This is a genomic window from Streptomyces sp. NPDC000983, assembly GCF_040299205.1.
In the GTDB taxonomy this organism is placed as follows: Bacteria; Actinomycetota; Actinomycetes; order Streptomycetales; family Streptomycetaceae; genus Streptomyces.
This window is the reverse complement of the sequence record NZ_JBEPBM010000023.1, coordinates 1-40,488: the sequence shown is the minus strand read 5'-3', so window position 1 is coordinate 40,488 and position 40,488 is coordinate 1. Positions and strand designations below refer to the sequence as shown.

Genomic DNA, 40,488 nt, shown 5'->3' with positions numbered 1-40,488 from the left:
TGGCTCCGCCATGCAGGTGTTCGGCGCTCAGTCGGGCGGTTTCGCCACTCAGCCGGTGCCGCCGTACTGGCTTTGCCGCCAAGGCAGGTGGCGCCGCCAAGGCGGGCGGCCCTGCCCTGCAGGTGTTGGCACCCGCTCGGCGGCTCCGCCGAGCAGGCGTTGGCGCTCCGCCAGGCGGTGCCGTCACGCAGGCTGTGACGCCAGCAGCGGGCGATGTCGCTCAGCCGGGCGGCGCGACCCCGCGCAGGCGTCAGCGCCCGCCGGGCGGCGCCGCCCACGCGAGCGGCGCCGCCCCCACAGGCGGCCACGGTTCAGTGCACGCGGCCCGCCGCAAGCACCAGCCGCGCCAGTTCCGGGTGCGCGATGTCGCTGTGCGCGCCCGCCGGAGGCCCCCCGCGTCTGACCACCGCCGACACGTCCACGTTCACGCACCCCGTCCCCGGTAGCGGCCCGCGCAGCGCGTCGGCGAGCTTCAGTGAGCGGGTGCCGGGCACCGCCTGCACGCCGTCGAAGCCCATCGCCCCCCACTTGGCGCCCAGCGCCCGGCCGACGGAGAGGCCGGCGTGCAGTTCCCGGTCGTGGCCCGCCGTCCGGGAGGCCAGCGGATAGATCGTGCCCAGCGCGTCGTCGTGCCGGGAGAAGCAGCAGACCAGCGGGCCGTCGATCCGGTTGTGCTGGCCCTGGAGCACCCCGCCCGCCCGCGGGTCGTGCGGCAGCCGGGCGGAGAACGCGTAGTGCGAGAAGGCCCCTTGGAGCAGCGTCACCGACTTCACCGTCCGCACCCCCGGCGGCAGCCCCCGCAGCGCGAACGACACCAGTCGGCCGCCGAAGCTGTGCCCGACCAGATGCACCCGCATCCGGGGCGCCCGCGTCGCCAACTGCCCGATCACCCGCCCGAGTCCACGCTCGCCCACGGTTCCGGCCCGCCGCTTCATCGCGAAGTACGTGGCCTGCCGCAGCAGTTCGTGCGCCCCCTCCCAGGGGTTGGGGAGTGTGAAGGACGGTTCGGCGCGCACCCGCGCCAGCGCCCGCGCGAACTCCGCACAGGTCTCGCCCGTCGTCCCGTGGAAGATGAGCGGCTCGTCCTGCGGGACGCCCTCGGAGAGGGTGTCCGCCGCGAACAGCGCCTGCGGACCCGGCGGCACCAGTTCCACGAGCACCCGCACCAGCCGCCCGAACTCCTCCAGCTCCGCCTCCTCGGACGACTGCTGCTCCAGCAGCCGGGCGAGCTGGTCGACGACGGTGGCCCGGCCGGGGAACGTCTCCAGCAGTGCGTGCCGGGTGTCCTTGTCGAGCGCGGGAGGCGGCGGCGCCTGAGCGGCGACCGCACGCGGGAAGTCGGGGATCGGCTCGTCCGAGAACCGCATCGACGGCCAGACCACGCCCACGTAGCCGAGCCGGGCCGTCGGGGCGAGTCCGGGTACGGGGGCGAAGAAGCGGTCGTAGAGCCGGGTCGCCCCGGAGCGGTCGCTGTTCCAGCCGTGCGCGAAGACCAGCAGATCACGTACGCCCCGCTGGGCGACCCCGGCGAGCAGCCGGTCCCGGGAGCGGGCCTCGGGGTCCCCGTCCGCGTCGAAGGTCAGCTCCCAGTAGGGCGAAACGCTCATCTCCGGACGCGCCATGACCGGCCCCCTCGTACCCCGCGGCGGTGCGATGCGGTCGTATCGTCCCGCCACGGGGCAGAGTTGGCCATACACCGCGGGTCATCCGTAGAGCAGGTATTCCTTTCGAATCCGGCGGAACGCCGCGAGTTCCTCCCGCCAGCCCGCCACCACCTCGTCGGTGCTCGCGCCCGCGTCGATCGCGGTACGGACCCGGGTGGAGCCGGTGAGCTTGTCGATCCAGTTGTCCGGGCGCCAGGCGAAGCCGTCCCAGGCCCGCTTGGCGGTGACCAGCAGCCCGATCCCGGTGCGGACCGGGTCGTAGGCGGCCCGGTCGTGGACGTGGACCTGGACCCCGCCGACCGTCTTCCCCTGGAACTTCGAGAAGGTCGGCGCGAAGTACGCCTCCCTGAAGTGCACGCCCGGCAGGCCGAGTTCGTTGGCGGCGGCGGCCCAGCGGCCGTCGACGCCCTCCGCGCCGAGGAGTTCGAAGGGACGGGTGGTGCCCCGGCCCTCGGAGAGGTTGGTGCCCTCGAAGAGACAGGTGCCCGAGTACACCAGCGCCGTCTCGGGCGTCGGCATGTTCGGGCTCGGCGGGACCCAGGGCAGGCCGGAGGCGTCGTAGAAGTCCGAGCGCCGCCAGCCGGACATCCGCACCGTCTCCAGCGGGACCGGGGCGGTCAGGAACTCCCCGTTGAACAGCAGGGCCAGCTCGGCGACGGTCATCCCGTGCGCCTGGGAGATCGGCTGCCGGCCCACGAACGTCGCGAACTCCTTGTGCAGCACGGGCCCTTGGGCGGCCCGGCCGGTGACCGGGTTGGGGCGGTCCAGCACCACGAACCGCTTGCCCGCGAGCTGCGCCGACTCCATGCAGTCGAAGAGCGTCCAGATGTAGGTGTAGAAGCGGGCGCCGGCGTCCTGGATGTCGAAGACGACCGTGTCCACGCCGGAGGCGGTGAAGATGTCGGCGAGGGGCCGGCCGCTCTTGAGGTAGGTGTCGTAGACGGGCAGACCGGTGGCCGGGTCGTCGTAGCGGCCCTCCGAGCCGCCCGCCTGCGCGGTGCCCCGGAAGCCGTGCTCGGGTCCGAACACCGCCGTCAGGTCCACCCGGTCGTCGGCGTGCATGACGTCGACGATGTGCCGGACCGTGCGGGTGATGCCGGTGGGGTTGGTGACGACGCCGACGCGTTGGCCGCCCAGGACGGAGTACCCGTCGGAGACCAGCCGTTCGAAACCGGTACGGAGCCGACGGCCCCGGTCGTCACCGGCGACGGAGTCGGAGGCGGCGGCGGAAGCGGGTGCGGTGGCGGAGGCGGTTGCGGCCAGGGCCGGGGTTGCGGCCAGGAGAGTTCGTCTCGTGAAGCGCATGCACGGCACGGTAGGTGCTGACGGGGCCCGCCGTAAGCCGTCGGACGCCCGTGGCTCACGGTGTCCCTCCCAGGGCCCGCGAACGGCGCCGTCCGCACCCTTTCATTCGTACATACCGACCGGTTAGTCTGGCGTCGCCAGCCGAGCCGCTCGTCGAAGGAGACCGATGGTGGAAGCCTTGCAGGATGCCGGAGTCGTCGTCACCGGGGCGGGCGGCGGGATCGGGGCGGCGCTCGCCCGGCGGTTCGCCGGAGCCGGCGCCCGGGTCGTGGTCAACGACCTGGACGCGAGCAGGGCCGAGGCCGTCGCCGCCGAGATCGGCGCCGTGGCCGTACCCGGCGACGCCTCCCGCATCGTGGCCGCCGCCCGCGAGGCACTCGGCACCGACATCGACGTGTACTGCGCCAACGCGGGCGTCGGCTCAGGCGGCTCGGAGTCCGCCGGGGAGGACGTCTGGGCGCTGGCCTGGGACGTCAACGTGATGGCGCACGTACGCGCCGCCCAGGAGCTGATCCCGGGCTGGCTGGAGCGCGGGTCGGGCCGGTTCGTCTCCACCGTCTCCGCCGCCGGACTGCTCACCATGATCGGCGCCGCCCCCTACAGCGTCACCAAGCACGGCGCCTACGCCTTCGCCGAGTGGCTCTCCCTGACCTACCGGCACCGCGGGATCAACGTGCACGCCATCTGCCCGCAGGGCGTGCGCACCGACATGCTCGCCGCCACCGGCAGCGCCGGCGACCTGGTGCTCCAGCCCACCGCCATCGAGCCGGACGACGTGGCGGACGCCCTGTTCAAGGCCATCGGCGAGGACCGCTTCCTGGTGCTGCCGCACCCGGAGGTGGCCGGCTACTACCAGGCCCGGGCCGCCGAACCCGAGCGGTGGCTGGGCACCATGAACCACATCCAGCAGAAGTGGGATGCCGCCCGGTGACCGGCGCCGGGTACGCGGCCAAGCCCTGGCTCGCCCTGCTCGACGACGCCCAGCGTGCCCCGATCGACCCCGCCGACTCCCTGGTGCACGCCCTGCGCCGGGCCGTCGCCGAGGCCCCCGAGCGGGACTTCCTCGCCTACTTCGACGGCCGGCTCACCTACCGCGAGGCCGACGAGCTGAGCGACTCCGTCGCCGGGTACCTGGCGAGCCGGGGTCTGGGCCGCGGCGACCGCGTGGCCGTGCTGCTGCAGAACTCCCCGCTCTTCGTACTCGCCGTGCTGGGCGCCTGGAAGGCGGGCGCCACCGTCGTGCCGGTCAACCCCATGTACAAGTCGGGGGAGATGGCGCACGTCCTGCGGGACGCCGAGGCGGCCGCGCTGATCTGCTCGGACCGCTCCTGGGAGGCGTATCTGCGCGAGACGGCCGCCGACTCCCCGGTGCGGATCGTCCTCACCGGCTGCGAACTGGACTTCCAGACCCGCGGCGACGACCGCGTCCTCGCCTTCGAGCGGCTCCCGGAGGCCGCCGACGCCGAGGACCTCGCCACGGTGGCCCGGGCCGGTCATCCGGCCCCCGAGGGGCGCGACCCGGCCCCCGCCGACCTCGCCCTGATCAGCTACACCTCCGGCACCGGCGGCACCCCCAAGGGCGCCACCAACACCCACGCCAACATCATGCACAACGCCGAGCGGCAGCGGACCGGGCTCCCGCTGCCCGAGGCGCCGGTGTACTTCGCGCTCGCCCCGCTGTTCCACATCACCGGCATGGTCTGCCAGTTCGGCGCCTGTCTGAACAGCGCGGGCACCCTGGTGCTGGCCTACCGCTTCGAGGCCGGGGCGGTGCTGGAGGCGTTCGCCGAGCACCGCCCGCACTACACGGTCGGCCCCTCGACCGCGTTCATGGCCCTGGCCGCCCACCCCTCCGTCACCCGCGAGCACTTCGCCTCCTTCCGGGTCATCTCCTCCGGCGGCGCCCCGCTGCCGCCCGCGCTGGTGGAGAAGTTCCGCGCCGGGTTCGGGCCGTACATCCGCAACGGCTACGGGCTGACCGAGTGCACCGCGCCGTGCGCCGCCGTACCGCCCGCCCTGGAGGCCCCGGTCGACCCGGTGTCCGGGACCCTCGCCGTGGGCGTGCCCGGCCCCGACACCGTCGTGCGCATCCTCGACGAGCAGGGCGCCGAGGTGCCCTTCGGACAGCAGGGCGAGATCGTGGTCGCCGGACCGCAGGTCGTGCCCGGCTACTGGCGGCGCCCCGAGGCCACCGCCGACACCTTCCCCGGCGGCGAGCTGCGCACCGGCGACATCGGGTTCATGGACCCCGAGGGCTGGCTGTACGTCGTCGACCGCAAGAAGGACATGATCAACGCGTCCGGGTTCAAGGTCTGGCCGCGCGAGGTCGAGGACGTGCTCTACACCCACCCGGCGGTACGCGAGGCGGCGGTCGTCGGGGTGCCCGACGGGTACCGCGGGGAGACCGTGAAGGCGTACATCAGCCTCCGCCCGGGCGCCGACCCGGACCCGGATGAACTCGCGGCGCACTGCAAGGAGAGACTGGCCGCGTACAAATACCCGCGCCAGGTGGAGATCCTGCCCGACCTGCCGAAGACGGCCAGTGGGAAGATCCTCCGGCGGGAACTCCGTTCCCGCGCGCACGACAGCCAGTGACAACTCGGAAGGCAGGTGGCGGCACAGTGCCCAGGACGACGGACGCGGACGGCACGCCCGTCCCGCAGCGGCTGCTGGCCGCCGCCACCCGGCTCTTCGCGGAGCAGGGCTACGACCGGACCTCGGTGCAGGAGATCGTGGAGGCGGCCGGCGTCACCAAGGGCGCCCTCTACCACTACTTCGGCTCCAAGGACGACCTGCTGCACGAGGTCTACGCCCGTGTGCTGCGCCTCCAGCAGGAGCGGCTGAACACCTTCGCCGAGGCCGACGAGCCGGTGGAGAAGCGGCTGCGGGCCGCGGCCGCCGACGTGGTCGTCACCACGATCGAGAACCTCGACGACGCCTCGATCTTCTTCCGCTCCATGCACCACCTGAGCCCGGAGAAGAACAAGCAGGTGCGCGCCGAGCGCCGGCGCTACCACGAACGCTTCCGCGCGCTGATCGAGGAGGGCCAGCAGGCCGGGGTCTTCTCCACGGCGACCCCGGCCGACCTGGTGGTCGACTACCACTTCGGCTCGGTCCACCACCTGTCGACCTGGTACCGCCCCGACGGCCCCATGAGCCCCCAGGAGGTCGCCGACCACCTGGCGGACCTCCTGCTCAAGGCCCTGCGGCCGTAGGCTCCCGACCGCCCCGGGCCCCCGCGGGCCCGGGGCGCGCTCCGCCCTCAGAGGTACTTCTTCAGCTCCCGTCGCGCCAGCGACCGCTGGTGCACCTCGTCCGGACCGTCCGCGAGCATCAGGGTCCGGGCGCTCGCGTACAGCTCCGCCAGCGGGAAGTCCTGGCTGACACCGCCCGCGCCGTGCAGCTGGATCGCGTGGTCGATGATGCCGACGACCGTGCGCGGGGTGGCGATCTTGATGGCCTGGATCTCGGTGTGGGCGCCCTTGTTGCCCACGGTGTCCATCATCCAGGCCGTCTTCAGCACCAGCAGCCGCAGCTGCTCCACCGCGACCCGCGCGTCGGCGATCCAGTTGTGCACCACACCCTGCTGGGCCAGCGCCTTGCCGAACGCCGTCCGGGACACCGCCCGCCGGCACATCAGCTCGATCGACCGCTCGGCCATGCCGATCAGCCGCATGCAGTGGTGGATCCGGCCCGGGCCGAGCCGTGCCTGGGCGATGGCGAAGCCGCCGCCCTCCTCGCCGACGAGGTTCGACACCGGCACGCGCGCCCGGTCGAAGACCACCTCGGCGTGGCCGCCGTGGGAGTGGTCCTCGTAGCCGAAGACCTGCATCGCGCGCCGGACGGTGACGCCCGGGGTGTCGCGGGGGACCAGGATCATGGACTGCTGGCGGCGGATGTCCGCGCCGTCCGGGTCCGTCTTGCCCATCACGATGAAGATCCTGCAGTCCGGGTTCATCGCCCCGGAGATGTACCACTTGCGGCCGGTGACGACGTACTCGTCGCCGTCCCGCTCGATGTGCGTGGTGATGTTGGTGGCGTCGGAGGAGGCCACGTCCGGCTCGGTCATCGCGAACGCCGAGCGGATCTCGCCCGCGAGCAGCGGCTCCAGCCACTGCTTGCGCTGCGCCTCGTCGCCGAACTGGTGCAGCACCTCCATGTTGCCGGTGTCCGGCGCCGCGCAGTTCAGCGCGGTCGGCGCCAGGTGCGGGGAGCGGCCGGTGATCTCGGCGAGCGGGGCGTACTGGAGGTTCGTGAGCCCGGCACCGTACTCGTGGTCGGGCAGGAAGAGGTTCCACAGACCCTGTCGGCGCGCCTCGGCCTTCAGCTCCTCCACCACGGCCGGGGTGTCCCAGGGCGAGGCCAGCGCGGCCCGCTGCTCCTCCGCCACCGGCTCGGCCGGATAGACGTACTCGTCCATGAAGGCCAGCAGTCTGCCGCGCAGCTCCTCGGTGCGTGCGTCGAACGCGAAGTCCATGTCCCGTCAGCCTTCCTGGAGAGTGGTCAGACCGTGCTGGATGAAGACCGGGACCAGGTCGCCGATGCGGTCGAAGCCGCGCCCGACGGTCTGGCCCAGGGTGTAGCGGTAGTGGATGCCCTCCAGGATCACGGCGAGCTTGAACCAGGCGAACGCCGTGTACCAGGAGACCGCGGAGACGTCGCGCCCCGAGCGCGCGGCGTACCGCTCGATCAGCTCGGCCGGGTCGGGGTGGCCCGGGGCCTCGGCGGTGGTGGAGACGGGGGAGTCGGGCATGTCCAGCGACATGCTGTACATGACCAGCAGGCCCAGGTCGGTGAGCGGGTCACCGAGCGTGGACATCTCCCAGTCCAGGACGGCCCTGATCCTGTCGTCGCTCCCGATCAGGACGTTGTCCAGCCGGTAGTCGCCGTGCACCACGGTCGCCGCGGGGGAGACCGGCAGCCGGCGGCCGAGGGTGGCGTGCAGCTCGTCGATGCCGGCCAGGTCGCGGTTGCGGGAGGCGTCCAGCTGCTTGCCCCAGCGCCGCAGCTGGCGGTCGAGGAAGCCCTCCGGGCGCCCGAAGTCGGCCAGCCCCACCTCCTCGGGGTCCACCGCGTGCAGGTCCACCAGGGTGTCCACCAGCGAGAGCACCGCCCCGCGGGTGCGCTCCGGACCGAGCGGCACCAGCTGGTCGGCGGTGCGGTACGGGGTGCCCTCGACGAACTCCATGACGTAGAACGGCGCCCCCAGCACCTCCTCGTCCTCGCACAGGAGTACGGGCTTGGGTACCGGCACCCGCGTCGGGTGCAGGGCGCTGATCACCCGGTGCTCGCGCCGCATGTCGTGCGCGGTGGCGAGGACATGGCCCAGCGGGGGCCGCCGTACGACCCAGCGCGAGGTGCCGTCCTGGACCGCGTAGGTGAGGTTCGACCGTCCACCCTCGATCAGCCGGCCGGACAGCGGGCCGTGGACCAGCCCGGGGCGCTCGCGGTCGAGCAGGGCGCGCAGCCGGTCGAGATCGAGTCCGGGCGGGTGGTCGGGGCTCATCGATGCTCCTACGGGCAGGTGAACGAGACTCGACCAATGATGCCGACCGGTCGGTATGTAGTCCAGTGCGCGGAGTCAACGTGATCGGAGCCACGATAGGACGGCAGCCCCTCGCGCGGGGCGCCGAGGGGCTGCCGTACGGCCTGTTCCGGCCGGTGCGGACGGGTCAGTGGTCGTCCCAGTGGCCGTCGTGGGCCGCGTGCCGGTGGCCGTCGTGCAGATAGTCGACGTGGTCGCCGTGCAGCACGCTCTCGTGGCCGCAGGCCTCGCCGTGCCGGTGGTCGTGCCCCTCGTGGGTGGTGTGGCCGCCCGCCTCGCACTCGTCCCAGTGTCCGCCGTGCTCCCGGTGCAGGTGCCCGCCGTGCGCGTAGTCGACGTGGTCGCCGTGCGGCACCTCGGTGTGGCCGCAGCCGGGGCCGTGGGTGTGGGTGTGCGAGACGTGTTCCGTGTGCAGGGTGGTCATGGTGCTCACCTTCGAAGCTGCGGGCGATGACGACGGACAGGCTGTCACGCGAACGGGACATATCCTCTCATTCCGTCCTCGTGGCGCCCAGGCGGGCCCATGCCTTCGTGGGTCAGAGGATCAACGCCGCCCCGCACACCGCCAGCGCCACCGTGCACAGCACCGCCGCCGTCGCGTGCCGGGGCGACAGGGCCCGCGGCTCGGGGCTCGCGGAGAGGGCGTGGATACGGCGGTGCGCGCAGCCGAGGAAGCCGAGCCAGAGCAGCGCGCACAGCGCGCAGGCGGCGACCCGGGGCGCCGAGACACCGGCGTGCAGCACCGTCTTCACCGCCAGCACCGCGGCGACGGTCGAGGCCAGCGTCGTACGGCGCCAGGCGAGCCGGGTCCGCTCGGGCTGCAGCCCGGGGTCCCGGACCGGCGGTGCGCTCACCCCTCCCACCCGGCGAGCACCACCACGACCATCACCAGCGCCACGACCGCCACCAGCACGCCGAGCAGCGCCGGGAACCGGGACGCCGGCAGGTCCTCGCCGCGGCGCATCGCCCGCTCGCAGCGCACCCAGTGGTTCACCGCGCGCAGCGAGCACAGCACGCCCGCCCCGAGCAGCGCGAGCGCGAGCCCGACCCGCCAGCCCCAGCGCAGGTCGGGCAGGAACTGGTCCACCGCGAAGCCGCCGCCGATCAGTGCCAGCGCGGTGCGCAGCCAGGCCAGGAAGGTGCGCTCGTTCGCCAGGGAGAACCGGTAGTCGGGCGTCGCCCCCTCATGCCGGACCTGCTCCGGCGCGAACCACAACCGGGCGTTCCGCACGAATTCGATCACGCCTCGGACCCTACCGGGAGCCGTCCCCGGCCCGGTGCGCCCGCAGTCGCCCGTACGCGGCGAGCCCGTCCGGCACCCACGCCCACTGCGCGAGACGGGCCAGCACCTCCGCCTCCGGCAGGAAGGCGTGCCAGGCGACCTCCTCGACCTGGGGGCTGACCGGCAGCTCGCAGCGCACCTCGTACACGGCCGACCACCAGCCGTGCCCGGCGCCGTCCTCGTAGAGGAACTTGAACGCGAACTCCGGCCGCGGCAGCCCCCGGACCCCGAGCTCCTCCTCGGCCTCCCTCAGAGCGGCGTCGTCGTAGGACTCACCGGCGCCGACCACACCCCCGACGAACATGTCGTACATCGAGGGAAAGACCAGCTTGGTCGCGCTGCGGCGGTGCACGAACAGGCGGCCCTCGGCGTCCCGGGCCTGGACGAACACGCACCGGTGCCGCAGGCCCTCCGCGTAGACCAGGCCGCGCGGGGACTGCCCGAGAACCCGGTCGTGCTCGTCGACCACGTCGAGGATTTCGTCGGCTGCACTCATGGCGCCATCCAATCAGTGCCCGAGCCGGTCACCGTTCGCACAGGCCGGACCGGAGGCCGCTGTGAGTCCGCCGGGCAAGATTCGGCGCGGGCCGACCGAGCCGCAGGCGCCGCCGCTGGGGGCTCGTGCGGACCGCAGCTTCCCGGCGCCGGGCAGGCGCTCCCACCCAGGGGCGCGGGGAACTGCGCGACCGGCCCCCTCGGCGCCGCAGCCGACTCCGTACCGTCAGCCGGTCGAGCGGCGCTGCCGGGTCGGCGGGGTATGAGGGGCCCGGGCGGAGGCGCCGCCGCTGGGGCGCGTCCTGGCGGACCGCAGCTTCCCGGCGCCGGGCAGCCGCTCCCACCCAGGGGCGCGGGGAACTGCGCGACCGGCCCCCACGGCGCCGCAGCCGACCCCGTACCGTCAGCCGATCAGCCCGGCTGGAGGGCGCGAGCCGGTTCGCGGACCTTCGCGCCGGACGGCATCGCCGGGTGCATGCCCAGCAGGACGATGCCCACCACGATCGCGGCGAGCCCGGCGGCCTCCCAGGCCAGCGCGCCGGTGTCGGTGCGCAGCCGGTCACCGAGGAAGCCGACCCCGCAGACGATGCCCGCCAGCGGTTGGGCGGCGGTCAGAGCGGGCAGCGACATACGCAGCGACGCAGTCTCGAACGCGCTCTGCACCAGCACCAGCCCGGTGACACCGAGCGCCAGCACGGCATACGGCTGCCAACTCGTGAGCACCTCACCCAGACCGCCCTCACCCAAACGCTGCCCGGTCACCCGGGTGAGGGCGTCCTGGACGCCGTAGAGGAGCCCGGCGGCGGTGGCCAGCAGCGCGGGCCCCGCACCGAGCCGGGAGCGCCGGGCGTACCCGGTGAGCAGCACGGCCGCGCCGATCATCGAGCCGATGATCAGCCACTGCCGGGAGGGATCGGTCAGCGCGGTGCCGCCGGAGGGCCGCCCCGCCACGACGAACGCGGTCACCCCGCCGGCGAGCAGCAGCAGACCGCCCCAGCCCTGGCGGCCGAGCGGCTGCCGGGTCTGGCGCCTGGACAGGGCCATGGCGAAGAGCAGGTTGGTCGCCAGCAGCGGCTCCACCAGGGACAGCTGCCCCATGCCGAGCGCGGCGGCGCCGAGCGTCATACCGGCCACCATCAGCGCGATACCGCCGAGCCAGCGCGGCACCCGCACCAGGTCCAGCAGGATCCTGGGGGAGAGGAAGTCGTTGAGGGGCGCCTTCTGGGCGGCGTTCTGCTGCAGGACGAACCCGAAGCCCAGACAGCAGGCGGCGCCCACGGCGAGAAGCAGGACCAGAAGCGACACGCGACGTTCCTCGATCGTTGGTACGGGTCTCGGGGTGCGTACGACGCAGGGGCCGACCATGGCGCCCCGGTGCCCGGCGCACCCTCGAAGGCTCCGAGGAGGCCGCGGCTTCCCAGCCATGGTGGGCGCCAAGCACCGGAACCACTATGGCGTACGTCACATGCCGGGCTCCCTGCTGCCCCCGGCACCTCATCGGCCCGCCCCAAGTACCCCACGGGTAACAAGAGTTGACGCGTGTAACGCCGAGGCGACCCTTGACGTGAACCGTTGGCGGGGGGTTGGCTGTGCGTGACTGCCCGATGTCAAACCGAAACCAGACGACGGCGTCCGCGTCGCGTAAGGATGTTCCCGCGGTGTCCCCACCCCCGCCACCCCTGGGCCGCGGCCGCAAGCGCGCGGCCCGGAACCCCGACGCCGCCCTCGACGACCTCGACCTCGCCGCGGCCCGCGCCGCGCTCGCCCAGGGCCGGTGGCAGACCGCCCGCTCCCTCCTCGCCCGCACCGGCGACGACTGGGACCGCAGGGGCCACCGCGTCACCGTCCTCGCCCAGGAGCCCTACGCCGCCCCCTGGGCCAGGGAGTGGCTCCTTGCCGAGCCCGAGTCCGGCGACGCCCGCGTCCTGCTCGCGCTCGCCCAGGTCCACCGCGCCCTGCGCGGCAAGGAGAAGCCGGACCGCGCCCGCGCCTCCTGCCGGACCGCGGCCGGACACGCCCCGGCCGACCCCACCCCCTGGCTCGGCCTGCTCATGCTCACCCGCGGCACGGGCACCGAGGACGAGGCGTTGAAGGTCTTCGAGGAGATCCGGCAGCGGTACGCCGACCACCACCACGCCCACCATGTGATGGTCGCCCGGCTCGCCGAGCGCCACCCCGCGGCCGGCCCGGACCCGCTGCACGAGGTGTACGACTTCGCCGGCGCCGCCGCCGAGCGCGCCCCGGCCGACTCCCCCCTCGCCGTCCTGCCGGTCGTCGCGCACGCCGAGCGCTACCGGGTGCTCGCCGCCGCCGGCCACGAGGGCGCCGACCCGGCCGCCTCCGGGCACTGGGTCGGCCGCCGCGCCCGGCAGGTGATGAAGGCGGCATTCGACTGGTGGCTGGAGTGGGAGCACGAGGGCCACCCGCGCCGCCTGGTCGACCTGAACTTCCTCGCCCACGCCAAGTACTGCGAGGGCCGCGGCGCCGAGGCCGCCGCCCTCTTCCACCGCATCGGCGAGCACGTCACCCCCGAGCCCTGGTCCTACCCGGACCGGGACCCCTACCCCGCCTTCCGGGCCGCCCGCGACAACGCGCTCGGCACGGCGTGAAGCACGAGTGAGGCACCTCCACCCCCGATACCCCCGATATCCCCGCTACCCCCGAAAGGACCACCCGCGATGACGACGGGCAGTTCCAGAACGAGCGGCACACTCGCCGACGGCGACGGCATCAGCACCTTCAAGGGCCAGGACCGGGCCCTGCGCGCCGACCGGCTCGGCACCACCGGCCTGCTGCTGTCCGTGCTCGCCGCGACCGCCCCCCTCATGGTGGTCGCGGGTGTCATGCCCACGACGTTCGGGGTGATGGGCATCGTCGGACAGCCGCTGCTCTTCGTGATCCTCGGCGTGGTGCTCGCCCTGTTCAGCGTCGGCTACGCCGAGATGAGCCGCCACGTCCACAACGCCGGCGCCTTCTACGCCTACATCTCCCGCGGCCTCGGCGGCACCGCCGGAGCCGGCGCGGCCCTCGTCGCCCTCGTCGCCTACAACGCCCTCCAGGTCGGCATCTACGGCATCTTCGGCTTCGAGGTCTCCGCCCTGTTCGCCACCTACCTGGAGATCGAACTGGCCTGGTGGATCCCGGCCCTGCTCGCGGTCCTCCTCGTCGGCGGGCTCGGCTGGCTGAAGATCGACCTCAACGCGCGCGTCCTCGGCGTCCTGCTCCTCATCGAGGTCGCCCTCGTCGTCATCTTCGACGTCGCCGCCCTCGGCGACCCCGGCCCCGAGGGCCTCTCCCTGCACGCCTTCAACCCCGACACGCTCACCGGCGCCGGCATCGGCACCGCCCTGTGCTTCTGCGTCGCCGCCTTCCTCGGCTTCGAGCAGGCCCCCGTCTACGCCGAGGAGACCAGCCGCCCGCACGTCCTGGTGCCCCGCGTGATGTACCTGGCCATCGGCGGCATCGCCGTCTTCTACACCCTCAGCTGCTGGGCGATCACCGTCGCCACCGGCCCCGACGCCGTCGTCGGAACCGCCCAGGAGCAGAGCGCGGGCATGCTGTTCTTCCTCACCGAGGGCCTGCTCGGGGAGACCTTCACCGACGTCCTGCACATCCTCTTCGTGACCGGAATGTTCGCCGCCATGGTCAGCTTCCACAACGTCGTCGCCCGCTACGCCTTCGCCATGGGCCGCGAGGGCCTGCTGCCCACCGCCTTCGGCCGCACCAGCAGCGCCAGCGGCGCCCCCGGCACCGGCTCCCTGCTCCAGACCGCGATCGCCCTCGTCGTCGTCGCGGCCTTCGCCCTCGCCGACGACAAGCCCACCGGCGACCCGACCGCACCGGTGCTCCACCTGTTCACCTGGATGGGCAACGTCGGCGCGCTCGGCGTCACCCTGCTGATGTCGATCGCCTCGGTGTCCGTGGTCGTCTTCTTCGTCCGCCGCGGGGCCGTCGCCGCCCAGTTCTGGCGGCTGGCCGCCGCCGGACTCGCCGCGCTCGCCCTGCTCGTCATCGTCGTCTACACCGTCAAGGACTTCGACGTCCTGGTCGGCTCCGGCCCGGACTCGTCCCTGGACTGGATCCTGCCCGGCATCATCGCCCTCGCCCTGGCCGCCGGCCTCGCCCAGGGCCTGTTCCTGCGCGCCCGCGACCCCGAGCGCCACGCCCGCATCGGCCTGGGCAACGAGGCGTTCCAGCTGGAGAAGGCGGCGAAGACCTCCCACGGCGGCGAGCACTGACCTTACGGAACTCTGACGGGCGCCCGCCGCCCCTGGCCCCACGGGGGCGCGGGTGCTCGAATGAAGAGGTGAACCCCGAACGACCCGAACAGCCCGAACGACCCGAGGAACGCGGCAAGCCCATCGGCCGCCGCGTCCTCCTCGGCACCCTGGGCCTGGGCGCCCTCGGCGTCGCCGGCGCGCCGGTCCTCCAGCGCGGTATGGAGTCCTTCCTGGCCGGCGCCGCCGAGCGGGACCCCACCGGCCTGACCGGACTCCTCCCCAACGGCGGCGGCTTCCGCTACTACTCGGTCGCCTCCTCCGTGCCCCGCAGGAACGCCGGGAACTACCGGCTCACCGTCGACGGACTCGTGGACCGCCCCGCCTCCTACACCCTGGCCGAACTGCGCGCCCTGCCGCAGACCAGGCTCGTCCGCGACGTCCAGTGCGTCACCGGCTGGCGGGTCCCCGGCACCCCCTTCGAAGGGGTGCGCCTGTCCCGGCTGCTGGACGCCGCGGGAGTGCGCCCCTCGGCCGGGGCCGTGCGCTTCACCTGCTTCGACGGCGTGTACACCGAGAGCCTCACCCTCGACCAGGCCCGCCGCTCCGACGTCCTGGTCGCCCTGCGCATGCAGGACAAGGACCTCGGCCACAGCCACGGCGGCCCGGCCCGCCTCTACGTGGCGCCCATGTACTTCTACAAGTCCGCCAAATGGCTCGCCGGCATCACCGTCACCGAGGACGTCCGCCCCGGCTACTGGGAGGAACGCGGCTACGACGTCGACGCCTGGGTGGGCCGCTCGAACGGACGCGACGATGCACCCACCGGCTGACCCGCCCGCCCCGGTCCGCGTCCCCCGCTTCGGCCGGGTCACCCGCTGGGTCCACCGCACCACCGCCCTGCTCATGGGCGTCTGCGTCGCCACCGCCGCCTGCCTCTACCTCCCCCAGCTCGCCGAACTGGTGGGCCGCCGCGCCCTGGTGGTCCGCCTCCACGAATGGTCGGGCCTCGCCCTGCCCGTCCCGCTCCTGGCGGGCCTCGCCTCCCGGGCCCTGCGCGCCGACCTCGGTCGGCTGAACCGCTTCGGCCCGCACGACCGCCGCTGGCTCGGCGCCGTCCTGCGCCGCGACCGCACCCCCGGGTCCCGGCCCGCCGCCAAGTTCAACGCGGGCCAGAAGATCTACGCGGCCTGGATCGCCGGCGCCACGCTGGTGATGCTCGGCACCGGCCTGATGATGTGGTTCACCCACCTCACCCCGCTGGTCTGGCGGACCGGCGCCACCTTCGTCCACGACTGGCTCGCCCTCACCATCGGCATCGTCCTGGCTGGCCACATCGGCATGGCCCTGGCCGACCCGGAGGCCCGCCGCGGCATGCGCACCGGCACGGTGAGCCCCGACTGGGCCGAGCGCGAACACCCGCTGTGGCGCCCCTGACCCGAAAACGGAACGGACCCGCCGCTCCCCGGTGCGGGGGAGCGGCGGGCCCGCGGGCGCCGTAGGGGCGGCGGCGCTATATGACCAGCGACAACAGCAGCACGATGCCACCGGCGACCACCGAGATGATCGTCTCCATCACCGACCAGGTCTTGATGGTCTGGCCGACGTCCAGGCCGAAGTACTCCTTCACCAGCCAGAAACCGGCGTCGTTGACATGGCTGAAGAAGAGCGAGCCGGCACCGATGGCGAGGACCAGCAGAGCCGTCTCACCGGTCGACATGCCCACCGCGAGCGGCGCGACCAGACCCGCCGCCGACACCGTGGCCACCGTCGCCGAACCGGTCGCCAGCCGGATCGCCACCGCGATCAGCCAGGCCAGCAGCAGCGCCGGGATCGACCAGTCCTCGGAGATCTCCAGGATCATCTGACCCACACCGGAGTCGATCAGCGTCTGCTTGAAGCCACCGCCCGCGCCGACGATCAGCAGGATGCCCGCGATCGGCGCGAGACCCTTCTCCACCAGCCCGGAGACCCGCTCCTTGGCGAACCCGGCGGGACGCAGCAGCGTGAAGATACCGACCAGCACGGAGACCAGCAGCGCGATCAGCGGCGAGCCGACCACGTCGAAGACCCGCTGCGTGGGGTTCTCCGGATCGTCGACGACGATCTCCACGAGCGCCCTGGACAGCATCAGGACCACCGGCAGCAGGATCGTGGCCAGCGTCGCGCCGAAGCCGGGACGCCGCTCAAGCTGCTCCGAGGCCCGCTGCGGGATCATCTTCTCGGGCGCCTGGACGTCCACCCAGCGGGCGGCGTAGCGGGAGAAGACCGGACCGGCGATGATCACCGTCGGGATCGCGACCAGCACACCCAGCGCCAGCGTGACGCCCAGGTTGGCCTGCACCGCGTCGATCGCGACCAGCGGACCGGGGTGCGGCGGCACCAGACCGTGCATCACGGACAGACCGGCCAGCGCCGGGATGCCGATGCGCATCAGCGAGTAGTTGCCGCGCTTGGCGACCATCAGCACGACCGGGATCAGCAGCACGACACCGACCTCGAAGAAGAGCGGCAGGCCGATCACCGAGGCGATCAGCACCATCGCCCACGGCATCGAGCGGCCGCTCGCCTTCGCGAGGATCGTGTCGACGATCTCGTCCGCGCCGCCGGAGTCGGCGAGCATCTTGCCGAGGATCGCGCCGAGGGCGATCAGCACGCCCACACCGGCGACGGTGGTGCCGAGCCCGGCGGTGAAGCTGGCGATCGCCTTGTCCAGCGGCGCCCCGGCGAACGCGCCCAGCGCCAGCGACCCGATGGTCAGCGCCAGGAAGGCGTGCAGCTTGAACTTGGTGATCAGCAGGACGATGACGGCGATGCCCGCCAGCACGGCGATGCCCAACTGGGCATGGCCGGCCGAGGTGATCGGCTCGACGGCGTCCGCTGCCAGCAGCTCGACATTGAGTCTGGTCACGGGAGGTTCCTTGCGGTTACGGGGGAGGGGGGAGGGAGCGCGTGGGGGGTGTTACGGCGCCGGAGCGGACGTCGTGCCGAGGGCGTCGAGCGCGGCCTTGGCGCGCGAGGTGATCTCCTCGGGGGAACCCGAGACGTCCACCACGACGCCCGCCTCGTCCGGCTGGAGCGGCTGGAGCGTGGCGAACTGGGAGTCCAGCAGCGCGGTCGGCATGAAGTGCCCCTGCCGCTGCCGCATCCGGTCCTCGATCAGCGCGCGGTCGCCCGCGAGGTGCACGAAGACCAGCCCCGGAGCGGCGGCCCTGAGCCGGTCGCGGTACGCCCGCTTCAGCGCGGAGCTGCTGGCCACCCCGCCCAGCCCGGTCCGCTCGTGCGCCCAGGCGCCGATGGCGTCCAGCCACGGCCACCGGTCCTCGTCGCCGAGCGGCACACCGGCCGACATCTTGTCGATGTTGGCCCGCGGGTGGAAGTCGTCGCCCTCGGCGTACGGGACGCCCAGCCGGGCCGCGAGCAGGGGACCGATCGTGGTCTTGCCGGTACCGGCGACGCCCATCACAACGACGACGTGGGGGGTGTGCATCACTGCCTCGCTGTCTTCCTCGACGAACGACGTCGACATCTGACGTCGGCCACACTGAAACCCATTAGGTACGACGAATTCAAGTGTCTGTGACGAATAAGTCTGACTTTTTGTTCCCGTGAGCTCCCCCGTACGCTGTGTGCATGAGCACAACCGGCCGGGGGCTGCACGGACAGGTCCTGGAAACCCTCGGCCCCGCGATCACCGCGGGCGACTACCCGCCCGGCAGCGTCCTACGCACCGACGAACTCGCCCAGCGCTTCGACGTCTCCCGCTCGGTGATGCGCGAGGCGGTACGCGTACTGGAGTCCATGTACCTGGTGGAGTCCCGCCGCCGGGTCGGTGTCACGGTCCGCCCCAGGTCCGAGTGGAACGTCTACGACCCGCAGGTCATCCGCTGGCGGCTGGCCGGCGCCGACCGCCCCCACCAGCTCCGCTCACTGACCGTGCTGCGCTCGGCGATCGAGCCGGTCGCCGCGGGCCTCGCCGCCAGGAACGCCACCGCCGAGCAGTGCGCGGAACTCACCGAGTGCGCCCTCGGCATGGTCGCCAACTCCCGAGGCCACCAGCTGGAGGGCTACCTCTTCCACGACATGGCCTTCCACCGGGTCATCCTCACGGCCTCCGGCAACGAGATGTTCGCCCGACTGGGCGACGTGGTCGCCGAGGTCCTCACCGGCCGCACCCACCACGAGGTCATGTTCGAAGACCCCGACCCCGCCGCGGTAACCCTCCACGTCCAGGTAGCCGAAGCAATCAGAGCCAAGGACGCCCCCCGAGCCGAACACCTGGTCCGAGAAATCACCACAGGCGCCCTCCAGGAACTGGACATCCTGGCCCCCTAAAACAGGGCAGCGGCCCGCCCCTGGGTCCCTTCTGGGGCGCGAGGAACTGCCCGACCAGCCCCAACGGCGCCATCTTTCAAGGGGCGCGGGGAACTGCGCGACAAGCCCCAACGGCGCCATCTTTCAAGGGGCACGGGGAACTGTGCGACAAGCCCCAACGGCGCCGCAGAGCCATCCGACAGGGGCGCGGGGAACTGCGCAAAACCCGACAACGGCGCCCAACCACCCACCCCCCAGGGGCGCGGGGAACTGCGCGACAAGCCCCAACGGCGCCGCAGCCGACCAACCCCCCTACTCCAAAAACTCCCCGTCCACGTAAACCCACGCCCCCTCAACCCGCTCGAACCGACTCCGCTCACACAAGGACCCACCCCGATAAGAGGCACGAAACTCCACCACCCCCGTGGAATGAAACGCGCTCCCCGCCTCCGTACGAAGAACCACCAGCCCAGTCCACCGCACCCCAGGATCAAGATCCAGCCCGGACGGCCGAGTCCGCGGATGCCAGGTCCGCAGCAAATAAGCCACATCCCCCCGAACGAACGCGCTGTACCGCGACCGCATCAACGCCTCAGCCGTAGGAGCCGCCACCGCCCCCGAGTGATACCGCCCACAACACCCCTCGTACGGCCCACCCAGCCCGCAAGGACAAACACTCACGCCGAAGCCCCCGCACTCGGCGGATACGGCGGCCGCGCAGGCATCGCCGTCACCGGAGTGGGCAACGGCGGCAACGCCCCCCGCCGCAACCACGCGTCGAACAACTCCTCCAACGGCTCACTCGCGAACCGCGCCGCATGCGCCGTGAACGTAGCCGTGGTGACCGCCCCACCCCGGTGCAGCGAAGCCCACCCCCGCAGCATCCGGAAGAACGACTCGTCCCCCATCGCGCAGCGCAACGCATGCACCGTCAACCCGCCCCGCTGATACAGCCGGTCGTCGAACATCAGCTTGCGCCCCGGGTCGGCCAGCTTCAGATCCTGCGCCTGCGAGGCCAGCAACCGATGGGCGGCGGCGGCCAGTTGCTGCGCCGTCCGCCCACCCGACCGCTCCGACCACAGCCACTCGGCGTACTTGGCGAACCCCTCGTTCAGCCAGATGTGCCGCCAGTCGGCGATCGAGACACTGTTGCCGAACCACTGGTGGGCCAGCTCATGTGCGACCAGCCGCTCCGAACCCCGCGCCCCGTCCACATGGTTGGCGCCGAACAGCGACAACCCCTGTGCCTCCACGGGCACATCGAGCTCCTCCTCGGTCACCACGACCGCGTACTCGTCGAACGGGTACGGCCCGAACAGCTCCTGGAACAGCTCCATCATCTGCGGCTGGCGCGCGAAGTCCCGGGAGAACCGCGGCAGCAGATGCGCCGGGATGTGCCCGTGCTGCGGCACCCCGCCCGGCCCCGGATCACCCAGCAGCACCGTCTGGTACTTCCCGACCGACAGCCCGACCAGATAACTCGACGTCGGCGCGGCCTGCTCGTACACCCAGGTCGTCGTGGACGCCTTCGTCGTCCGGGTCAGCAGCCGCCCGCCCGCGACCACCGAGTACGCCGACGGCGTCGTCACCGAGATCTGGTACGACGCCTTGTCCGCCGGACGGTCGTTGCACGGGTACCAGGACGGCGCCCCGACCGGCTGGCTCGCCACCAGCGCCCCGTCCTCCAGCTCCTCCCAGCCCAGCCCGCCCCAGGGGCTGCTGACCGGCTTCGGATTGCCCGACCAGTGCACCTCCACGGTGAACGCGGCACCCGGCCGGATCACCTTCGCGGGCTTCACCCGCAGCCGCCCCCCACGATGCGAGTAGTGCGGCTGCCGGCCGTCCACCCGGACCCGGCCGATCCGGAAATCGGCCAGGTTCAGCTGGAACTCGGCGACCGGCGACCGGCCCGCGATGGCGTTGATCCGCGCCGTCCCCGACAGCCGGTTGGGACCCGGGCGGTAGTCCAGCGCCAGCTCGTACCGATGCACCCGATAACGGGCATCGCCGTTGTCGGGGAAGTACGGGTCCGCGCCCATGGACTGCTGAACTGCCACTGCTGCGTCTGCTCCCTGCGCTGTGCTCGTACGACGTCCCCCGCCCCCGACGTCGTACGGGCCGCGCCTAGCGCCGCCACGCCTCGATCGGGTTGCCCAGCCAGCGCGTGTCGTCGGGAACGGACTCCGCGGCCATCACCAGCGACGCGGGACCCAACGTGGTGCGGGCCCCGACCGTGCTGCCGGGCAGGACGATTCCGCCAGGGCCCAGCGTCGCGCCCTCACGGAGGACCACAGTATCCGTCCGCAAGATCCGGTCGTGGAAGAGGTGCGTCTGCAGCACACAGCCCCGGTTCACCGTGGCCGCGTCCTCCAGGGTCACCAGATCCGTCTCCGGCAGCCAGTAACTCTCGATCCACACGCCCTTGCCGATCCGTGCGCCGAGCCCGCGCAGCCACACCGTCAACAACGGCGTACCCGGCACGGAACCCGCCAGCCACGGCACGGCCAGCACCTCGACGAAGGTGTCGGCCAGCTCGTTGCGCCACACGAACCCGCACCACAGCGGATGCTCCCCGCCGCGGTGCCGCCCGACGAGTGCCCACTTCGCCACGATCGACACCAGCCCCGCCACCCCGCCCGCGGCCAGCAGCACCACCCCGCCCAGCAGCCACGCCCAGCCGCCCAGCACACACAGCGCCGCCACCGTCAGCACCGCCAGCGCCGCCGAGCAGAACACCGGCACGATCCTGCACAGCTCCACCAGCCCGCGCGCCCACAGCAGCCGCGCCGGCGGATCGTACGTCCGGCTCCCGTCACCGCCGCCACTGCTGCGCGGCAGCTTCACCGGCGGCAGCCCCAGGTACGAGGTGCCCTTCTTGGCCTTCTTCGGCGTCGCCGACAGCACCCCCACCAGACCGCCGTCCGGCACGCTCCGCCCCGGCGCGGTCATCCCCGAGTTGCCGAGGAACGCCCGCCGCCCGATCTCGGCCCGCCCGATCCGCATCCAGCCGCCCCCCAGCTCGTACGGCGCCGTCAGCGTGTCGTCCGCGAGGAACGCGCCGTCGCCGACCGTGGTCAGACTGGGCAGCGCCAGCACCGTCGACACCTCCGCGCCCCGCCCGATCCGCATCCCCAGCAGCCGCAGCCACAACGGCGTGACCAGCCCCGCGTACAGCGGGAACAGCGTCTCCCGGGAGCGGTCCATCAACTGCGTCACGGTCCAGGCCTGCCACCCGACCCGGCTGTGCGTCGGGTACGTGCCCTCGCGCAGCCCCACACTCAGCAGCCGCACACCCACCAGGATCAGCAGCGCGTACGCCAGCCCGAAGGCGAGCGTCGCCGGCACCAGCGCCACCGCCGCGCCCGCCAGGGGAGCACCGGCGTCGACGAACGGGTACGCCACCGCGAGCGCCGCCGCACCCGACAGCACCGGCAGCGCGCTCAGCGCGAGACCGCTCGCGCCGTACATGGTCCGCCAGAACGTGCCCCGGCGCGGCCGCTCGCCCGGCAGGTTCCGCTTGGCCCGGCCCAGCTTCACCGCGGGCGCACCCGCCCAGCGCTGCCCGGTGGGGATCTGCCCCGTCACCGCCGAGCCCGGCGCCACCTCGGCCCGCTTGCCGACCCGGGCACCCGGGAAGAGCACACTGCGCGTACCGACCACGGCATGCGCGCCCACCTTGACCGCGCCGACCTCCAGCCGGTCCCCGTCCAGCCAGTACCCGGACAGATCCACCTCGGACTCCACGGCCGCGCCCCGCCCCAGTTTCAGCAGACCGGTCACCGGCGGCAGCGAGTGCAGATCGACGTCCGCACCCACCTTCGCGCCCAGCGCCCGGGCGTACCGCTCCAGCCAGCTCCCGGTCAGCGAGGTCGCCCCGCTGAACTCCGCGAGCCGCTCCGCCGTCCACAGCCGCAGATGGACGCTCCCACCACGCCGGTACCGGCCGGGCCGCAGCCCCCGCAGCAGCAGCCGGGCCCCGCCCGCCGCGACCGCGAGCCGCCCCGGCGGACTGAACAGCAGCAGCGCCCCGGCCGCCACCAGCCACCAGGGGGCGGTCGGCAGCCACGCGTACCCGGACAGCACATTGCCCAGCGCCGCCAGCGGCACCATCCAGCGCAGCCCGAGCAGCGTGAACAGCGGCAGCAGCACCAGCGCCTGCACGGCCTGCGCCCGCACGGGCACCGGCCGGACCGTCCGCCGGGCACCGTCGTCCTGCGCCGACTCCTCCAGGTGCCGCGCCAGCTTCCGCAGCGTCGGCCGCTGGTAGATGTCGAGCACGGCCGCGCTCGGATAGCGCACCCGCAGCTTCGTCGTCAGCTGGGCGGCCGCCAGGCTGCTCCCGCCGATCGCGAAGAAGTCGTCACCGGCGCCGGTCACCGGGATGCCGAGGACGGCCGTCCACTGCTCGGCGAGCCACGCCTCGGTGCCGTAGAGCTGTTCCGCCTCCGGGGTGGCGAGGTTCTCCAGCGGCCACGGCAGCGCGTTGCGGTCGACCTTTCCGCTGGTCCGGGTCGGCAGCTCCGCGACCGGCGCCAGCAGCGGCACCAGCGCCGCCGGCAGCTCGGCCCGCAGCCGCTGCACGGCCGCCGCCTGGTCCCACCCGTCCTGGGTGACGACGTACCCGACGAGCAGCTGGTTGCCGCTGCGCGCGGTCCGTACCGCCGCCGCCGCGCCGGCCACCCCGGGCAGCGCCTGGAGCGCCGAGTCCACCTCGCCCAGCTCGATCCGCCGCCCGCCGAGCTTGATCTGCTCGTCGGCCCGCCCCAGGAAGATCAGCCCCTCGGGCTCCGCCTTGACCAGGTCACCACTGCGGTACGCCCGCTCCCAGCCCAACGACCGCAGCGGCGCGTACTTCTCCGCATCCTTCTCGGCGTCCAGATAGCGGGCCAGCCCCACGCCGCCGATCACCAGCTGACCGCTGTCACCCATCGGGACCGGCTCCCCGGCCTCGTCGACCACGGCCAGCTCCCAGCCGTTCAGCGGCAGCCCGATCCGGATCGGTTCCGCGCCCGTCATCAGCGAGGCGCAGGCCACCACGGTCGCCTCGGTCGGCCCGTAGGTGTTCCACACCTCCCGCCCCTCGGTCACCAGCCGCTGCGCCAGCTCCGGCGGACACGCCTCACCGCCGAAGATCAGCAACCGTACGTCGTTGAGGGTCTCCGGCTCCCACAGCGCGGCCAGCGTCGGCACCGTCGAGACGACCGTGATCTCCTGCTCGACCAGCCACGGCCCGAGATCGGCGCCGCTGCGCACCTGCGACCGGGGCACGGGCACCAGACAGGCCCCGTACCGCCAGGCCAGCCACATCTCCTCGCAGGACGCGTCGAAGGCCACCGAGAGACCGGCCATGACCCGGTCGCCGGGCCCGATCGGCTCCTCGGCGAGGAACAGAGCGGCCTCCGCGTCCACGAACGCGGCCGCGCTCTCGTGACTGACGGCGACGCCCTTGGGCTTCCCGGTAGAGCCGGAGGTGAAGATGATCCACGCGTCGTGCCCGGTGCCGGGCCGCCCGGCGGGCACCTCCGACCGGCCGTGCGAGGTGATCGCGTGCCCCGCCCCGACGACGGCCCGCACCCCCGCCTCACCGAACACCAGCTCGGCCCGCTCGTCCGGGTCCTCCGCGTCGACCGGCACATAGGCCGCGCCGGCCGCGAGGACCGCGAGCACCGCGACGTAGAGATCGTTGGTCCCGGACGGCACCCGCACACCCACCCGGTCCCCGAGACCCACACCGGCGTCGGCGAGCAGCCGCCCCACCCGGGCGACCTCGACGGCCAGCGCGCGATAGGTCAGCCGGGTCCGGCCGTCGTCCAGGGCCGGCTCGTCCGGGTACGACCGCACGGACGCGTCGAGAATGTCGACCAGGGTGCGTGGTGAGGCCGCGTGACCTCCGGAGAATCGTGCCCTGTCACCGAATCGCTCGCGGATCTCTTCGTCGAGCAGACCGAGAGCGCTGCTCTCGTGTATGGCTGCCATCGGGTCCTCGCGTCTCGATCCCGGAAGCCTCCGGGGCGCCGGCGGGCCCGCAGGTCTGCCTGGGGTTGTCCGGCTCCGGCTCCGTAACAAGCCGGAAATTTTAGTACGACGCTAGGTGCGTCCCCCGGGCGCTGCCACCCAGCACGGCCTCCCGCGGGCCGTGCGCGTACCGAAGGCGAGGCGCTGACCTGCAGTTTTATGAGGGTGGGGAGAGATGCCCCACACAGAGCGGCAGGGTGACTGCGGAGCGTGTCGCCCGGCGGGGAACGGGGTCCATGAGCGCCGAAGGCCGGAAACGCGAAGTGCCGACCGGGATCGCTCCCGATCGGCACTCGATGCTGTGAACCAGCTGGTGTCCGAGGGGGGACTTGAACCCCCACGCCCGATAAAGGGCACTAGCACCTCAAGCTAGCGCGTCTGCCATTCCGCCACCCGGACAAGGTGTCTGTCGCGTGGGGTTTCCCCCGTGGCGACAGAGGAAACATTACCAGGCTTTCGAAGGGGGCCGATCACCCCCGCCCGGGCGTGAACGCCTCGTGACGTGCGAGGGGCGGGCTTGGGCCCGGCCGGTCCCAGGAGGAGGATGAGGGGAACCACCAGCAGTGACAGCGGGAGGAACCAGCGTGAGCGGGACGGACACGACCAGGAGCGTCACCAGCGAGGACGAGGTCGTGGACCTCTGCCGCGAGCTGATCCAGATCGACACCAGCAACTACGGCGACCACTCGGGCCCCGGCGAGCGCAAGGCCGCCGAGTACGTCGCCGAGAAGCTCGCCGAGGTGGGCCTCGAACCGCGGATCATCGAGTCGCACCAGGGGCGCGCCTCCACGGTGGCCCGCATCGAGGGCGAGGACCCCTCCCGGCCGGCCCTCCTCATCCACGGTCACACCGACGTCGTCCCGGCCAACGCGGCCGACTGGACCCACCACCCCTTCTCCGGCGAGATCGCCGACGGCTGCGTGTGGGGGCGCGGGGCCGTCGACATGAAGGACATGGACGCGATGACGCTGGCCGTCGTGCGCGACCGGCTGCGCAGCGGCCGCAAGCCCCCGCGCGACATCGTCCTCGCCTTCCTCGCCGACGAGGAGGCCGGCGGCACCTACGGCGCCAAGTACCTGGTCCAGAAGCACCCCGAGCTCTTCGAGGGCGTCACCGAGGCGATCGGCGAGGTCGGCGGATTCTCCTTCACCGTCAACGAGAAGCTGCGGCTGTACCTGGTGGAGACCGCCCAGAAGGGCATGCACTGGATGCGGCTCACCGTCGACGGCACCGCGGGCCACGGCTCGATGACCAACGACGACAACGCCATCACCGAGCTGTGCGAGGCCGTCGGCAGGCTCGGCCGGCACCAGTGGCCGGTCCGCGTCACCAAGACCGTGCGGTCCTTCCTCGACGAGCTCTCCGACGCCCTCGGCACCGAACTCGACCCCGAGAACATGGACGAGACGCTCGCCAAGCTCGGCGGCATCGCCAAGATGGTCGGCGCGACCCTGAAGAACTCGGCGGCGCCCACCATGCTCGGCGCCGGCTACAAGGTCAACGTCATCCCCGGCCAGGCCACCGCCCATGTCGACGGCCGCTTCCTGCCCGGGTACGAGGAGGAGTTCCTCGCCGACCTCGACCGGCTGCTCGGCCCGCGCGTCCGCCGTGAGGACGTGCACGCCGACAAGGCGCTGGAGACCGACTTCGACGGCAGGCTCGTCGACGCCATGCAGACCGCGCTGAGCGCCGAGGACCCCATCGCGCGCGCCGTGCCGTACATGCTCTCCGGCGGCACCGACGCCAAGTCCTTCGACGACCTCGGCATCCGCTGCTTCGGCTTCGCGCCGCTCCGGCTGCCGCCGGAGCTGGACTTCGCGGGCATGTTCCACGGAGTCGACGAGCGGGTGCCGGTGGACGGACTCAAGTTCGGTGTCCGCGTGCTCGACCGGTTCCTCGACGCGTCCTGAGAACGCCTGAACTCCCGATTCGCCCGCCCGTGCGGAAATAACTGAGAAGAGTGAATGCGACGATAAGCTCGTAGCTCCATTACTCCCTCCTCGTTACTGGTCATGTGATCCGTTACTTGGGATCGCATTGCCAACGAGGAGGAATAATGATCAAGAAGGTCGTCGCCGCTGCGGCTGCCACCGGTGGCCTGGTTCTCGCGGGTGCGGGTCTGGCCGTCGCCGACTCGGGTGCCCAGGGTGCCGCCGTGCACTCCCCGGGTGTGCTGTCCGGCAACGTGGTGCAGGTTCCCGTGCACATCCCGGTGAACGTGTGCGGCAACACGATCTCCGTGATCGGTCTGCTGAACCCCGCCTTCGGCAACACCTGCGTCAACCAGTGACCCTTCCTTTTACGGGTTGAGTTCCACGCCGTCGGTCCCGGAGCGCGTTCCATGCGCTCCGGGACCGACCGGTCTTTTCACTTTTCGTGTGGGGGAAGGCAGGTAATTCAGCGATGCGACAGGTCACCCGCAAGGGCCTGATGACCGTGGCGGCCGCGACCGGTGTGATCGCCGCCGCGGGGGGAACCGCCCAGGCCCACTCGGGGGCGAGCGGAGCCGCCGCGAACTCGCCCGGAGTCCTCTCCGGCAACACCGTCCAGGTGCCGGTCCATGTCCCGGTCAACGCCTGCGGCAACACCGTCGACGTCGTCGGGATCCTCAACCCCGCGGTCGGCAACACCTGCGTCAACCGCTCCGTCGGCGCGCACGGCGGGTACGGCGACGCCGACGGGCACTCCGGTGGACACTCCGGCGGCTCGGGAGGCTCCGGGGGCGCGCACTCCGGCGGTCACGCCTCGGACTCGCCCGGTGTCGGGTCCGGCAACCATGTCGAGGTGCCCGTCCACGCGCCCGTCAACGTCTGCGGCAACAGCGTCGACGTCATCGGGATCGGCAACGGCACGACGGGCAACGACTGCGCGAACGACGGAGGCGGCTACGGCGGATCCGGCGGGGGAGGGCAGACCCGGCCGGGCGGCGACGGCGGAGGACACGGCGGCGAGCACGGGGGCGGGGGCGGCGGGCACAACCCGCCGGGATCCGGCCATGAGAACCCCGGCGGCCCGTCCGGGAACCCCGACGACCGGGGCAACCCCGGCGACGGCGGCAGCCCCGACGACCGGGGCAACGGGGGCGGCGGCACCGCGTCCACCTCGGGCGGCACCCACCCCGACGGCACCCCGCTGACCGACGGCCCGGGGACGCACTCGGTAGCGCAGTCCTCGGCGGGCGGTCTGCTCGCCGCGACCGGCGCCGAACTCCCCCTGGGACTGGCCCTGCCCGTGGGCGCCGGCGCCGTCCTGGCGGGCGCCGTGCTGTACCGCAGGGCACGCGCCGCGGCCTGAGCACCCACCCACGACGGAGCGGGCCCCGCCGGTCAAGCGGGGCCCGCTCCGTATCCGGCCGCTCTCACCAGGTGGCGCGTACCTGCCGGATGATCCTCCGGCGCAGCCGCACCCTGCGGCTTCCGTCGCGCAACAGGCTCAGTCGGTCCAACTCCCAGTGTCCGTACTCGGCATGGTCCGTCAGCAGACGTGTGGCGTCCTTGCGGGAGACCCCGCGCGGTACGTACACGTCGACAAATTCGTATTCCGGCATCGCATCTATTGTGCGGGCTGGGGCCCGGTACGGATAGCGTCTGCACTATGTCTGATGCTGCGCAGCCCACCGCTGCCGAGGTACGCGCCGCCGCCGAGGCGGTCAAGACCGCGCTCGACCGCCATCTCGCCGCGGTCGAACGCAGGTCGGGGGAGGACGACCCGGCCGTCTACGACGCGTTCAACCTCCTGGCCACCGCCGCGGAGGCGTACGACGAGCTGCTCTACGACCGGTACGACGAGGTCACGCCCTTCGAGATCCCCGGCACGGACGACGGTCTGCCCCCGTACGCGGGTCCCGAGGAGCCGAACGCGCTGAGCGTGCTGATCCGCCGCGACTACACCGTGGCGGAACCGCAGCGGCTGCTGGCACAGGCACGGCGAGTGGAGGCCGCGGACCACGACGCGGACCTGGACGAGGAGGCGTCGGGCACCGTCCACGGTGCGCTGGGCATCCTCTTCGGCGAGTTCGAACCGGACGAGATCGCCTCCCGGCACAAGGAGTTCGGCCTGGAGGAGGGCGACTCCACGCTCTGGGTGACCGCGGCCGACGAACCGGCCGACGCCGGCGAATGGCTGGAGACGCCGTTCGAACAGCTCGACCCGCAGCAGGTGGTCTGCCGCTTCGACGTCAGCGCGGTCTTCGACGACGAACTCGACGAACTCGACGACGAGGACGACGACACCGACGGCCCCGGCCAGGAGACGGACGAGGCCGACGACGACCTGGACGCGGAGTTGGTCGACGACGAGGAGGACCTGGAACCGCTGGACGCCGATCGCTGATCCCGTCCGCCGGCCGCGCCGCCGGATCCACGCACGCACGCGGGGGCGGTGGCCCGGAGTTCCGACTCCGGGCCACCGCCCCCGCCGCGTACGGTCGCCGCTACCGGCCGTCCGCCGGGACCTGCGGCGCGAGCAGCTCCGCCAGCCGCGTCGTCCGGGGCTTGGCCGCAACCTCGGCCACGGCCCGGGGCAGCGCCTGCTCCACGCCGTGCACCACGGACAGATGCCGCTCCGCCCGGCCGAACGCCGTGTACACCCACGGCCTGCTGAGCGCCCCCGCCGCGTCACCGGGCAGCACGACCACGACCGCGGGCCACCGGCTTCCCGCCGCCTGATGCGCGGTGAGTGCCCACCCGTGCCGCACGGACTGCTCCACCCGCTCCTTCGGTACGACGACGTCCTCGCCCGCGCAGGACAGGTGCAGCCCGTCCGCGTCGGCCGTGACCACGCGGCCCGGCACCGTACGCCCCGGCGCGGGGGAGTAGGCGATCTTGTCGCCCGGGTCGAAGCCGCCGAAGCGGCCGGGGCCGGGGTTGAGCCGCTCCTTCAGCGCGCTGTTGAGCGCCCAGGTGCCGGCCGCCCCGCCGTGGCCCGGGGTGATCACCTGGGTGTCCTCGGGCTGGATGCCGATCGCCCGGGGCACCGAGTCGGCGACGAGCTGCACCGTCCGGTGCACGGCCTCACCGGCGTCCCGCACCGGCACGATCACGACCTCCTTGCCGGGCGCCTCGACCTGGCTCAGCTCCCCGATCCCGATGCCCGAGACCAGCTCGCCGAGCGGGCCGGGGTCAGGCCGCCGGGAGGCGATCTGCGGACAGACCCGCGCGGCCAGCAGATCCGCGAACACCCGCCCCGCCCCGGCCGACCACAGCACCCCGGGGTCCCCGGCCAGTACCAGCCGGGCCCCGTCCGGCAGCGACTCCACGACCAGCGCGGCGGTCTCCACGTCCAGTTGGGGCGAGTCGAGCAGGACCAGCAGGTCGAGGTCGAGGGCCCCGTCCGCGTCCCGCCCGGGTCCTTCGGCACCGGAGAGCAGTCCGGCGACCGTGGCGACGTGCGTGTCCTCGCCGAGCAGCGCGGCGAACGCGCCCCGGCCCAGCGGCCCGTGGGCGGCGGCCCAGGCGCGCAGCCCCGTGCCGTGCGCCGCGCGCAGCAGCGCCGCCGGCTCGGCGAGCGAGGCCGCCCCGCCGGTGTGCAGGACCAGCGCGTGACCGGCGACCGCCCGGATCAGCTCCCCGGCCGACCCCCCGGCGGCGTCGGCGGCCTCCTCCCAGCCCGACCCTGAACCAGCCTCCTCCGGCTTGGAGTTGAGCAGTCGGCCCAGACCGTCGGCGAGGCTCTCCTCGGCCAGGGCGTACCGCTCCAGACCGACCAGGACCCGCACGGGCCGTTCCGCACCGTCCTCGCCGCCGTCCTCGGCCGCCCCCTCCTCCTCGCCCGCACCCGGCTCGTCGTCGACCGCGTCCTGGAAGGCCAGCACCTCCCCCTCGGCCAGGGCGTTCTGCACGGCGGCGTCGGCGTCCGGCACGCCCTGCCGGACCAGCGCCGCGGTGAGCGTCGGCAGTTCCAGCGCGGTGTGCCCGGCCACGGCGGCCTGCTCCAGCAGCCAGACCGTCCGGGCGCGCCCGCGCCGCTCGTCGTCCGGACCGCACTCCGCGCCGAGCAGCGCCCGCGCGAACCCGTCGGCCTGCTCCGGCCGGACCCCGCCGACCCGCAGCAACTGCCAGGGATCCGCCCGCAGACGCTCCGCCGCGCCCTCCCCGAGCGCCGCCGCGGCCTGCGCGGCGAGCGGGGCCGGGGCACCGCCCTCGGCGAGCACCTTCCGTACGTCCTCCACGGTCCCCGGCGCGGCCGCGGCCGGTGCCTCGGCGGCCGCCGGCACGGTCCGCCGTACCGGCTCCGGGGCCGGCCGCCGGGGAGCGGGAGCGGGATCGGGCTCGGCGAAGACGGTGGCCGTGGGCTTCGCACCGCCCTCCACGGCGCGGACGGCGGCCAGCAGGTCGGCAGCGGTGCCACTGAGCTTGGCCCCGGCCTCGACGGGCCCGGACCGCTCGGCCCTGCGCCGCGCGATCCGCTCCCGCTCCACCCGCTGGGCGGCGAGTTCGGCCTCGGCCTCGCTCACCTGCTTGGCGCCCTCACCGCCGCCCTCACCGCTCTCGCCCGCGGCGGCGCCCGCCCCCTCCGCGTCCTCCTTCACGCCCTCCGGCTCCGCACCCTCGGGTGTCCCGTCCGGCGTTCCCGGTCCGGTCTCTCCCGCGGTCTCGGGCTCCGTGCTCACAGCGTGCTCCAGTCGTGATCGGGATAGCGGTGCACGGGCGCCGACACGTCGTCGAGAGCCCGGCAGATCTCGTCAGGAAGACTAAGGGCCTCCACTGACAACGCCCCCGTGAGCTGCTGCGCGTTGCGCGCGCCGATGATCGGGGCCGTGACCCCGGGCCGGTCGCGGACCCACGCGAGGGCCACCTGGAGCGGGGTGACCGCGAGCCCGTCCGCCGCGGTCCGCACCGCGTCCACGATCCGGCTCGCGGTGTCGTCGAGATAGGGCGCCACGAAGGGCGCCAGATGATCGGAGGCGCCCCGGGAGTCGGGCGGCGGAGTGGCGGCCCGGTACTTGGCGGTGAGCACCCCGCGGCCCAGCGGGGAGGAGGGCAGCAGGCCGATGCCGAGGTCCAGCGCGGCCGGCAGCACCTCGCGCTCCACGCCCCGCTGGAGCAGCGAGTACTCCAGCTGCGTACCGGCCAGCCGGGTCCGTATGCCCGGCGCCGCCAGCTGCCAGGTCGCGGCCTTGGCGAGCTGCCAGCCGCAGAAGTTGGAGACCCCCGCGTACCGGGCGCGGCCGCTGCTGACGGCGATGTCGAGGGCCTGGAGGGTCTCCTCCAGCGGGGTCTCGGGGTCGTAGGAGTGGATGTGCCACAGGTCGACGTAGTCGGTGCCGAGCCGGGCCAGCGAGGCGTCCAGCGCGGCGAGCAGATGGCCGCGCGAGCCGTCGACCCGGCGGTCCGGGTCGGGCACGCTGCCGGCCTTGGTCGAGATGACCAGGTCCCGGCGCGGCACCAGCCCCTCCATGAGCTGCCCGAGCAGGTACTCGGCCTCTCCGTCGCCGTAGACGTCCGCCGTGTCGACGAGGGTGCCGCCGGCTTCCCAGAAGGTCTTCAGGAGGTCCGCGGCGTCATGCTCGTCGGTGTCCCTGCCCCAGGTGAGTGTGCCGAGTCCGATACGGGACACACGAAGGCCGGTCCGGCCGAGATGCCTCTGCTCCATGGACGCCGAGATTACTGGCCAGAGCCTTCCAGATGGGTGCCTGTGGATAACCAGTTTCGCCGTCAACGACATCGGCGCCCGCGCCGTACCCCGCCACCCTCCCCGCCAGGGGCGTCACCGCGCTAAGGTCTCGGGAACAGGGACGTTACTGATCAGTAAGGGGAATCGGCCATGCAGCTCGGGATCAACCTCGGCTACTGGGGTGCCGGAATGGACGGCGACAACCTCGCCGTCGCCCAGGAGGCCGACCGCCTCGGCTACGCCGTCTGCTGGGCCGCCGAGGCCTACGGCTCGGACGCCGCCACCGTGCTCAGCTGGGTCGCAGCGAAGACCGAGCGCATCGACGTCGGCTCGGCGATCTTCCAGATCCCGGCCCGGCAGCCGGCGATGACGGCCATGACCGCCGCCACCCTCGACTCCCTCTCCGGCGGCCGCTTCCGCCTCGGCCTCGGCGTCTCCGGACCCCAGGTCTCCGAGGGCTGGTACGGCGTCAAGTTCGACAAGCCGCTGGCCCGCACCCGCGAGTACGTCGAGATCATGCGCAAGGCGATGAGCCGCGAGCGCCTCAGCCACGACGGCGAGCACTGGACGCTGCCGCTGCCCGACGGCCCCGGCAAGCCCCTGAAGCTCACCGTCCACCCCACCCGTGAGCACATCCCGCTGTACATCGCCGCGATCGGCCCCAAGAACCTGGAGCAGACCGGCGAGATCGCCGACGGCGCGCTGCTGATCTTCCCCTCCGCCGAGCACCTGGAGGACACGGCGATCTCGTACCTGCGCGCGGGCCGCGAGAAGGCCGGCAAGACCCTCGACGGCTTCGACGTCTGCCCGACCCTGCCCCTCGCCCTCGGCGAAGACAAGGACGTGGCGGCCCTCGCCGACACCTTCCGTCCCTACACCGCCCTGTACGTCGGCGGCATGGGCAGCCGCAAGCAGAACTTCTACAACCAGCTCGCCCGGCGCATGGGGTACGAGAAGGAGGCCGTCGAGGTCCAGGAAAAGTACCTCTCCGGCGACAAGCAGGGCGCCGCGGCCGCCGTACCGCACGACCTGATCGACAAGACCGCCCTGCTGGGCTCGGTCGACCGGATCGCGGACCGGATGAAGGCCTACGCCGCCGCCGGCGTCACCACCCTCACCCTCGCCCCCGCCGGCTTCACCCTCGACGAGCGCCTCGCCGCCCTGCGCGCCGGCACCGAGGCCCTGGAGCGCGCCGGACTCGCGTGAAGCCCGGCGGGAGACCCGCGGGAAAGTTCCGCGGCCGTGGTGGGGGCTCGGGGGTCTTCCCCGCCACGGCCGTCACGCGGAACAACGCGCCACCCGCCCGCGCGGTTACGCCCCGAGCGTGACCCCGCGGGTCCTCCTTTTGGCGGAGTTGTCCGACACAACTGTTGCGGCATCCCTCGCACCGCATTTGACTCGTTCTTTGCGGAGTTCCGTGCAGGCACGCAGAGAGGTGCTCACGATGCTTTCGGCCAAGAGTCTGTTCCAGGAGATCCTCGACAACGACGAGTCCTTCGCACTGTTCTGCTCCATCGCCGCGAGCGGGGAGTCCCAGGGCGGCTGGGAGAACGCCCGGATCGCCGCGCTCGTCCCCGAAGGGGAACGCGCACTGGCGCCCAAGATCACCCGCCACGGCGCCGACGAGGACAAACACGGGCGGATCTTCACCGCCCTGATGAAGAAGCGCGGACTGGAAGCCGTCCCCGTCCCGCCCGAGACCGACTACACGATGCTCCTGGAACGGCACGGCATCGGCCTGGCCCACGAGAAGCTCAAGGGCGAGGAACAGCTCACCGTGCCCGACATCGTCACCTACCTCGCCCACAGCAGGGTCACCGAACAGCGCGCCTCCGAGGAGATGGAGCTGCTGCGCAAGCACTTCTCCGACCACCCCGACCTCGGCCGCGCGGTACGGATGATCTCCAACGACGAGGACAACCACCTCGCCTACTGCCACGAGGAACTGCTGCGCTTCGCCCGCGCCGGCCACGGCCGCGCGATCCAGCAGGCCCTCAGGGAGTGCGCGCTCGCCGAGATCCGCGTCTACCGGGACGTCAGCCTCGCCGTCATGGCCCACATGGGCCGCATCCTCGGCTGGCCGCGCGCCAAGTCCGCGGTGCTCGCCGCGGGCATCCGCGCCGTGTACGCCTGGGAACGGGCCGCGGGCTGGCGCCGCATGGTCTCCCTGGAGATGCCCGAGCGCCGCGACGCCCTCGGCGGCCCCGCCACCTCCGCCCCCGAGTTCGCCTAGCGCCTCACAGCCAGCCCCTGCTCTTGAACGTCCGGTAGAGCAGGACCTCCAGGGCGGCCATGATCCCGATCACGGCCGGGTACGACCACGCCCAGTGCAGCTCGGGCATGTGGTCGAAGTTCATGCCGTAGATCCCCGCGATCATCGTGGGGACCGCGGCCATGGCCGCCCACGCGGAGATCTTCCGCATGTCGTCGTTCTGCCGGACGCTCATCTGCGCCAGATGCGCCGAGAGGATGTCCGACACCAGCCGGTCCAGGCCCTCCACCGACTCGTTCACCCGCGTCAGGTGGTCGCCGACGTCCCGGAAGAACGGCCGCGCCGCGTCGTTCACGAACGGCACCGACATCCCCCCGCCCGTCCCCGCCAGCCGTGCCACCGGCATCGCCAGGGGTCCCGTGGCCCGCCGGAACTCCAGGATCTGCCGCTTGAAGGTGTAGATGCGGGACGCCGCGTGCCGGGAGCCGCCGCTCGGCGAGAACACGTCCGCCTCCAGCTCCTCCAGGTCGGTCAGCAGCTCCGCGGCGACCTCGACGTAGTGGTCCACCGCCGCGTCCGCCACGGCGTACAGCACCGCGGTGGGCCCCTTGGCGAGCAGCTTCGGCTCCCGCTCCAGCCGCGCCCGCACCGCCTTCAGCGGCGCCCCCTCGCCATGACGGACCGTCACCGCGAAGGAGTCACCGAGGAAGACCATCACCTCACCGGTGGAGACGGCGTCGCTGCGCGGCTCGTACACCACCGGCTTCAGGACCACGAACAGGGAGTCGTCGTACACCTCCAGCTTGGGCCGCTGATGGGCCTTCAACGCGTCCTCGACGGCCAGCGGATGCAGCCCGAACTCCTGGCTGACCAGGTCGAACTCCTCCGGCGACGGCGCGTGCAGGCCGATCCAGACGAACCCGCCCGCCGCCCGCGCCGCGCCCAGCGCGTCGGAGAGGTCCCGCGGGCCCTCGGTCCGCCGCCCGTCCCGGTAGATGGCACAGTCGACGATCACGGAGCGTATTCTCCCGTCCACTCCCGGCCGACGCACCCGGAGGTACGCCTACCCTGGGCCGCATGCCCACCCTGATCCTGGTCCGGCACGGACGTTCCACCGCCAACACCGAAGGGCTGCTCGCCGGCTGGACCCCCGGCGTCGCCCTCGACGAACGCGGCGCCGCACAGGCCGCCGCCCTCCCCGGACGCCTCGCCGGGCTGCCGATCTCCGAGGTCGTCGCCAGCCCCCTGCAACGCTGCCGGGAGACCGTCGCGCCGCTCCTCGAATCCCGGCCCGGGCTGGACGTCCACACCGACGAGCGGATCGGCGAGTGCCACTACGGCGACTGGTCCGGCCGCAAGCTCGCCGAACTCAAGGACGAGCCGCTGATGGACGTCGTCCAGGCCCACCCCTCGGCCGCCGCCTTCCCCGGCGGGGAGTCCATGCGCGCGATGTCGACACGCGCCGCCGAAGCCGTACGCGAGTGGAACGCGCGCGTGGAGCGCGACCACGGCGCCGACGCCGTGTACCTGATGTGCTCGCACGGCGACATCATCAAGTCGCTCGTCGCGGAGGCTCTGGGGCTTCATCTCGACCTCTTCCAGCGGATCGCTGTGGAACCTTGTTCCATCACAGCGATCCGTTACACCCGTCTGAGGCCGTTCCTCGTCCGCCTCGGCGACACCGGGGACTTCGCCTCCCTCGCGCCGCGCGAGGAACCGCCCGCCGGCGACGCCCCGGTGGGTGGCGGTGCGGGCGCACCGTGATCGCCGGGAGCAGTAGGGTGAAGCGGTCGCGGTAGCGGCCCCGCTCACGAGTCCCCTCACGATTCCCATGGAGACAGGACGTGTCCCGTCAGGTGTTCCTCTACGACCCGCCGGAGCGTTTCGTGGCCGGCACGGTCGGACTGCCCGGACGCCGTACGTTCTTCCTCCAGGCGTCCGCCGGCTCCCGGGTGACCAGCGTGGCCCTGGAGAAGACCCAGGTCGCGGCCCTCGCCGAACGCATGGACGAACTCCTCGACGAGGTCGTACGGCGCACCGGGGGCAGCGCCCCGGTCCCCGCCATGGCACCCAACGAGGTCTCCGACACCGCCCCCCTCGACACCCCGATCGAGGAGGAGTTCCGGGTCGGCACCATGGCGCTGGCCTGGGACGGCGACGAACAGCGCATGATCGTGGAGGCGCAGGCCCTGGTCGAGCTGGAGGCCGAGTCCGACGAGGACCTCGCCGAGGCCGAGGAGCGGCTCCTGCAGGACGAGGAGAACGGCCCCCCGATGCTGCGGGTCCGCCTCACCGGCGCGCAGGCCAGGGCCTTCGCCAAGCGCGCCCTGGACGTCGTCAACGCCGGGCGGCCGCCGTGCCCGCTGTGCAGCCTGCCCCTGGACCCGGAGGGACACGTATGTCCGCGCCAGAACGGATACCGTCGCGGAGCGTGACCCCGACGGCCCTGCTCACCGAGGGCGAGCTGACCGTACGCGGCCGCATCCGCGAGGCCTCCAACGCCGCCCTGTTCTGCACCGTCTCCCTCGGCGGCCAGGAGGCGTCCTGCGTCTACAAGCCGATCGCCGGCGAGCGGCCGCTGTGGGACTTCCCCGACGGCGACCTCGCCCGGCGTGAGGTCGCCGCGTACACGGTCTCCGAGGCGACCGGTTGGGGCCTGGTCCCGCCCACCGTGCTGCGCGACGGCCCCTACGGCGAGGGCATGTGCCAGCTGTGGATCGACGTCGTGCCCGGCGCCGAGCTGCTCGCCCTGGTGGACCGGGAGGAACCCGGGCCGGGCTGGCGCGCCGTCGGCTTCGCCGAGGTCGGCGAGGGCCGCACGGCCCTGCTGGTGCACGCCGACGACGAGCGGCTGCGCCGCCTCGCCGTCCTGGACGCCGTCATCAACAACGCCGACCGCAAGGGCGGCCATCTGCTGCCCGCGGCGGGGGAGCGGCTCTACGGCATCGACCACGGCGTCACCTTCAACGTCGAGGACAAGCTGCGCACCCTGCTGTGGGGCTGGGCGGGCGAACCCCTGACCGCCGAGGCCGTCACCGTACTGGAGGGCCTCCAGCGGGCGCTCGCGGCCGACGGGGCCCTCACGGCCGCCCTCACCCCCCTGATCACCGCCGCCGAGCTCGACGCCACGCGCGCCCGGATCGCCGCGATGCTCACCTCCGGCACCCACCCCGAGCCGGGCGGCGAATGGCCCGCGATCCCCTGGCCCCCCGTATAGCCCCAGCACACCGGCCCCGCACCCGCAAGAACGCCTTACCGGCCATCCGGCCCGATCCGGTTCGTATATGGAACCGCGGTCCGGTTACGCTCATGACATGTATGCCTGGCCCGCTTCTGAGGTCCCCGCCCTGCCCGGCGAGGGCCGCGACCTCCGGATCCACGACACCGCGACCGGTGGACCCGTCACCCTCGACCCCGGTCCTGTCGCCCGTATCTACGTCTGCGGGATCACCCCGTACGACGCGACCCACATGGGTCACGCGGCGACCTACAACGCGTTCGACCTCGTGCAGCGCGTGTGGCTCGACACCAAGCGGCAGGTTCACTACGTCCAGAACGTCACCGACGTCGACGACCCGCTGCTGGAGCGCGCCGAGCGCGACGGCCTCGACTGGGTGGCGCTCGCCGAGAAGGAGACCGCCCTCTTCCGCGAGGACATGACCGCCCTGCGGATGCTGCCCCCGCGGCACTACATCGGCGCCGTCGAGGCGATACCCGGCATCGTGCCGCTCGTCGAGCGGCTCCGGGACGCGGGCGCCGCCTACGACCTGGACGGCGACATCTACTTCTCCGTCGAGTCCGACGCCCACTTCGGCCAGGTCTCCCACCTCGACGCCGCCGCCATGCGGCTGCTCTCCGCCGAGCGGGGCGGCGACCCCGACCGCCCCGGCAAGAAGAACCCCCTCGACCCGATGCTGTGGATGGCGGCCCGGGAGGGCGAGCCGAGCTGGGACGGCGGCTCCCTGGGCCGGGGGCGCCCCGGCTGGCACATCGAGTGCGTCGCCATCGCCCTGGACCACCTCGGCATGGGCTTCGACGTCCAGGGCGGCGGCTCCGACCTCGTCTTCCCGCACCACGAGATGGGCGCCTCGCACGCCCAGGTGCTGACCGGCGAGTTCCCGATGGCCAAGGCGTACGTCCACGCCGGCATGGTCGCCCTGCACGGCGAGAAGATGTCCAAGTCCAAGGGCAACCTGGTCTTCGTCTCGGCGCTGCGCCGCGAGGGCGTCGACCCGGCCGCCGTCCGCCTCACGCTCCTCGCCCACCACTACCGGTCCGACTGGGAGTGGACCGACCAGGTGCTCCAGGACGCCAAGGACCGCCTCGCACGCTGGCGCGCCGCCGTCTCCCGGCCCGACGGGCCGCCCGCCGAGGCGCTCGTCGAGGAGATCCGCGAGGCACTCGCCGACGACCTCGACGCCCCGGCCGCCCTCGCCGCCGTCGACCGCTGGGCCGCGCTCCAGCAGGAACGCGGCGGCGAGGACATCGCCGCCCCCGGCGTCGTCTCGCGCGCCGTGGACGCGCTGCTCGGCGTCGCCCTGTAGGGCACACCGGCGTACCGGAGGGCGCCTCCCCGCACCGGGGCGCCCTCCGGCACGCACGGTCCGTCAGTGAACGGACGGAGCGTCACAACCCGGTCAGCTGCTGTCGAGACGCTGTCGAACGGCTGTGGGGTGCTGTGAGGGACGCGGCCCGTGTGATGGGCTGGACCCCCAGTCGACGTCGGACCGGCCTGCCGTCGGTCCCTCACGCGGAAGGGCTCCCCGTGGCTCCCACTCACGGTTCCTTCGCACAACCCCTCAGCCGCCGCGGCCTGTTGACCGCGGGCGCCGCGGCGACCGGTGCCGCACTGGTCGGCGCGCCCGCGCGGGCCGCCTCCGGACCGGCCGTCATCCCCCTGCCCAACGGCTTCCGCCCCGAGGGCATCACCATCGGCGGCGGCCCCTACGCCTACCTCGGCTCCCTAGGCGACGGCTCCCTCCACCGCCTCGACCTGCGCACCGGCACCGGCACCCTCGTCTCGGCCGGACCCGGCACGCCCTCGGTCGGCCTCAAACTCGACCACCGCGGACGGCTGTTCGTCGCCGGGCGGGCCCAGGGCGCCCGCGTGGTCGACGCCCGCAGCGGGGAGATCCTCGCCTCGTACCCGCTGAGCACCACCACGCCCACCTTCGCCAACGACGTGTTCCTCAGCCCGCGCGCGGCCTGGTTCACCGACTCCTACCAGCCCGTGCTGTACGCCCTCCCGCTCGGCCGGCACGGCCAGTTGCCCGGACCGGACACCGTCGTGCGGATCCCCCTCGGCGGCGCCTGGAGCCAGGTGCCCGGCGAGGTCGTCAACGCCAACGGCATCACCCGCACCCCCGACGGCTCGGCGCTCCTGGTGGTGCAGTCCGGCGTCGGCGTCCTGCACCGGGTGGACCCGCGCACCGGGGTCACCGCACCGGTCGACCTCGGGGACGCGGCCCCGCTCACCAACGGCGACGGCCTGCTGCTCATCGGACGGACCCTGTACGTCGTGCAGAACCGGCAGAACGCCGTCGACGTGTTCACGCTGGCCGGGGACGGCCGCAGCGGGGTCTTCCGCCGCCGCATCACCGACCCCGCCTTCGACGTGCCCACGACGGTGGCGGCCTTCCGGGGGCGGCTCTACCTGCCCAACGCCCGCTTCACCACGACCCCGACGCCCGACACGACCTACTCCGTGGTCTCCGTACCCAAGTGACCCCGGCAGGCGTATGACACGGGAGGGCGGTGCGCCGGTGCGCCCGACGGCTGGACGCAGATCACCTCGATCCCGGGGGCGAGGTCCTTGAGGACATGAC

General features: G+C 72.8%; 37 protein-coding genes and 1 tRNA gene. 19 read left to right on the top strand and 19 right to left on the bottom strand.

Going from position 1 to position 40,488, the window contains the following annotated elements:
- Window positions 1–311 precede the first annotated feature (311 nt).
- Together ABT296_RS24770 and ABT296_RS24765 are read right to left on the bottom strand one after the other, a co-directional pair.
- Window positions 312–1,622, bottom strand: coding sequence for a serine-threonine protein kinase (locus tag ABT296_RS24770; protein WP_351930825.1), 1,311 nt, complete (start codon window positions 1,620–1,622; stop codon window positions 312–314).
- An 81-nt stretch (window positions 1,623–1,703) separates the two neighbouring features.
- On the bottom strand, window positions 1,704–2,969 hold the full coding sequence (locus ABT296_RS24765; RefSeq protein WP_351930824.1) for an exo-beta-N-acetylmuramidase NamZ family protein: 1,266 nt from the start codon (window positions 2,967–2,969) through the stop codon (window positions 1,704–1,706).
- A gap of 166 nt (window positions 2,970–3,135) precedes the next feature.
- On the opposite strand from ABT296_RS24765, the gene ABT296_RS24760 reads away from it, so the two are divergent.
- The 3 genes from ABT296_RS24760 to ABT296_RS24750 are packed head-to-tail and all read left to right on the top strand — an operon-like array spanning window position 3,136 to window position 6,184.
- On the top strand, window positions 3,136–3,900 hold the full coding sequence (locus ABT296_RS24760; RefSeq protein ID WP_351930823.1) for an SDR family oxidoreductase: 765 nt from the start codon (window positions 3,136–3,138) through the stop codon (window positions 3,898–3,900).
- Window positions 3,897–5,564, top strand: coding sequence for a class I adenylate-forming enzyme family protein (locus tag ABT296_RS24755; protein ID WP_351930822.1), 1,668 nt, complete (start codon window positions 3,897–3,899; stop codon window positions 5,562–5,564). Before ABT296_RS24760 ends, ABT296_RS24755 begins: the two co-directional genes overlap by 4 nt.
- Window positions 5,565–5,590: 26 nt before the next feature.
- Window positions 5,591–6,184: a TetR/AcrR family transcriptional regulator gene (locus ABT296_RS24750; protein WP_351930821.1), complete on the top strand. Its 594-nt coding sequence runs from the start codon at window positions 5,591–5,593 to the stop codon at window positions 6,182–6,184.
- Between the two features lie 47 nt (window positions 6,185–6,231).
- Here ABT296_RS24750 and ABT296_RS24745 read toward each other — a convergent pair whose 3' ends face one another.
- The 7 genes from ABT296_RS24745 to ABT296_RS24715 all read right to left on the bottom strand — a co-directional run bounded on the left by ABT296_RS24745 (window position 6,232) and on the right by ABT296_RS24715 (window position 11,596).
- The gene (locus ABT296_RS24745; protein WP_351930820.1) at window positions 6,232–7,446 is read right to left on the bottom strand and encodes an acyl-CoA dehydrogenase family protein; all 1,215 of its coding nucleotides are present in this window, start codon (window positions 7,444–7,446) and stop codon (window positions 6,232–6,234) included.
- Between the two features lie 6 nt (window positions 7,447–7,452).
- A complete protein-coding gene (locus tag ABT296_RS24740) occupies window positions 7,453–8,475 on the bottom strand; it encodes a phosphotransferase family protein (RefSeq protein WP_351930819.1) in 1,023 nt (340 codons plus the stop codon).
- A gap of 166 nt (window positions 8,476–8,641) precedes the next feature.
- Window positions 8,642–8,938 carry a hypothetical protein gene (locus tag ABT296_RS24735; RefSeq protein WP_351930818.1) on the bottom strand — a complete coding sequence of 99 codons (297 nt, stop codon included), beginning with the start codon at window positions 8,936–8,938 and terminating at the stop codon, window positions 8,642–8,644.
- Window positions 8,939–9,050: 112 nt separating this feature from the next.
- On the bottom strand, window positions 9,051–9,368 hold the full coding sequence (locus ABT296_RS24730; RefSeq protein WP_351930817.1) for a DUF202 domain-containing protein: 318 nt from the start codon (window positions 9,366–9,368) through the stop codon (window positions 9,051–9,053).
- Window positions 9,365–9,757 carry a YidH family protein gene (locus tag ABT296_RS24725; protein WP_351930816.1) on the bottom strand — a complete coding sequence of 131 codons (393 nt, stop codon included), beginning with the start codon at window positions 9,755–9,757 and terminating at the stop codon, window positions 9,365–9,367. Before ABT296_RS24725 ends, ABT296_RS24730 begins: the two co-directional genes overlap by 4 nt.
- Window positions 9,758–9,767: 10 nt before the next feature.
- On the bottom strand, window positions 9,768–10,292 hold the full coding sequence (locus ABT296_RS24720) for an NUDIX hydrolase (RefSeq protein WP_351930815.1): 525 nt from the start codon (window positions 10,290–10,292) through the stop codon (window positions 9,768–9,770).
- Window positions 10,293–10,702: 410 nt separating this feature from the next.
- On the bottom strand, window positions 10,703–11,596 hold the full coding sequence (locus ABT296_RS24715; RefSeq protein WP_351930814.1) for a DMT family transporter: 894 nt from the start codon (window positions 11,594–11,596) through the stop codon (window positions 10,703–10,705).
- A 353-nt stretch (window positions 11,597–11,949) separates the two neighbouring features.
- On the opposite strand from ABT296_RS24715, the gene ABT296_RS24710 reads away from it, so the two are divergent.
- The 4 genes from ABT296_RS24710 (at window position 11,950) to ABT296_RS24695 (ending at window position 15,945) form a co-directional block, all read left to right on the top strand.
- Window positions 11,950–12,900: a hypothetical protein gene (locus ABT296_RS24710; RefSeq protein ID WP_351930813.1), complete on the top strand. Its 951-nt coding sequence runs from the start codon at window positions 11,950–11,952 to the stop codon at window positions 12,898–12,900.
- Window positions 12,901–12,969: 69 nt separating this feature from the next.
- The gene (locus tag ABT296_RS24705) at window positions 12,970–14,529 is read left to right on the top strand and encodes an APC family permease (RefSeq protein WP_351930812.1); all 1,560 of its coding nucleotides are present in this window, start codon (window positions 12,970–12,972) and stop codon (window positions 14,527–14,529) included.
- Between the two features lie 68 nt (window positions 14,530–14,597).
- Complete coding sequence (locus ABT296_RS24700) at window positions 14,598–15,341, top strand: molybdopterin-dependent oxidoreductase (protein WP_351930811.1); 744 nt, start codon at window positions 14,598–14,600, stop codon at window positions 15,339–15,341.
- The gene (locus ABT296_RS24695) at window positions 15,325–15,945 is read left to right on the top strand and encodes a cytochrome b/b6 domain-containing protein (protein WP_351930810.1); all 621 of its coding nucleotides are present in this window, start codon (window positions 15,325–15,327) and stop codon (window positions 15,943–15,945) included. Before ABT296_RS24700 ends, ABT296_RS24695 begins: the two co-directional genes overlap by 17 nt.
- 76 nt (window positions 15,946–16,021) lie before the next feature.
- Here ABT296_RS24695 and ABT296_RS24690 read toward each other — a convergent pair whose 3' ends face one another.
- Both ABT296_RS24690 and ABT296_RS24685 read right to left on the bottom strand, forming a co-directional pair.
- Window positions 16,022–17,419, bottom strand: coding sequence for a GntP family permease (locus ABT296_RS24690; RefSeq protein WP_351930809.1), 1,398 nt, complete (start codon window positions 17,417–17,419; stop codon window positions 16,022–16,024).
- Window positions 17,420–17,470: 51 nt separating this feature from the next.
- A complete protein-coding gene (locus ABT296_RS24685; protein WP_351930909.1) occupies window positions 17,471–17,998 on the bottom strand; it encodes a gluconokinase in 528 nt (175 codons plus the stop codon).
- Window positions 17,999–18,141: 143 nt separating this feature from the next.
- On the opposite strand from ABT296_RS24685, the gene ABT296_RS24680 reads away from it, so the two are divergent.
- Window positions 18,142–18,843 (top strand): FadR/GntR family transcriptional regulator, encoded by a 702-nt coding sequence (locus ABT296_RS24680; RefSeq protein WP_351930808.1) that lies wholly within the window; start codon window positions 18,142–18,144, stop codon window positions 18,841–18,843.
- Window positions 18,844–19,134: 291 nt separating this feature from the next.
- Here the strand turns inward: ABT296_RS24680 and ABT296_RS24675 are convergent, their stop codons facing one another.
- The 4 genes from ABT296_RS24675 to ABT296_RS24660 all read right to left on the bottom strand — a co-directional run bounded on the left by ABT296_RS24675 (window position 19,135) and on the right by ABT296_RS24660 (window position 25,236).
- A complete protein-coding gene (locus ABT296_RS24675) occupies window positions 19,135–19,503 on the bottom strand; it encodes a YchJ family protein (RefSeq protein ID WP_351930807.1) in 369 nt (122 codons plus the stop codon).
- Entirely contained in the window at window positions 19,500–20,879 is a 1,380-nt protein-coding gene (locus ABT296_RS24670; protein WP_351930806.1) for a M1 family metallopeptidase, read from the bottom strand. Before ABT296_RS24670 ends, ABT296_RS24675 begins: the two co-directional genes overlap by 4 nt.
- Window positions 20,880–20,946: 67 nt before the next feature.
- A complete protein-coding gene (locus ABT296_RS24665) occupies window positions 20,947–24,798 on the bottom strand; it encodes a Pls/PosA family non-ribosomal peptide synthetase (protein ID WP_351930805.1) in 3,852 nt (1,283 codons plus the stop codon).
- Between the two features lie 350 nt (window positions 24,799–25,148).
- Window positions 25,149–25,236: transfer RNA gene (locus ABT296_RS24660), tRNA-Leu, on the bottom strand.
- A gap of 185 nt (window positions 25,237–25,421) precedes the next feature.
- Here ABT296_RS24660 and ABT296_RS24655 point away from each other — a divergent pair.
- The 3 genes from ABT296_RS24655 to ABT296_RS24645 all read left to right on the top strand — a co-directional run bounded on the left by ABT296_RS24655 (window position 25,422) and on the right by ABT296_RS24645 (window position 28,131).
- Entirely contained in the window at window positions 25,422–26,747 is a 1,326-nt protein-coding gene (locus ABT296_RS24655; protein ID WP_351930804.1) for a M20/M25/M40 family metallo-hydrolase, read from the top strand.
- Between the two features lie 146 nt (window positions 26,748–26,893).
- Entirely contained in the window at window positions 26,894–27,127 is a 234-nt protein-coding gene (gene chpH, locus ABT296_RS24650; RefSeq protein ID WP_351930803.1) for a chaplin ChpH, read from the top strand.
- A gap of 113 nt (window positions 27,128–27,240) precedes the next feature.
- Window positions 27,241–28,131, top strand: a complete 891-nt coding sequence (locus ABT296_RS24645; protein ID WP_351930802.1) for a chaplin — start codon at window positions 27,241–27,243, stop codon at window positions 28,129–28,131.
- A gap of 64 nt (window positions 28,132–28,195) precedes the next feature.
- Here the strand turns inward: ABT296_RS24645 and ABT296_RS24640 are convergent, their stop codons facing one another.
- Window positions 28,196–28,384, bottom strand: a complete 189-nt coding sequence (locus ABT296_RS24640; protein WP_005485166.1) for a DUF5703 family protein — start codon at window positions 28,382–28,384, stop codon at window positions 28,196–28,198.
- A gap of 47 nt (window positions 28,385–28,431) precedes the next feature.
- Here ABT296_RS24640 and ABT296_RS24635 point away from each other — a divergent pair, with 47 nt between their 5' ends.
- Window positions 28,432–29,169 carry a hypothetical protein gene (locus ABT296_RS24635; protein ID WP_351930801.1) on the top strand — a complete coding sequence of 246 codons (738 nt, stop codon included), beginning with the start codon at window positions 28,432–28,434 and terminating at the stop codon, window positions 29,167–29,169.
- Between the two features lie 100 nt (window positions 29,170–29,269).
- On the opposite strand, the gene ABT296_RS24630 is transcribed toward ABT296_RS24635, so the two are convergent.
- Together ABT296_RS24630 and ABT296_RS24625 are read right to left on the bottom strand one after the other, a co-directional pair.
- Window positions 29,270–31,447: a helix-hairpin-helix domain-containing protein gene (locus ABT296_RS24630; protein ID WP_351930800.1), complete on the bottom strand. Its 2,178-nt coding sequence runs from the start codon at window positions 31,445–31,447 to the stop codon at window positions 29,270–29,272.
- Window positions 31,444–32,430, bottom strand: a complete 987-nt coding sequence (locus ABT296_RS24625; RefSeq protein WP_351930799.1) for an aldo/keto reductase — start codon at window positions 32,428–32,430, stop codon at window positions 31,444–31,446. Before ABT296_RS24625 ends, ABT296_RS24630 begins: the two co-directional genes overlap by 4 nt.
- A gap of 171 nt (window positions 32,431–32,601) precedes the next feature.
- Here ABT296_RS24625 and ABT296_RS24620 point away from each other — a divergent pair, with 171 nt between their 5' ends.
- The gene (locus tag ABT296_RS24620) at window positions 32,602–33,657 is read left to right on the top strand and encodes an LLM class F420-dependent oxidoreductase (protein WP_351930798.1); all 1,056 of its coding nucleotides are present in this window, start codon (window positions 32,602–32,604) and stop codon (window positions 33,655–33,657) included.
- Window positions 33,658–33,895: 238 nt separating this feature from the next.
- Window positions 33,896–34,684, top strand: coding sequence for a ferritin-like domain-containing protein (locus ABT296_RS24615; RefSeq protein ID WP_351930797.1), 789 nt, complete (start codon window positions 33,896–33,898; stop codon window positions 34,682–34,684).
- Between the two features lie 4 nt (window positions 34,685–34,688).
- Here the strand turns inward: ABT296_RS24615 and ABT296_RS24610 are convergent, their stop codons facing one another.
- The gene (locus ABT296_RS24610) at window positions 34,689–35,678 is read right to left on the bottom strand and encodes a magnesium and cobalt transport protein CorA (RefSeq protein WP_351930796.1); all 990 of its coding nucleotides are present in this window, start codon (window positions 35,676–35,678) and stop codon (window positions 34,689–34,691) included.
- A gap of 62 nt (window positions 35,679–35,740) precedes the next feature.
- On the opposite strand from ABT296_RS24610, the gene ABT296_RS24605 reads away from it, so the two are divergent.
- The 5 genes from ABT296_RS24605 (at window position 35,741) to ABT296_RS24585 (ending at window position 40,388) form a co-directional block, all read left to right on the top strand.
- Window positions 35,741–36,427 (top strand): histidine phosphatase family protein, encoded by a 687-nt coding sequence (locus ABT296_RS24605; RefSeq protein WP_351930795.1) that lies wholly within the window; start codon window positions 35,741–35,743, stop codon window positions 36,425–36,427.
- Between the two features lie 80 nt (window positions 36,428–36,507).
- Window positions 36,508–37,098: a DUF3090 domain-containing protein gene (locus ABT296_RS24600; protein WP_351930794.1), complete on the top strand. Its 591-nt coding sequence runs from the start codon at window positions 36,508–36,510 to the stop codon at window positions 37,096–37,098.
- Window positions 37,062–37,880 carry an SCO1664 family protein gene (locus ABT296_RS24595; RefSeq protein WP_351930793.1) on the top strand — a complete coding sequence of 273 codons (819 nt, stop codon included), beginning with the start codon at window positions 37,062–37,064 and terminating at the stop codon, window positions 37,878–37,880. The genes ABT296_RS24600 and ABT296_RS24595 overlap by 37 nt, the downstream gene beginning before the upstream one ends.
- Window positions 37,881–37,977: 97 nt before the next feature.
- Window positions 37,978–39,207 carry a cysteine--1-D-myo-inosityl 2-amino-2-deoxy-alpha-D-glucopyranoside ligase gene (gene mshC, locus ABT296_RS24590; RefSeq protein ID WP_351930792.1) on the top strand — a complete coding sequence of 410 codons (1,230 nt, stop codon included), beginning with the start codon at window positions 37,978–37,980 and terminating at the stop codon, window positions 39,205–39,207.
- A gap of 221 nt (window positions 39,208–39,428) precedes the next feature.
- On the top strand, window positions 39,429–40,388 hold the full coding sequence (locus tag ABT296_RS24585; RefSeq protein ID WP_351930791.1) for an SMP-30/gluconolactonase/LRE family protein: 960 nt from the start codon (window positions 39,429–39,431) through the stop codon (window positions 40,386–40,388).
- Window positions 40,389–40,488: the final 100 nt, after the last annotated feature.

Excerpts from the sequence above, each read along its gene's own strand:
- ABT296_RS24765 (WP_351930824.1), bottom strand. The coding sequence starts at position 2,969 with ATGCGCTTCACGAGACGAACTCTCCTGGCCGCAACCCCGGCCCTGGCC.
- ABT296_RS24665 (WP_351930805.1), bottom strand. The coding sequence starts at position 24,798 with ATGGCAGCCATACACGAGAGCAGCGCTCTCGGTCTGCTCGACGAAGAG.
- ABT296_RS24640 (WP_005485166.1), bottom strand. The coding sequence starts at position 28,384 with ATGCCGGAATACGAATTTGTCGACGTGTACGTACCGCGCGGGGTCTCC.
- mshC (WP_351930792.1), top strand. The coding sequence starts at position 37,978 with ATGTATGCCTGGCCCGCTTCTGAGGTCCCCGCCCTGCCCGGCGAGGGC.
- ABT296_RS24720 (WP_351930815.1), bottom strand. The coding sequence starts at position 10,292 with ATGAGTGCAGCCGACGAAATCCTCGACGTGGTCGACGAGCACGACCGG.
- ABT296_RS24615 (WP_351930797.1), top strand. The coding sequence starts at position 33,896 with ATGCTTTCGGCCAAGAGTCTGTTCCAGGAGATCCTCGACAACGACGAG.
- ABT296_RS24740 (WP_351930819.1), bottom strand. The coding sequence starts at position 8,475 with ATGAGCCCCGACCACCCGCCCGGACTCGATCTCGACCGGCTGCGCGCC.
- ABT296_RS24605 (WP_351930795.1), top strand. The coding sequence starts at position 35,741 with ATGCCCACCCTGATCCTGGTCCGGCACGGACGTTCCACCGCCAACACC.
- ABT296_RS24680 (WP_351930808.1), top strand. The coding sequence starts at position 18,142 with ATGAGCACAACCGGCCGGGGGCTGCACGGACAGGTCCTGGAAACCCTC.
- ABT296_RS24745 (WP_351930820.1), bottom strand. The coding sequence starts at position 7,446 with ATGGACTTCGCGTTCGACGCACGCACCGAGGAGCTGCGCGGCAGACTG.
- ABT296_RS24705 (WP_351930812.1), top strand. The coding sequence starts at position 12,970 with ATGACGACGGGCAGTTCCAGAACGAGCGGCACACTCGCCGACGGCGAC.
- ABT296_RS24620 (WP_351930798.1), top strand. The coding sequence starts at position 32,602 with ATGCAGCTCGGGATCAACCTCGGCTACTGGGGTGCCGGAATGGACGGC.
- ABT296_RS24595 (WP_351930793.1), top strand. The coding sequence starts at position 37,062 with ATGTCCGCGCCAGAACGGATACCGTCGCGGAGCGTGACCCCGACGGCC.
- ABT296_RS24645 (WP_351930802.1), top strand. The coding sequence starts at position 27,241 with ATGCGACAGGTCACCCGCAAGGGCCTGATGACCGTGGCGGCCGCGACC.
- ABT296_RS24770 (WP_351930825.1), bottom strand. The coding sequence starts at position 1,622 with ATGGCGCGTCCGGAGATGAGCGTTTCGCCCTACTGGGAGCTGACCTTC.
- ABT296_RS24760 (WP_351930823.1), top strand. The coding sequence starts at position 3,136 with ATGGTGGAAGCCTTGCAGGATGCCGGAGTCGTCGTCACCGGGGCGGGC.
- chpH (WP_351930803.1), top strand. The coding sequence starts at position 26,894 with ATGATCAAGAAGGTCGTCGCCGCTGCGGCTGCCACCGGTGGCCTGGTT.
- ABT296_RS24735 (WP_351930818.1), bottom strand. The coding sequence starts at position 8,938 with ATGACCACCCTGCACACGGAACACGTCTCGCACACCCACACCCACGGC.
- ABT296_RS24625 (WP_351930799.1), bottom strand. The coding sequence starts at position 32,430 with ATGGAGCAGAGGCATCTCGGCCGGACCGGCCTTCGTGTGTCCCGTATC.
- ABT296_RS24635 (WP_351930801.1), top strand. The coding sequence starts at position 28,432 with ATGTCTGATGCTGCGCAGCCCACCGCTGCCGAGGTACGCGCCGCCGCC.
- ABT296_RS24695 (WP_351930810.1), top strand. The coding sequence starts at position 15,325 with ATGCACCCACCGGCTGACCCGCCCGCCCCGGTCCGCGTCCCCCGCTTC.
- ABT296_RS24685 (WP_351930909.1), bottom strand. The coding sequence starts at position 17,998 with ATGCACACCCCCCACGTCGTCGTTGTGATGGGCGTCGCCGGTACCGGC.